The sequence below is a fragment of the Streptomyces sp. LHD-70 genome, assembly GCF_031157275.1.
GTDB lineage: Bacteria > Actinomycetota > Actinomycetes > Streptomycetales > Streptomycetaceae > Streptomyces.
On sequence record NZ_JAVIFW010000003.1, the window covers coordinates 456370 to 514040 of the forward strand.

At 72.1% G+C, this 57671-nt stretch carries 50 protein-coding genes (1 of these 50 running past the window's edge); 16 read left to right on the plus strand and 34 right to left on the minus strand.

Annotation, left to right across the window (positions count from 1 at the left end; genetic code table 11):
* Positions 1-48: 48 nt before the first annotated feature.
* On the minus strand, positions 49-1131 hold the full coding sequence (locus tag RCO28_RS10125; protein WP_308940669.1) for an NADH:flavin oxidoreductase/NADH oxidase: 1083 nt from the start codon (positions 1129-1131) through the stop codon (positions 49-51).
* Between the two features lie 161 nt (positions 1132-1292).
* On the opposite strand from RCO28_RS10125, the gene RCO28_RS10130 reads away from it, so the two are divergent.
* On the plus strand, positions 1293-1655 hold the full coding sequence (locus RCO28_RS10130) for a helix-turn-helix transcriptional regulator (protein ID WP_308940670.1): 363 nt from the start codon (positions 1293-1295) through the stop codon (positions 1653-1655).
* A 33-nt stretch (positions 1656-1688) separates the two neighbouring features.
* Here the strand turns inward: RCO28_RS10130 and RCO28_RS10135 are convergent, their stop codons facing one another.
* The 3 genes from RCO28_RS10135 to RCO28_RS10145 all read right to left on the minus strand — a co-directional run bounded on the left by RCO28_RS10135 (position 1689) and on the right by RCO28_RS10145 (position 5176).
* The gene (locus RCO28_RS10135) at positions 1689-2675 is read right to left on the minus strand and encodes an alpha/beta hydrolase (RefSeq protein ID WP_308940671.1); all 987 of its coding nucleotides are present in this window, start codon (positions 2673-2675) and stop codon (positions 1689-1691) included.
* A 161-nt stretch (positions 2676-2836) separates the two neighbouring features.
* On the minus strand, positions 2837-4315 hold the full coding sequence (locus RCO28_RS10140) for an FAD-dependent oxidoreductase (RefSeq protein ID WP_308940672.1): 1479 nt from the start codon (positions 4313-4315) through the stop codon (positions 2837-2839).
* A gap of 129 nt (positions 4316-4444) precedes the next feature.
* Positions 4445-5176, minus strand: a complete 732-nt coding sequence (locus RCO28_RS10145) for a DUF305 domain-containing protein (RefSeq protein WP_374991130.1) — start codon at positions 5174-5176, stop codon at positions 4445-4447.
* A gap of 196 nt (positions 5177-5372) precedes the next feature.
* Here RCO28_RS10145 and RCO28_RS10150 point away from each other — a divergent pair, with 196 nt between their 5' ends.
* The gene (locus RCO28_RS10150) at positions 5373-6899 is read left to right on the plus strand and encodes an LVIVD repeat-containing protein (RefSeq protein ID WP_374991139.1); all 1527 of its coding nucleotides are present in this window, start codon (positions 5373-5375) and stop codon (positions 6897-6899) included.
* Here the strand turns inward: RCO28_RS10150 and RCO28_RS10155 are convergent.
* The 7 genes from RCO28_RS10155 to RCO28_RS10185 form a co-directional block, all read right to left on the minus strand.
* Positions 6887-7675, minus strand: a complete 789-nt coding sequence (locus RCO28_RS10155) for a TetR family transcriptional regulator (RefSeq protein ID WP_308940674.1) — start codon at positions 7673-7675, stop codon at positions 6887-6889. The genes RCO28_RS10150 and RCO28_RS10155 overlap by 13 nt on opposite strands.
* 283 nt (positions 7676-7958) lie before the next feature.
* Entirely contained in the window at positions 7959-8408 is a 450-nt protein-coding gene (locus RCO28_RS10160; RefSeq protein ID WP_308940675.1) for a VOC family protein, read from the minus strand.
* A 38-nt stretch (positions 8409-8446) separates the two neighbouring features.
* Complete coding sequence (locus RCO28_RS10165) at positions 8447-9091, minus strand: Type-2Aa cytolytic delta-endotoxin (protein ID WP_308940676.1); 645 nt, start codon at positions 9089-9091, stop codon at positions 8447-8449.
* 111 nt (positions 9092-9202) lie between these two features.
* Positions 9203-10669: a sialate:H+ symport family MFS transporter gene (locus tag RCO28_RS10170; RefSeq protein ID WP_374991140.1), complete on the minus strand. Its 1467-nt coding sequence runs from the start codon at positions 10667-10669 to the stop codon at positions 9203-9205.
* A gap of 113 nt (positions 10670-10782) precedes the next feature.
* Entirely contained in the window at positions 10783-11511 is a 729-nt protein-coding gene (locus RCO28_RS10175; RefSeq protein WP_308940678.1) for an N-acetylmannosamine-6-phosphate 2-epimerase, read from the minus strand.
* Positions 11512-11616: 105 nt separating this feature from the next.
* Positions 11617-12555 carry an ROK family protein gene (locus tag RCO28_RS10180; protein WP_308940679.1) on the minus strand — a complete coding sequence of 313 codons (939 nt, stop codon included), beginning with the start codon at positions 12553-12555 and terminating at the stop codon, positions 11617-11619.
* Positions 12552-13511, minus strand: coding sequence for a dihydrodipicolinate synthase family protein (locus tag RCO28_RS10185; RefSeq protein WP_308940680.1), 960 nt, complete (start codon positions 13509-13511; stop codon positions 12552-12554). The genes RCO28_RS10180 and RCO28_RS10185 overlap by 4 nt, the downstream gene beginning before the upstream one ends.
* 110 nt (positions 13512-13621) lie before the next feature.
* Here RCO28_RS10185 and RCO28_RS10190 point away from each other — a divergent pair, with 110 nt between their 5' ends.
* Both RCO28_RS10190 and RCO28_RS10195 read left to right on the plus strand, forming a co-directional pair.
* Positions 13622-14308: a FadR/GntR family transcriptional regulator gene (locus tag RCO28_RS10190; protein ID WP_308940681.1), complete on the plus strand. Its 687-nt coding sequence runs from the start codon at positions 13622-13624 to the stop codon at positions 14306-14308.
* 204 nt (positions 14309-14512) lie between these two features.
* Complete coding sequence (locus RCO28_RS10195; protein WP_308940682.1) at positions 14513-16351, plus strand: alpha-L-fucosidase; 1839 nt, start codon at positions 14513-14515, stop codon at positions 16349-16351.
* Between the two features lie 60 nt (positions 16352-16411).
* Here the strand turns inward: RCO28_RS10195 and RCO28_RS10200 are convergent, their stop codons facing one another.
* The 6 genes from RCO28_RS10200 to RCO28_RS10225 all read right to left on the minus strand — a co-directional run bounded on the left by RCO28_RS10200 (position 16412) and on the right by RCO28_RS10225 (position 23316).
* A complete protein-coding gene (locus tag RCO28_RS10200) occupies positions 16412-17863 on the minus strand; it encodes an alpha-amylase family protein (protein WP_308940683.1) in 1452 nt (483 codons plus the stop codon).
* Positions 17864-18169: 306 nt separating this feature from the next.
* Positions 18170-19375: a DUF6545 domain-containing protein gene (locus tag RCO28_RS10205; protein ID WP_308940684.1), complete on the minus strand. Its 1206-nt coding sequence runs from the start codon at positions 19373-19375 to the stop codon at positions 18170-18172.
* The gene (locus RCO28_RS10210; RefSeq protein ID WP_308940685.1) at positions 19368-19889 is read right to left on the minus strand and encodes a hypothetical protein; all 522 of its coding nucleotides are present in this window, start codon (positions 19887-19889) and stop codon (positions 19368-19370) included. Before RCO28_RS10210 ends, RCO28_RS10205 begins: the two co-directional genes overlap by 8 nt.
* A 212-nt stretch (positions 19890-20101) precedes the next feature.
* Complete coding sequence (locus RCO28_RS10215) at positions 20102-21424, minus strand: acyl-CoA dehydrogenase family protein (protein ID WP_308940686.1); 1323 nt, start codon at positions 21422-21424, stop codon at positions 20102-20104.
* 242 nt (positions 21425-21666) lie between these two features.
* Positions 21667-22692: a sulfite exporter TauE/SafE family protein gene (locus RCO28_RS10220; RefSeq protein ID WP_308940687.1), complete on the minus strand. Its 1026-nt coding sequence runs from the start codon at positions 22690-22692 to the stop codon at positions 21667-21669.
* 165 nt (positions 22693-22857) lie between these two features.
* Positions 22858-23316: an Rrf2 family transcriptional regulator gene (locus tag RCO28_RS10225; RefSeq protein ID WP_308940688.1), complete on the minus strand. Its 459-nt coding sequence runs from the start codon at positions 23314-23316 to the stop codon at positions 22858-22860.
* Positions 23317-23595: 279 nt separating this feature from the next.
* Here RCO28_RS10225 and RCO28_RS10230 point away from each other — a divergent pair, with 279 nt between their 5' ends.
* Positions 23596-24177, plus strand: coding sequence for a winged helix-turn-helix domain-containing protein (locus tag RCO28_RS10230; protein WP_308940689.1), 582 nt, complete (start codon positions 23596-23598; stop codon positions 24175-24177).
* 43 nt (positions 24178-24220) lie between these two features.
* On the opposite strand, the gene RCO28_RS10235 is transcribed toward RCO28_RS10230, so the two are convergent.
* Together RCO28_RS10235 and RCO28_RS10240 are read right to left on the minus strand one after the other, a co-directional pair.
* Positions 24221-26965 carry a discoidin domain-containing protein gene (locus RCO28_RS10235; RefSeq protein WP_308940690.1) on the minus strand — a complete coding sequence of 915 codons (2745 nt, stop codon included), beginning with the start codon at positions 26963-26965 and terminating at the stop codon, positions 24221-24223.
* Positions 26966-27165: 200 nt separating this feature from the next.
* A complete protein-coding gene (locus RCO28_RS10240; protein ID WP_308940691.1) occupies positions 27166-27288 on the minus strand; it encodes a hypothetical protein in 123 nt (40 codons plus the stop codon).
* Positions 27289-27743: 455 nt separating this feature from the next.
* Between RCO28_RS10240 and RCO28_RS10245 the strand changes: the two genes are divergently transcribed.
* Positions 27744-28823: a DUF4436 family protein gene (locus RCO28_RS10245; protein ID WP_308940692.1), complete on the plus strand. Its 1080-nt coding sequence runs from the start codon at positions 27744-27746 to the stop codon at positions 28821-28823.
* 41 nt (positions 28824-28864) lie between these two features.
* Here RCO28_RS10245 and RCO28_RS10250 read toward each other — a convergent pair whose 3' ends face one another.
* Together RCO28_RS10250 and RCO28_RS10255 are read right to left on the minus strand one after the other, a co-directional pair.
* The gene (locus tag RCO28_RS10250) at positions 28865-29452 is read right to left on the minus strand and encodes a hypothetical protein (RefSeq protein WP_308940693.1); all 588 of its coding nucleotides are present in this window, start codon (positions 29450-29452) and stop codon (positions 28865-28867) included.
* 127 nt (positions 29453-29579) lie between these two features.
* Positions 29580-30230, minus strand: coding sequence for a hypothetical protein (locus tag RCO28_RS10255; protein WP_308940694.1), 651 nt, complete (start codon positions 30228-30230; stop codon positions 29580-29582).
* Between the two features lie 151 nt (positions 30231-30381).
* Here RCO28_RS10255 and RCO28_RS10260 point away from each other — a divergent pair, with 151 nt between their 5' ends.
* The 4 genes from RCO28_RS10260 (at position 30382) to RCO28_RS10275 (ending at position 33837) form a co-directional block, all read left to right on the plus strand.
* Positions 30382-31605 (plus strand): hypothetical protein, encoded by a 1224-nt coding sequence (locus RCO28_RS10260; RefSeq protein WP_374991131.1) that lies wholly within the window; start codon positions 30382-30384, stop codon positions 31603-31605.
* A 77-nt stretch (positions 31606-31682) separates the two neighbouring features.
* Positions 31683-31898: a hypothetical protein gene (locus tag RCO28_RS10265; protein WP_308940695.1), complete on the plus strand. Its 216-nt coding sequence runs from the start codon at positions 31683-31685 to the stop codon at positions 31896-31898.
* 65 nt (positions 31899-31963) lie between these two features.
* A complete protein-coding gene (locus RCO28_RS10270; RefSeq protein WP_308940696.1) occupies positions 31964-32656 on the plus strand; it encodes a ribonuclease H in 693 nt (230 codons plus the stop codon).
* Between the two features lie 128 nt (positions 32657-32784).
* Positions 32785-33837, plus strand: coding sequence for a chitinase (locus RCO28_RS10275; RefSeq protein ID WP_308940697.1), 1053 nt, complete (start codon positions 32785-32787; stop codon positions 33835-33837).
* A gap of 23 nt (positions 33838-33860) precedes the next feature.
* On the opposite strand, the gene RCO28_RS10280 is transcribed toward RCO28_RS10275, so the two are convergent.
* A complete protein-coding gene (locus RCO28_RS10280; RefSeq protein WP_308940698.1) occupies positions 33861-37613 on the minus strand; it encodes a hypothetical protein in 3753 nt (1250 codons plus the stop codon).
* 167 nt (positions 37614-37780) lie between these two features.
* Between RCO28_RS10280 and RCO28_RS10285 the strand changes: the two genes are divergently transcribed.
* Positions 37781-37990 (plus strand): hypothetical protein, encoded by a 210-nt coding sequence (locus RCO28_RS10285; protein WP_308940699.1) that lies wholly within the window; start codon positions 37781-37783, stop codon positions 37988-37990.
* A 32-nt stretch (positions 37991-38022) separates the two neighbouring features.
* Here the strand turns inward: RCO28_RS10285 and RCO28_RS10290 are convergent, their stop codons facing one another.
* Both RCO28_RS10290 and RCO28_RS10295 read right to left on the minus strand, forming a co-directional pair.
* Entirely contained in the window at positions 38023-41235 is a 3213-nt protein-coding gene (locus RCO28_RS10290; protein WP_308940700.1) for an amidohydrolase family protein, read from the minus strand.
* 153 nt (positions 41236-41388) lie between these two features.
* Positions 41389-41646 carry a hypothetical protein gene (locus RCO28_RS10295; RefSeq protein WP_308940701.1) on the minus strand — a complete coding sequence of 86 codons (258 nt, stop codon included), beginning with the start codon at positions 41644-41646 and terminating at the stop codon, positions 41389-41391.
* A 233-nt stretch (positions 41647-41879) separates the two neighbouring features.
* On the opposite strand from RCO28_RS10295, the gene RCO28_RS10300 reads away from it, so the two are divergent.
* Positions 41880-42509: a hypothetical protein gene (locus RCO28_RS10300; RefSeq protein WP_308940702.1), complete on the plus strand. Its 630-nt coding sequence runs from the start codon at positions 41880-41882 to the stop codon at positions 42507-42509.
* 62 nt (positions 42510-42571) lie between these two features.
* Here the strand turns inward: RCO28_RS10300 and mmsB are convergent, their stop codons facing one another.
* From mmsB to RCO28_RS10330, 6 genes are read right to left on the minus strand one after another with little or no spacing between them, the layout of a single operon-like run.
* Positions 42572-43870 carry a multiple monosaccharide ABC transporter permease gene (mmsB, locus tag RCO28_RS10305; RefSeq protein WP_308940703.1) on the minus strand — a complete coding sequence of 433 codons (1299 nt, stop codon included), beginning with the start codon at positions 43868-43870 and terminating at the stop codon, positions 42572-42574.
* Between the two features lie 8 nt (positions 43871-43878).
* Positions 43879-45414, minus strand: a complete 1536-nt coding sequence (gene mmsA, locus RCO28_RS10310) for a multiple monosaccharide ABC transporter ATP-binding protein (protein ID WP_308940752.1) — start codon at positions 45412-45414, stop codon at positions 43879-43881.
* A gap of 56 nt (positions 45415-45470) precedes the next feature.
* Positions 45471-46586 (minus strand): multiple monosaccharide ABC transporter substrate-binding protein, encoded by a 1116-nt coding sequence (gene chvE, locus RCO28_RS10315; RefSeq protein WP_308940704.1) that lies wholly within the window; start codon positions 46584-46586, stop codon positions 45471-45473.
* 1 nt (position 46587) lies between these two features.
* Entirely contained in the window at positions 46588-47562 is a 975-nt protein-coding gene (locus RCO28_RS10320; protein WP_308940705.1) for a hypothetical protein, read from the minus strand.
* A gap of 40 nt (positions 47563-47602) precedes the next feature.
* Positions 47603-48625: an alcohol dehydrogenase catalytic domain-containing protein gene (locus RCO28_RS10325; protein ID WP_308940706.1), complete on the minus strand. Its 1023-nt coding sequence runs from the start codon at positions 48623-48625 to the stop codon at positions 47603-47605.
* A complete protein-coding gene (locus RCO28_RS10330) occupies positions 48622-49776 on the minus strand; it encodes a mandelate racemase/muconate lactonizing enzyme family protein (protein WP_308940707.1) in 1155 nt (384 codons plus the stop codon). The genes RCO28_RS10325 and RCO28_RS10330 overlap by 4 nt, the downstream gene beginning before the upstream one ends.
* A 232-nt stretch (positions 49777-50008) precedes the next feature.
* On the opposite strand from RCO28_RS10330, the gene RCO28_RS10335 reads away from it, so the two are divergent.
* Positions 50009-50782, plus strand: a complete 774-nt coding sequence (locus RCO28_RS10335) for an IclR family transcriptional regulator (protein WP_308940708.1) — start codon at positions 50009-50011, stop codon at positions 50780-50782.
* Positions 50779-51621 (plus strand): SMP-30/gluconolactonase/LRE family protein, encoded by an 843-nt coding sequence (locus RCO28_RS10340; protein ID WP_308940709.1) that lies wholly within the window; start codon positions 50779-50781, stop codon positions 51619-51621. The genes RCO28_RS10335 and RCO28_RS10340 overlap by 4 nt, the downstream gene beginning before the upstream one ends.
* Positions 51622-51703: 82 nt before the next feature.
* On the opposite strand, the gene RCO28_RS10345 is transcribed toward RCO28_RS10340, so the two are convergent.
* The 3 genes from RCO28_RS10345 to RCO28_RS10355 all read right to left on the minus strand — a co-directional run bounded on the left by RCO28_RS10345 (position 51704) and on the right by RCO28_RS10355 (position 55540).
* Entirely contained in the window at positions 51704-53314 is a 1611-nt protein-coding gene (locus RCO28_RS10345; protein ID WP_308940710.1) for an aldehyde dehydrogenase (NADP(+)), read from the minus strand.
* A 41-nt stretch (positions 53315-53355) separates the two neighbouring features.
* Positions 53356-54291 (minus strand): 5-dehydro-4-deoxyglucarate dehydratase, encoded by a 936-nt coding sequence (kdgD, locus tag RCO28_RS10350; protein WP_308940711.1) that lies wholly within the window; start codon positions 54289-54291, stop codon positions 53356-53358.
* Positions 54292-54367: 76 nt separating this feature from the next.
* Positions 54368-55540 carry a mandelate racemase/muconate lactonizing enzyme family protein gene (locus RCO28_RS10355; RefSeq protein ID WP_308940712.1) on the minus strand — a complete coding sequence of 391 codons (1173 nt, stop codon included), beginning with the start codon at positions 55538-55540 and terminating at the stop codon, positions 54368-54370.
* Positions 55541-55675: 135 nt separating this feature from the next.
* Here RCO28_RS10355 and RCO28_RS10360 point away from each other — a divergent pair, with 135 nt between their 5' ends.
* Together RCO28_RS10360 and RCO28_RS10365 are read left to right on the plus strand one after the other, a co-directional pair.
* Complete coding sequence (locus tag RCO28_RS10360; RefSeq protein WP_308940713.1) at positions 55676-56551, plus strand: LysR substrate-binding domain-containing protein; 876 nt, start codon at positions 55676-55678, stop codon at positions 56549-56551.
* Positions 56552-56801: 250 nt separating this feature from the next.
* The gene (locus RCO28_RS10365) at positions 56802-57578 is read left to right on the plus strand and encodes an SDR family NAD(P)-dependent oxidoreductase (RefSeq protein ID WP_308940714.1); all 777 of its coding nucleotides are present in this window, start codon (positions 56802-56804) and stop codon (positions 57576-57578) included.
* A gap of 59 nt (positions 57579-57637) precedes the next feature.
* Here the strand turns inward: RCO28_RS10365 and RCO28_RS10370 are convergent, their stop codons facing one another.
* Positions 57638-57671: the 3' end of a DUF4287 domain-containing protein gene (locus RCO28_RS10370; protein ID WP_308940715.1), read on the minus strand. It continues 254 nt past the right edge of the window; the window shows 34 of its 288 coding nt (coding positions 255-288); its start codon lies off the right edge, out of view; its stop codon occupies positions 57638-57640.

Here is a 57671-nt window from a genome sequence, read left to right on the forward strand (position 1 = left end):
GTCGATCGCCTCACTGACGCGTCCGCGTACCGTCGACGGGTTCGCTGCTCAGATCGCCCACGCGTACTGGTTCGGAACGCGTATGTCCGCGTCCAGTTCACGGGCCGCGTGCAGCGCCCACGAGGGGTTGCGCAGCAGCTCGCGGCCGAGGAGGACGGCGTCCGCCTCGCCGTTGTCGAGGAGCTTCTCGGCCTGCTTGGCCTCGGTGATCAGGCCGACCGCGGCGACCGGCAGCCCGGCCTCCTGCTTGACGCGGGTGGCGAACGGCGCCTGGTAGCCGGGCCCGACGGGGATCGTGACGCCCGTGGCGTTGCCGCCGGAGGAGACGTCGAGCAGGTCGACGCCGTGCTCCTTCAGGTCCCGCGCGAACCGCACCGTGTCGTCGGCGGTCCAGCCGCCCTCGTCCAGCCAGTCGGTGGCCGAGACGCGGAAGAACAGCGGCTTGTCCTCGGGCCACACCGCCCGTACGGCGTCGACGACTTCGAGGGGGAAGCGGGTGCGGTTCTCGTACGAGCCGCCGTACGCGTCGGTGCGCTGGTTGGAGTGCGGGGAGAGGAACTCGTGGATGAGGTAGCCGTGTGCGCCGTGCACCTCGACGACCTCGAAGCCGGCGTCGAGTGCCCGCCGGGCCGCGTCGGCGAACTGCCCGACGATCGCGTGAATCTGGTCGACCGTCAGCTCGGTCGGTACGGGGTGGTCGTCCCGGAACGGCACCGGGCTCGGGCCGAGCGGCTGCCAGCCGTGCTCGTCGGCGCCGACCGGGGCGCCGCGGTTCACCCAGGGGCGCTCGGTGGAGGCCTTGCGCCCGGCGTGCGCGATCTGGATGCCGGGCACGGTGCCGTGCGCCTTGAGGAACTCGGTGATCCGGCGCAGGGCCGCGACCTGGGTGTCGTTCCAGATGCCGAGGTCGAAGGGGCTGATCCGGCCCTCCGGGCTGACGGCGGTGGCCTCGAGGAGGATCAGCCCGGTGCCGCCGGTGGCGCGGGCGCCGTAGTGCGCGAAGTGCCAGTCGAGGGCCACGCCGGCGTTCGGGCCGAAGACCTCCGCCGAGTACTGGCACATGGGCGCCATCCACACACGGTTGGGGATGGTCACCGAGCGGAGGGTGTACGGCTCGAACAGGGCACTCACGGCGGAACTCCATTCGTGGACGGTTTCCGGCGCCGCGGGGGCGGCGCCGGTTCGTTAGTACGATAGCCACCGTAGTACGAGAACTGTCAAACTACGAGAGTTCTCGTACAATGAGTTTCCGAGGGACTTACGGACGACCGGGACCATGGAGTGGAGCCGCAGTGACCCCCGCCACGAAGAGCGCGGCCGGCAGCCGCACGCTGGAACACCCCGCACTCGAAGAGATCCGGCTGGAAGGCGTGCTGCACGCGCTCTCCGACCCGATGAGGCTGCGTATCGTCACCGAACTGGCCTGCTGCGAGGAGGAGTTGGCCTGCTCGTACTTCGAGCTGCCGGTCACCAAGTCGACCACCACGCACCACTTCCGGGTGCTGCGCGAGAGCGGCGTGATCCGGCAGTGCTACCGGGGCACGGCCAAGATGAGCGGCCTGCGCCGCGACGACCTGGACGCGCTCTTCCCCGGACTCCTCGACAGCGTCCTCGACGCGGCCACGCGGCAGGCGGACCGGCTCGGCGGAGCCTGAACCCTCGGCCGCCGCGCTGGGGCGGTTGGCGCGTCAGCCCAAGTCCAGGGTGTCCAGCCAGTCGACGAGCAGGCGGTTCACATCGGCGGGCCGTTCCTGTTGCACCCAGTGTCCGCATCCGTCGAGCAGGTGGGCCGCGTGCAGGTTCGGCACGGTTTCCGGAAAGGCGGCGACGGCGTCGGCGAGCCAGCGCGTGGAGGCGTCGAGTGCACCGGCGACGTACAGCGCGGGCTGCGTGACCGGTGCTCCGTCCCAGGGCGCGAGCTCCTCCCAGTCGCGGTCGGCGTTGCGGTAGCGGTTGAGGGCACCCGTGAAGCCCGTAAGGCTGAACTCAGCGGTACGGGCGTCGAGTTCGGCCTCCGTCAGCCAGGCGGGCAGGACGGCTTCGGGGAAGCGCTCGGACATGCGGGCGCCGGGCGGGACGAAGAACGGCGAGGGGCCGTCGTGCGCCATGGTGTCCGCCGAGAGCGCCGCGTAGAAACCGGCGAGCCAGGACCGTACATCGGACTCGATCTCGGCCTCGGCCCTGCCCGGCTCCTGGAAGTACCGGACGTAGAACTCCTCGTCCCCGCCGATCCCGGCGAACGCCTCGCTGGGCCGCATGGGACCGCGCGGGCTGTACGGCACCCCCAGCATCCCGACTCCGGCGCACACGTCCGGCCGGGCGAGCGCGGTATTGGCCGCGATCGGCGACCCCCAGTCGTGGCCCACGAGCACCGCGCGCTGCGCGCCGAGCGCCCGTACGACCGCCGCGTTGTCCTCGACTAGTTCGAGCATCCGGTACGCGGCGGGGTCGGCGGGAACGGTGGATCGTCCGTAGCCGCGCACGTCCAGCGCGACCGCGCGGTACCCGGCGGCGGCGAGCGCGGGCAACTGGTGGCGCCAGGACGACCAGCTCTCCGGAAACCCGTGCAGGAGCAGCACCAGCGGTCCGGTGCCCTGTTCGACGAGGTGGAGGGGGCCTGCGGGGCCGTCGACGTGGCGGTGCCTCGGCTCAGGGTGAGGCGTGGGTGCTGGCATGGGCTCTCCGTAAGTTGTTAGGCGGCCCGGGAGGGCTGGCACGGCACCTCGCCGCACGCCCGAATCACCCAAGTACATCCAGTACGAGGGAGATCCGGGCGCACGCCGATGCACCGCACCAGACGCCGCGGCCTGATCCGCGAAGATCCGCCGGACAGGCCCTAGTCGCTGTTCCGCGCGCCCTCGCGTGCTGCCGCGAACAGCCCTTCCCAGTCCGGGATCTTCACCGGGCCGCGGCCGAGGGAGGTGCCGAGGGCTGCTTCCGCGCGTTCGATGGACTCCCAGCCGGACCATTCGACGGGGCGGAGGCCGAGGGCGCGCAGGGCGGTGAGGGGGTCGTCCGCGCGGTCACGGACCGCGCGGGGGCGCGCGGCGGCGTCCTCCAGAAGGGAGTTGACGGTCTCCTTCGCGCAGGGCCGGTTGGTGCCGATCACTCCGGTGGGGCCGCGCTTGATCCAGCCCGCCACGTACTCACCGGGGGAGACATGCCCCGCGCGCAGCACGCGGCCCGCCTCGTGCGGCACCGTGCCCGACGCGGGGTCGAACGGCATCCCTTCCAGGGGAACGCCCCGATAGCCGACCGAGCGCAGCACCAACTCCGCCTGGACGTCCTCGAATTGGCCTGTGCCCCGGACGCCGCCCGCCCCGTCCGGCACGGTCCGCTCGAACCGCACCGCACCCACCCGGCCCCCAACTTCGAGGAGTTCGACGGGCCGCAGAAAGAAGCGCAGATGGATCCTGCGGGTGGCCTCGGACCCGGACCCGGACCCGGACCCGGAACCGCTCCCCGCCCCGCCGTGCGGCGGTTGCTCGGACCAGCCCTTGAGCACATCTACGTTGCGACGGTTCGCGGCAGGCAGGGAGGAGGGGTCGGCGCAGGCGGGGTCAAGCGCCAACTCGGCCGGATCGACCAGGACTTCGGCGTCCGCGAGGGTGCCGAGCTCCCGCAGCTCCTTGGTCGTGAACTTGGCCTGCGAGGGGCCGCGCCTGCCCACCATGTGCACGTCCCGCACCGCGCTCCCGGCCAGCGCGTCGAGGGCGGCCTGGGGCATGTCGGTGGGCCGGAGCTCGTCGGCACCGCGGGCGAGGATGCGGGTCACGTCCACGGCGACGTTCCCCACACCGATCACGACGGCCGAGCGCACATCCCGTACGAAGGAACGACCGCGGTGAGGGGAGCCATGCGGGGAGCCGTTCGCGGTGGCGTCCGGGTGGGCGCTGTACCAGGACACGAACTCGGTGGCCGACCAGCTGCCCGGCAGGTCCTCGCCGGGAATGCCCAGCTGCCGGTCGGTGGCGGCGCCCACGCAGTACACCACCGCGTCGTACAGCTCCAGGAGCTGTGCGGGGGAGAGGCGGCCGGGGCCGACCTCGACGCCGCCGAGGAAGCGTACGTGCGGGTCGTCGAGGACCGTGCGCAGATTGTTCTGCAGCGATTTGATCTTCTCGTGGTCCGGCGCGACACCGTATCTGACCAGGCCGTACGGGCATGGAAGCCGGTCCAGGACGTCGACGCGGACGTCCTCGCCGGCCCGCGCGGCGCCCGGCTCGCCGGGGTCCGCGGACCGTGCGTGCGCCACCAGGGTCTGGGCGGTGTAGACCCCGCTCGGCCCCGATCCGACGACGGCGACATGCAGCACGGCGGCTCCTTCCGAGAGGTGGTGCCCCGGGTGCTTCCAGCATCCCACCGCCGCCTCCGCAGGGGGAGGTGCACGCGCGGCCCGCCTCAGGAACCCTCGAAAGGCCCTGAGTCACCGCTCGCGGGCGGCTCAGGACATGCCGCGCATCCGGTTGATCTCGGCGGTCTGCTGGGCCACCGTGTCGTTGGCCATCTCCTCGATCTGGATGTTGTTGCCCTCGGCCAGTAGATCGGTGGCCATCGTCACGGCGCCGCCGTGGTGCGTGATCATCAGCTTCAGGAACAGTTCGTCGAACGCCGCGCCCTCGGCCGCGCGCAAGGTCTTGAGCTGCGCCTCGCTCGCCATGCCGGGCATCGGGGCGTCACCGTGGCCGTCTCCGTGGCTGTGGGAGCCGCCGTCCTCGCCCTCGCCCTTCCCTTCGTCCTGCCCCTGGTCCTCGCGCTGGTGGGCGTCGTGCTTCTTCAGCCAGCCCTTCATCGCGTCGATCTCGGGCCCCTGGGCGGCGCTGATGCGTTCGGCGAGGCCCTTCACCTTGGTGGACTTGGCGCGTTCCGGGGCGAGTTCGGTCATGACGAGGGCTTGCGCGTGGTGCTCGATCATCATCTCGGCGTAGGCGAAGTCAGCCGAATTGGGGGTGTCGTCGTCGCTCTTCGCGGCGGCTTCCTCGGGCGAGAGCCGCTCGTTGTCCTCGCCGGGCTTGCCCGGGGCGATCACGGACGGGCCGCCTTTCCCGGCACCCTCCGCGGACGCCTTGTCGCTCGCCGATGAGGCGTCACATCCGGTCAGGGCAAGGCTGATGAGGGCCACCGCTGCGGCTGCGGTGAGCACGTGGGAGCGCATCGGACTGCGGCGGTTCGGCACAACTGCCTCCAGTGGCACACGTGTTGTCGGACGAGACGAGAGGTGTGTGGGCCCTGTGGAGAAGGGCCGTCGATCGAGACCGTCCTAGCACGTTTCCGTAAGTGGATGATCAAAAACTTCCATTACAAGTACGTTGCCATCTGTTGATATGGGCATGGCGAGCACGATACTGCCGGTGTCCATGAACCGTTCAACCATGAACGGCGACAAGGGAGGGGACGCAGTGACCCTGTTGAACGAACCCCGAGCGAGACGCAGACGCCTGGGAGTCTTCGCCGCGGCCGCCGGGCTGGCCGCAGCGCTCCTGACGGCAGGACCTGCCGCGGCGACCCCCGATCCGGGCGATGCGCCCACCAAGCGCGAGGTCTCCAAGAGCGAGCAGGCCGAGGCCGAGAAGGCGATCAAGAGCGGCGAGATACCGGGGCAGGACGAGATCGTCCACTCCGACAACATCGAGCACCTCGGCAACACCCCCAAGGACGCGCTGAAGGGCACCAATTCGGACCTGGCGTTCCAGGGGCGGTACGCGTTCGCAGGCAACTACGACGGCTTCCGCGTCTTCGACATCAGCAACCCGAAGAAGCCGAAGACCGTCGCCCAAGTGCTCTGCCCCGGCTCGCAGAACGACGTGTCGGTCTCCGGGAACCTGCTGTTCCTGTCCACCGACTCCTCGCGCAGCGACAGCAGTTGCAACAGCACCACCCAGCCGGCGACCGAGAAGTCCTCGTGGGAGGGCATGAAGGTCTTCGACATCAGCGACAAGCGCAACCCGAAGTACGTCTCCGCCGTCGAGACCGCCTGCGGCTCGCACACCCACACCCTGGTGCCCGAGCGCAAGAACGTCTACGTGTACGTCTCCTCGTACTCGCCGAGCGCCACGTTCCCCGACTGTCAGCCGCCGCACGACGGCATCTCCGTCATCAAGGTGCCGCGCAACGCGCCCGAGAAGGCGAAGGTCGTCGGCTTCCCGGTGCTCTTCCCGGGTGACGGCCAGGACGGCGGCGGCAACCCGGGCGGGCCCACCAACCCGGGCGTCTCGAAGACCACCGGCTGCCACGACATCACCGTGCTGCCCTCCAAGGACCTCGCGGCGGGCGCGTGCATGGGTGACGGCATCCTCTTCGACATCGAGGATCCGGAGGAACCGAAGGTCATCGACCAGGTGCAGGACAACGTGAACTTCGCGTTCTGGCACTCGGCGACCTTCAACCAGAAGGCGAACAAGGTCGTCTTCACCGACGAGCTCGGCGGCGGCGGCGCGGCCACCTGCAACGCGGAGATCGGACCGGACCGCGGCGCCGACGGCATCTACGAGATCAAGGGCAGCGGCGACGACCGCAAGCTGGTCTTCAAGAGCTACTTCAAGATCCCGCGCCACCAGGCGGACACCGAGAACTGTGTCGCCCACAACGGCTCGATCATCCCGGTCAAGGGCAAGGACCTGATGGTTCAGGCCTGGTACCAGGGCGGCGTCTCCGTCTGGGACTTCACCGACTCGGCCAAGCCGAAGGAGATCGCGTACTTCGAGCGCGGCCCGCTCTCCACGGACGCCATGCAGTCGGGCGGCTCGTGGTCGGCGTACTACTACAACGGCCACATCTACTCCAACGACATGGCCAAGGGCTTCGACGTACTGAAGATCAACGACAGGCGTACGGACCCGGCCGAGCGCGTCCGGATGCACGAGCTCAACGTGCAGACGCAGCCCGACTACTTCGACTGATCCGACTGCACCATCTGATCCGTCGGATCGGTCTGATTCGTTCGATGCGCCTGATCCATCCGATCGGTCTGACGGGCATCGGTGGGCCGCGGGACGATCGTCGGCTCGCTCGTCGCCCCGGTGTGCGGCCTCGCGCCGCCCACCGGGGCCTGCGTCGTCGAACGGTGACCGCCGGGCGGCTTCTCGCCCGGCGGGAACCCGGACTTCCAGTCGAGCCCGTACCGCTGGAACAGCTCGGCGCGCAGCGTGCCCGCGGGCATCGGCGCACCCGGCAGCAGCACCGCGACCACGGCGCCCATCAACAGGGCGCGCAGCAACGGGTATTCGACGTCCACGTCCTCGGCGCCGTATCGCTGCACCGTGTCCCTCAGGAGCTCCGCGAGCCGCTGCTGCTCGGGGCACTGCACGAATCCCTCGGCTTGCAGGATGCCCGCCATGTGCGTGCGCATCAGGAGCGGCCGGTCCTGCGCGAGGCCCAGGATCGCGTCGATGGCGCGGGCGAGCCGCTCGCGTCCGTCGTCGGTACGGGGCTCGCGCTCCAGGGCGGCTTCGAGGGTGAGGTGCATCAGGCGGTGCACGGCGGACTGCAGGAGCTGTCGCTTGCCGGGGAAGTAGTACGAGACCAGGCCGCGGGCCGAACCGGCGAGATCCGCGATGTCACCGAGTGTCGTCGCCTCGTAACCACGCTCGTCCACGAGGGTCACCGTCGCGTCGAGGAGCCGCTCGCGGGACCGGCGCCGCAATTCCTCGTTGACCGCTGCGCTTCGCGGAGACATCCTGTAACTCCTGCGTTGACTGGCTCACAGCCAACTATACTCAGCGCGTGCCGGTCGGATCCCTTCGGGACCCGGTCCGGCCAGGCCGTTCGCATTTCGGGCGACGCGGGGGATCGCCCGAAATGCGGCGGCGTTTTGCTGTGCGGGGGAACTCACCCCGATCGCGCCGTCTCACGTGCCCCGACAGGGGCGCGGGGAACTGCGCGATCAGCCACGACGGCGCGGCACCCGATCGACGGCCTCGTGGCCGGGTCCAGGGGCGGGCGGGGGAGAAGCCGTGCCGTCAGCCTTCGTCCGGCGTCAGGTCCGGAATCGTGAGAGCACCGTCGGCGGACAGGGGGAAGCCCGGGTTGTGGGCGACCTCCCAGGCGTGGCCGTCCGGGTCGAGGAAGACGCCCGTGTAGAAGCCGAGTTCGGAGAGCGTGCCCGGCTTCGTGATGCGCGCCCCGGCCCGCCGCGCCGTGTCGAGCAGGTCGTCCACCTCCGCCGCCGAGCGGACGTTGTGCGCGAGGGCGATGCCGCCGAAGCCCGGGCCGCCCGGAGCCTCGGCGGGCTCGACCCCGCAGTCCGCGGCCAGCTTCTCGCGGCCCCAGAGGACCAGGCCCTGCCCGCCGGCCTGGAAGAAGACGGTCTCCTGGACCTCCTGGCCGCGCCACCCGAGGGCTTCGTAGAAGGCACGGGAGCGGGCCAGGTCGCGGACACCGAGCGTGATCAGACTGATGCGCTGTTCCATCCGGTCACCGTAGTACCGGAGTTGGGGCCGACCGCGGCTCAGGCCACCGGTCGGCGTACGCACAGCGCGTCGAGGCCAAGCGTGAACGACGCCGGATCCGTCACCGACAGGCCGAACACCTGCTCCCGGTCGAGGCCCACCGTCACGTGCACGCAGAACGCGACCACGTACATGAACCCCTCGGTCTCCTCGTCCTCAAGCACGAACAGCAGGTGGTAGTCGTACCGCGTGCCCTCGTCCGTCTCGTGCAGGACCAGGTGCGGGGCGTCGAGCTGGTCGCCGAGGCCGATGAACGCGCCCGTGAGGGTCTCCTCGACGTCCTCCCAGAACGCCTCGTCGCCGAGCGGCAGGGACAGCGCCTGGCGCACCGCCTGCTTGAGGGTGAGCACCATGACGTGCGTGGGGGCCTGCTCCTGCAGCGCGAAGCCGGGGATGATCCGGACGATCGACGCCCCCGGCAGCTCCTTCGCCGCCGCCTGCACCGGACCGAAACGGAACGCCCCGGACGTACCGGAGGACTCGGTGGCCTCCGCGAGCGCCGCCTGGAGCCGGGCCTCGGCAGCCCCCGCCTGCTCGGCGCAGGCGGGGGTCACCGCGATCAGGGGCTTGAAGGCGACAGCGGCGAGCCGGTCGGTGGACTGCCCGGCCTGTGCGCTGCCGTGGTCCGTCGTCGTGTCCGTCATCGGCTTCTCCCCTGTGTCCGGCCTGGCTCTGTGCCTCGCGTGATCAACTGGCGGGCGACAGTATGCCTTTGGCGGTGTGGTGTGGCACACACCGTCTCGCGGGGCGGACGGTCAGCCTGCCTGCGGCTGCCGCTCCGGTACGCCCGCCGGCGCCTGAGCGGCCGACTCGGCCAGGTGGTCCGACACCCTGTCCGGGTCGGTCAGCCGGCCGAGTCGCCCCGGTACGTCGAAGCCGACCAGGACGACGACCAGGACCGTTCCCGCGAACGTCAGCACCGCGAGCGCCTGCCCCAGATCCATGCCGGACGCCAACTGCGCGCCGAGCACCGGCGCGACGGCACCGCCGAGGGCGCCCACGTTGTACGTGAAGCCGAGCGCCGCACCCCGTACCTCGGTGGGGAAGTGCCCGCCGATGTAGCGGGGCAGCAGGCCCGAGATGCCGAAGCTGAACGCCTGCAGTACGAAGAGGAGCCCGCCGAGGAGCAGCAGGTCGTCCTGGACCGCGAACACCGGGAACACGAAGGCCAACGACGCGAGCAGCGTGAACGCGTACGCCTTCTTCGTACCGATCCAGTCGCCGACGAACCCGGCGAGCCAGCAGCCGGCCATCGTGCCGAAGCCCGCGAAGTAGAGGACGTCCGTGACCTGGTCCGGGCTGTAGCCGAGGTCGGTCTTCAGGTAGGTGGGCAGCAGGGCCTGGATCGGCCAGGTGTAGAGGAACGCGAAGAACACCGTGACGATCATCGCCAGATACAGCGGCCAGCCGCGCCGACCGCCCAACTGCACGGCGAACGCGGCCAACGAGAGCCCGGCGAGTACCGACAGGACCGGCACCAGACCCGCGCCGAGCGGGGTGAACACCGCGAACAGGGAGACGGTGGCGACGACCGCGAGCACCGTGTTCACGCTCGCCCGCGTCCGGTCGGCGAACAGCGGCCGGAACGGGTTCGGCTTCGCCTCCCGCTCCCCGACGGCCTCGGTCCACTCGGCGGCCTCGGGCAGGGCGCGGCGCATCCAGAGGGCCATGACGATCGGGATGAGGCCGATGTAGAACATCCAGCGCCAGCCGAGCGTGGGCACGACCCAGTTGTAGACCTGCGCGGCGAGCACCGAGCCGACCGAGAAGCCGGAGATCAGGAAGCCGCTGGCCCGGTTGCGGACGCGGGCGGGCCAGCTCTCCATGACGTACGTCGCGCTCGCGCTGTACTCACCGGCCATGCCCATGCCGATGGCGAGCCGGGCCACGAACAGGCTGGTGTAGTCCCAGGCGAAGCCGCAGGCGAACGTGCCGACGGAGAACAGCACGATGCTCAGGACCATGGACAGCTTGCGGCCGTAGCGGTCGCCGAGCGCGCCGAGCACCGCACCGCCGAGCCAGCGCGTGATGAACGCGCCGGACACGAGGCTGGCGGCCTGGACGGTGCTGAGGCCGAACTCGTCGCTGATCTCGGTGAGGACGAGGGAGATCAGGACGAAGTCGAAGCCGTCGAGGACATAGCCGATCCAGGCGGCGGAGAAGGACTTCCACTGCGTACGGCTGACTTCGCGGTACCAGGGGAGCGGGCGGGGTGGGGCGATGTGGGACACGGTTACTCCAGAGTGCCGGATCGTCTCGCCGATGAGACGACCGGGTCGGCCGGGACAGGGGCAGGCAGAACTCGGGACGTGCGGGACTTAAAGGGATACGGAGGTCAGGGGCGGCGGGGCGTCCGGCCCTCGACGGCTTCGGCGAAGCGGCGCGTGAGGGCCGTCGGCGCGGTGATCGCGGTGCCGACGACGACGCTGTGCGCCCCGCGCGCGAGGGCCTCGGTGGCCTGCTCGGGGGTGTGCAGGCGGCCTTCGGCGACCACCGGTACGGACACGGCCGCCGCGAGCGAGGCCACCAGGCCGAGGTCGGGACCGGCCTCGCGCGGGGAGCCGGGCGCGTACCCGGACAGGGTGGTGGAGATCAGGTCGGCGCCCTGCGCGGCGGCGGCGAGACCCTCGGCGTGGGTGGCCACGTCGGCCATCACCAGGGCACCGGCCGCGTGGACGGCGGCGACGAGCTCGGCGAACGTCGAGCCGTCGGGGCGCGGTCGGTCCGTCGCGTCGGCGGCCACCACGTCGGCGCCCGCCTCGGCGACGGCCAGGGCGTGCCGGACGGTCGGCGTGATGTAGACGCCGGTGTCGACGCCCGTGTCGCCGTCCTTCCAGAGGCCGACGACCGGCAGGTCGACCTCGGACCGGATCGCGGCGACGGCCTCCGGTTCATTGGCCCGGATCGCGGCGGCGCCGCCCGCGTGCGCGCAGCGGGCGAGCAGGACGAGGGCGGCGGTGTCCCGCATCGGGTCACCGGGTGGCGCCTGACAGGAGACGATCAGCCGTCCGGCGAGGGCGTCGAGCAGGGTCTTCGGATCTCGTGGGTACGGCGATGCCGTCATGGTCACTCCGGACAGAGAGGGGACAGAGAGGGGACAGAGAGGGGACAGAGGAGGGGCAGAGGAGGGGCAGAGGGGTGGGACAGCGGTGTTCGTGGCGGCCGGTCGTCAGGCCGGGTGGTGCAGCGGCGCCGTGGAGGTGAGCAGAGCCGCACCTCGTACGGCCGCATCCGCGCCGAAGCGAGGCGGCTCGGGGAGCAACTGCCTTAGTGCGGGGAGGAGTTCGGCCGCGAACGACGCGGCGAGCGGGTCGAGGTAGCGCGGGCCGAGGCCGGTCACGCCGCCGCCGACCACGACCCGGTCGGGTCCGAGCGCGTTGGCCAGACCGCCGAGTGCGCGGCCCGCGGCTCGCGCCCCGACCGCGATGGCCTCCGCGGCGGCGGCGTCCCCTCGGTCGGCCCGTGCCGCGACCGTCTGCAGTCGCTCGGCGCGCCGCCCGGAGAGCCGCTCGTACAGGGCCGTGATGCCGGGCCCCGCCGCCACCCCCTCGAGGTGACCGACGGCGCCGCAACTGCACGGCACGCCGTCCGCCTCCGGGCTCGGCAGATGCCCGAGGTGCCCGGCGACGCCCAGACGTCCGTGCGCCATCCGGCCGTCGACGGCGACCGCACCACCGATTCCGGTTCCGACCGCCAGGTACAGCAGCGAGGAGCCTTCGGGCAGCGCGGCGAGTTCCGGTCCGGCCGTGGCGCGTACGTCGTTGTCACAGGCCACAGGCGTGCCTAGGCGTGCGGCGAGGGCCGGGGCTAGCGGGGTGCCGCGCCAGCCGCTGATGGTGTCCGTGGCCCCGGTGACCGTTCCGCTCAGCGGGTCGATCACCCCGGCGGCGGCGACGCCCACGGCAGTGGCCTCGGCGCCGGACGCCACCTCGGTCGCGGCAGCGGCGAGCGCGTCCAGGACCGCGGTCGCGCCCTCGGTGGCCGGGGTCGGCCGGGTGTGGCGGGCCAGGACCGTGCCGTCGGCGGCGACGAGCGCGGCGGCGATCTTCGTACCGCCGAGGTCGAGGCCGACGACGGGGCCCGGAGTGCGCCCGCGGGAGGGGCTCATCGCACCGGCACGAGAGCGGCGCCGCGCAGCCGCGCCGCCACCTCGGCCACCGAGTCGTCGTCCAGCGGGATCTGCGGGCGCGCGGTCGCACGGCAGTCGACGATGCCGAGCAGCCACAGCGCGGCCTTGAAGGAGCCGAGCGCGGACGAGCTGCGCCCCATGTCCGCCTCGGGACCGCAGTCCACCATCCCGAACAGCTCGACCAGGCGCTCCTGCTCCTTGGCGGCGAGCTCCAGGTCGCCCGCGCGGACGGCGTCGTAGAGGCGCACGTACCCGGCCGGGTCCACGTTGCCGATGCCCGGGACCACACCGTCGCAGCCCGCCAACAGCGCTGCGTCGACGGTCAGTTCGGAACCGGTGAGCACGGCGAAGCCGGGCGCGGGACCGGTGGCGCGGCCCTCGCGGCCGCCGAGCCCGACGAGCAGCCGGCGCAGCCCACCCTCGTCGCCGCTGCTGTCCTTGAGCCCGGCGAGCGTGCCGTCCTCGGCGAGCTCACGGACGAGGCCGGGGCTCAGCTTGCTGTGCACGGCGACCGGGATGTCGTACGCGAACAACGGCAGGTCCACGGCGGCCCGCAGCGTGCGGAAGTGGTCGGCGATCTCCTTGGCGTGCGTGCGGGTGTAGAACGGCGCGGTCGCGACCAGCGCGTCGGCGCCGAGCCGGGCGGCGGTGCGGGCGTGCTCGATGACGCGGGCGGTGGTGGTGTCGATGACGCCCGCGAGGACGGGGACGCGTCCGGCCGCGGTGGCGACCACGGTCTCCAGGGCGGTGGCCCGCTGCGCGTCCGTGAGGTAGGCGACCTCGCTGGTCGAGCCGAGCGCGAACAGCCCGTGCACCCCGCCCGCGATCAGATGCTCGACGAGCCGCGCCAGGGACGCGGTGTCGACCTCGCCTTCCGGCGTGAGCGGGGTGCAGACGGGCGGGACGACGCCCGTGAGGGGCGAGGCGAGGGGCATGGCGGTGGCTCCCGTACGACTAGAGGTAGGACGTAGGATGTCCCATGTCGGGTCACCATAGACCGGCGTGCACGTGGCAGGTCAAGAGGTGAAGACAGGGGAAACGGAAGATGGCGCGCGAGAATCTCAGCGAGACGGCACAGGCACGGATCAGGCAGCTGATCCTCGACCGGAAGCTCGGCCCCGGCGATCCGCTGCCCACCGAGTCCGAGCTGTCCGCGCTGCTCGACATGAGCCGCAACTCCGTACGCGAGGCGCTCAAGGCGCTGCAGGCCGTGCGCGTCATCGAGATCCGGCACGGCTTCGGCACGTACGTGGGCTCGCTCTCGCTCGACCCGCTGGTGGACGGGATCGCCTTCCGCGCCGCGGTCCGGCACCGGCGCGGCGAGCCGAGCCTGTACGAACTCATGGAGCTGCGCGAGGCGTTGGAGTCCGGCGTGATCGCCACGGTCGCCGCGACCGTGCCCGCCGACGACCTCGGCATACTGGACGATCTCGTACGGCGGATGGAGGCCGAGGCTTCGCGCGGTGCCGTCGACGCCGCGACCGACCGGGCCTTCCACCTGGCCCTCTACCGCTCGCTCGGCAACCACCTCCTGAGCGAGGTGCTCGACGCGTTCTGGGCCGCGATGCGGCAGGTCCGCGACGATCTCGCCGACGACCACCAGGACCCGCACCGCACCTGCGCCCAGCACGCCGAGATCGTCGCGGCGCTGCGGGCCGGGGACGGGACGTGGGCGGCGGAGGCGATGCGGCGCCACTTCGACGGAATCAGGAAGCGGCTGCCGACGGTGTGAGGGGCCTGGGCTGAGGGCCTGGGCTGGGGGCCTTGGCTGACGGTGCGGCAGACATCGGAGCGATGACTCGGTCGTCGGGCAACTCCTCGGAAGCGATGGCCGGTTGACCCCGTTGACATCCGATGTATTCGTCCCTACGTTCCCCAGCGATCCGCCGCACACGGAAGCGTTCCGCCGCCCGCAGACGCATACAGGAGCCGCCCCATGCGCACACCCCGCAGCCGCACCAGGCGAAGAGTCATCGCACTGACCCTGCTCCTCACCGCCGCGCTCGCCGCCTCGGCACTGCCCGCCGCCGGCGCGGCACCGGCTCCGAGCCGGTCGGCGCCGGGGCCCGGCACGGACCACGCCACCGACGACCCGTTCACCGCCGACCGCACCAGCTGGTTCCGGCAGGACCGCTTCGGCATGTTCATCCACTTCGGCGCCTACTCCAACCTGGAGGGCGAGTACACCCGGCCCGACGGCACGGTCTGCCGCAACGCCGAGTGGATCCAGCGGGAGTGCGGGATCCCGAAGGACGCGTACGAGAAGCAGGCCGCGGCATTCGACCCGGCGGACTTCGACGCGCGGGCCGTGGTGGCCGCGGCCAAGGACGCGGGGATGAAGTACATCGTCATCACGTCCAAGCACCACGACGGCTACGCGATGTGGCCGACGCGGGTCAACTCCTGGAATCTGCGCGACCATTCGGCCTTCGACCAGCGCCGCGACATCCTCGCCGAGCTGAAGGAGGCAGCCGACGACGCGGGCATCAAGCTCGGCTTCTACTACTCGATCTGGGACTGGCACGACCCGGACTTCCCCGACCCGGCGACCTTCCCGAAGTACGAGAAACGCATGTACGCCCAACTGAAGGAGCTGGTCGACCGGTACGACCCGGCGCTGCTCTGGTTCGACGGCGAGTGGGACACCGACCGGCCGCACAACCCGTGGACCGCGAAGGACGGCGAGCGCCTGGAGTCGTATCTGCGTGATCTCGACCCGGAGTTGATCATCAACAACCGGGTCGGCAAACGGCGTGTCGTGGACGGTGACTACGGCACGCCCGAGCAGGAGATCCCCGACGGGCCGGTCGACGGCCAGCTCTGGGAGTCCTGCATGACGCTCAACGACCACTGGGGCTACGCCCGTTACGACGAGAACTGGAAGTCCTCCACCACGCTCGTCCGCAACCTCCTGGCCACCACATCGCGCAGCGGCAACTACCTCCTGAACGTCGGCCCCGACGCCCGCGGCCGCATCCCGGAGCCGTCCCTGAACCGCCTTGCGGAGATGGGGAGTTGGCTGCGTACGGACGGGCAGGGCGAGGCCGTGTACGGGGCGCGGTACGCGGGGCTCGTCGAGGAACCCGCGTGGGGAGCGGTGAGCCGCAAGGGCGACAAGTTGTACGCGGCGGTCACCCAGTGGCCCGAGCCGGGCGGCGCGCTGCAGCTCACGGCGCGTACGCCGTTCGAGGTGGAGTCGGCGCGCGTGCTCGGCTCCGACCAGAAGGTCGCGGTCGGGAAGACCGCCGACGGATACGCGCTCACGCCGTCCGGCGCGGCCACCAACCCCACCGCCACCGTGGTGGAACTGGCCGTCGACCCGGGCCCCACCGCCCCCGAGGGCCGCGGCAAGGGCCTCAGGCAGGAGGTCTTCGACAACCCGGAGCTCACCGGGAAGCCGAAGGTCACGCGCGTGGACGCGGACGTCAACCACGCCTGGAAGTACGCCGGTTCACCCCACCCGGGCATCCCGTCGGACGGCTTCGGCATCCGCTGGACCGGCACGCTCGAACCGCGCCGCACCGAGACGTACACCCTCACCACCGTCTCCGACGACCGGGCCCGCGTGTGGATCGACGGGGAACTGGTCATCGACGCCTGGGACCCGCACGGCCCCCGCGTCGACAAGGCCCAGGTCGCCCTGGAGGCCGGCACCCGGCACTCGGTCAGGATCGACTACGCGGAGCAGAGCGGCGAGGCCCACATGAAGCTGCTCTCGTCCAGCCCGGGGCAGGAGCAACAGGTCGTGCCGCAGGCGCAGTTGTACGCGAAGTGACACCTGTGGCCGCCGCACCGGTGCGGGTGCGGCGGCCACAGGTCGCGGGCGTCGGGCCGGTCAGCCGGTGGCGGGGTGGAACGCCACCGCCGACTTCGCGGGCAGCTCGACCTTCGCCTTGCCACCGGAGACGGTCACCTCGCGGGCGGTGTCCCCGCTCAGCACGTCGCGGTAGGTGCCGTCGGGCACCTGCGTGCTGAACTCGGCGGTCACCGCGCCGCCGGTGTTGTTCACGGCGACGAAGCCCTTGTCGCCGCGGCCGAAGCCGATGACGTTGCCCTGCGGCGACTGGAAGTCGGTGACATCGGCGTCGCCGACGGCCGCGCGCCAGCCCACCATGCCGGTGATCCGCGGGTCGCGGTCCAGGCAGTACCAGGCGCCGTTGCCGCAGTCCGTGTCCGTGACGAAACCGTCGCCGTTCGCGGGCGGCGAGGCGTCCTTGTTCTCGTACGTGAAGCCCGCGTAGACCGCCGGGTCGGCGTGCTTCCAGCCCAGCTGGAAGACATTGGCGAGCACCGCCGTGTCACCGTCCTTGTAGGACAGATGGCGGCCCTCGCGCTCGGTGTCGTGGTTGGTCACGAACGACACCGACTTGTCGGCGGGCAGCTGCCCGTTCCCGAAGTCCCTCAGGGAGGCGATGTCGCCCTGGAACGCGGACTTGAGCCGGTCGGCGGCGGAGAAGTCGAGTACCTTGCCGCTGCCGTAGTACTCGTCGGGCGGGGGCGTCGGCCCGGGGAACACCTCGTGGAAGACATACGGGCGCGAGCCGTCCGAGGTCTTGTCCAGCTTGCCGACGATCGCCTCCAGGTCGGCCGCCGGCATGTGCTTCGACGCGTCGATGCGGAAGCCCGAAACGCCCAGCGCTATCTGCGAGTTGAGATATCCGGCGATCTTCGAGCGGACCGCCTCACTGCCCGTCTTCAGGTCGGGCAGGCCGAGCAGCTCGCAGTTCTGCACCTCCCACTTGTCGCTCCAGTTGCTGATGGTGCGGTTGCAGACATCGACGTTGTAGTCGCCGCGCTGGTACATCGCGGGCTGGTACTTGTCGTTGACCTGGGTGCCGCCGTAGCCGGTGCCGGTCAGGGCCGCGGTGTGGTTGACGACGGCGTCCGTGTAGACCTTCACCCCGGCGTCGTTGCACGCCTTCGTCATCGCGGCGAAGGCTTCCTTGTCGCCGAAGCGGCTGTTCAGCTCGTAGTTGACCGGCTGGTACACGTCCCACCAGTTGCCGTCCGGCTGGGCGATCGACTCGGCGGGCGGCGCCACCCACACGGCGGCGTAGCCGGAGGGGCCGAGGACGTCGGTGCACTCGGCGCCCACCGACTTCCAGTTCCACGACCACAGGTTGGCGATCACGTCCTTGCCCGCTGCGGCCTTGGGTGCCTTCGGCTTGGCCTTCGACTCGGCGGCGGGGGCGGGGCTCGCGTTCGCGGGCTGCAGTACGGCGGCGCCCAGGAGGGCGGCCGAGCCCGCCGCGGCGGCGGCGACCAGGGACCTGCTGAGCTTGCTCATGGGGATCCTTCTCTGTGGGGGCGAAGGGAGGCAGGCCTGCGGAACATCGATCGTGCGGGATGAGCCATGCAACCCTCCTCGGCGGGAGAGCCGACGCGCCACGGCCCCATCGGTGTCTGGCGAATCCTTCTGCAAGATCTTGCAAAAGGATTCATCGTGCGGCGCTGAAGTTAGTCCCGGCTTGAAGGAGAGGTCAACCCTTCGCGCAGGATGGGGCGGTGGAGTGGCGAGGCGGTAGCGGGCATTCAGGGCGAACGGTGCGTCACGACCCTGTGCAAGCTTGCGTAAGGGATTGCAGTGCTCTGGTCAGCCCGACGCCGCGTCCTGGGGCTGCTGTCGAATCCGGGCGGCGAATTCCGAAACGTGACGGGAGCTCAGGAATCGGTAGAGGCGTACGAGATAGGTGATTTCGCGCGGCATGGTGGACTCCGAGCCATGCACTTCCGGAAGCAGCCCGGAATGCACCTCCTCGTGGCGGCGCGGCTCACCGGCCAAGGCGTCTCGCCGGGCCGCCTCGATCCAGCAGGCCGTGGCCAACAGCCTTTCGCGTTCCCTGAGTTCGCTCTCCTGGATATGCCGCGCGGCCTCCCGCAGCAGTTCCTCGGAGGCCCAGCCGTCGCGCAGGAAAATGATGCTGTCGCGAATGTCGATGACCCGCTGGTGCAGCAACTCCCAGGAATTGCGGAACGTCAGCAGATCGGAGAGCCGTGACTGCGGAGTGACGACGAGGAGTTCCGGAGTGGCCTGCCGCAGGAGTCGCCACAGCCGGAAGAGCCGCTGCCGACGGTAATAGAACAGCGACGCCTTCCGCAGTGGGTCGATCGCCGCCAGCGAGCAGCCGAGCGCGACCAGGACGAACCGCGCGAACGAGCACCAGAACCCGGCGAGCGCGAGCGCGGGCGAGGCGTCCGGATCGAACCAGCGCAGGCCGCGGATCACCAGGTACGGAACCTCGGCGCTGGTGCCGAGCGCGAGCAGCAGCATGCTGGCGCGCAGCGTCGGGCTCAGCATGCGCAGCCCGTACCGCCAGAAAACGGCCGCCGCCCCGACCGCGGTGACCAGGCCGTATCCGACCCAGACGAGCGCGTACGCCACCCACCAGCCGTGCGCCTGCTCGCCGTACCGGTCCTGTTCGTCGGCCAGGACGAAGAACGCGAAGGCGGCGCCCGCCGTGACGAGGGCGCAGCCGAGGGGGGCGCGGCGCAGCCAGGCCGGTGTGGGCCGGTCCACGGCGCGCAGGGTGAGGGCGAACCACCACACCACCGCGAAGTCGGTGAGCGCGATCAGCGTGACGGCCAGCTCACCGGCCTTCGGCACGCCCGTGACCTCGTCGACCCAGGCGCCCATCTGGGCCTGGATCAGGAGGGAACCGGCGGCGAGCACCAGAAGCACCGCCCAGACCGGCCGTTGACCGGAGCGGCGCAGTGCGGGAATGCGCAGCACGAGGACGGTCCACACGACGGCGAGGACCACCCCGCGCATCGTCTCGACCCATGCGGGCACGTCATGCACGGGTGGCTCCCAGGAGTTCGGCCGCGCGCTGCTCGACCGCGCTCACGTCACGGGGACGCAGCCGGCCGGCCCGCTTCAGGGCGAGCGAGGCGAAGGTCTCGGCGAGCTCCTCCTCGGGGGGGCTGTGGGCGAGCAGCGGCGCGGGCGCGGCGGGCCGGTCGGCGGCGCGCAGGGCGATGGCCGGGCGGTCGCCGTCGGCCGGCGGCACGACCCGCCGTACCGCAGGGTGCCGTTCGCGGGCGACGAGGAGATGGCAGATCTCATGGAGCACGATGTGGTCCCGGTGATATCCGGTGGCGGACGAGCGATACAGGATGCGGTCGCCGCGCCCGTCGTCGATCCACATGCCGAAAGGAAATTCCGGAAGGTCGACGGAATGCAGGGTCAGCGGTCGGCCGCCGATGCGTGCCAGTTCCTGGCAGAGCACATCGACATTCCATGGCCGTGGAAACTCGGGCAGGCACGCGAGAAGGCCCTTCGCGGCGAGCCGCATATGCCGGTGAGTTATGGCCAAGGACCCTTCCCTGCGTGTCCGCAGGAGCCTTTGCCTGCGTGTACGGACGCCGGCGGCTCGTCGCTCTGACGATTCGCGTGCATGGCGAGCGAAAACGCACCCGGCGGGCCCCATGTAACCGGTTCGGCGAAGTGCGAACCAGCAGAAATCAAGACAGGTACTGCGCGGGATGTGGCAGAAGAACGCCGACCGGGCGGCTGGTACGCCGGTGATCAGGCGCGCAGGGTGAGGGGCGGCGGGGTGCCGTTGAGGTAGTGGTCGCCGATGGCGCGCAGCCGGTGGCCGGGGGAGTCGAGCGCGGTCAGCATCCGCGCGTTGCGCCAGAACCGGTCGAGTCCGGTGGCCCGCCCGGTCGAGTCGGCGGCGGCGGTGAGTTCGAGGATGCGGGCGGTGATGCGGAGCGTCGACTGCGCGGTGACGGCTTCGGCGGCCGCGACCAGGACCGCGATCTCGGCGCGCTCGTCGATGCCGAGCGCGGGCCCGGCGAGCAACCCGCGCGCGAGCGCCTCCGAGGCCCGCTCCACCACGGCGGCGGCGGTGTGCGCGGAGGTCGCCAACTCCCCGTAGGAGAGCAGCAGATACGGGTCCTCGGGCAGCGGGTCCGGGTACGCCGCGGGTTCCGTGGGCTCCGATGTCCCGCCCCAGCCCGGCGCGCCCAGGCCGGAGAAGCGGGCCGTGACCGGTGAACTCCCCTGCGGGTGAGCCCGGTTGACGTCACGCGCCTCGGCGAGGGCGCCCTCGGCGTTGCCCAGGCCGACCTGCGCGAGCATCAGCCGCAGCGCGAGCGGGGCCAGCGTGGTGAACGGCGAGATGGCGTGCTCGTCACGCGGCACGGACCCGAGTACCTGCGCCGCCGTCACCGGTACGTGCGCGAAGGTCACCGTTCCCGCGCCGGTGAGCCGCTGGCCGAGCCGGTCGTCCCGGGGGAGCGGGGTGACGCCCGGGTGCGCGGGGTCGACCAGGGCGACGAGGGTCCCGCCCGAGTCCGCGTGCGGGGCCGCGAGCACATACCGGTCGGCCACTACGCTCGCGGCCGCCAACTCCCGCCGTCCGTCCAGGAGATGGCCTGCGGGGGTGGGCGTCAGCGTGAGGCGCTCGGCCGACGACCGGGACGCGGCGGCCTCCGTGGCGCCGCCCCACAGCCACTGCTCCGCCACGGCACGCTCCTCGATCCGGGCCGCGCTGCGGGCCCCCGCGAACAAGCGGGGCGACCAGGCCAGGACGTAGTGCCTGCCGAGGAGTTCGCCGATTGAGCTGTCGGCGGCGGCGATCTGCCGTACGACGGTACACGCGGTCAGCCAGTCGCAGCCCCGGCCGTCCGGGCCCGGCGGTGCGAGGAAGGCGAGCAGCCCGCTCTCGCGCAGCCGGGCCACCTCGTCGAACGGCGGCTTCCCGGCCCGGTCCCGTACGGCTGCGTCCACCGCGAGGTCGTCGGCCACTTCGGCGGCGACCCGTAGCCAGGTGCTCCGGTCCGTGGGGGAGTCCACGCCGGCGGAGCCCAGGTACGGAGAGGAGCCGCTGGACGCATCGGACACGGTGGACCTCCGTGGTGCGGGGTGTGGGGGGTTCGCGGGGTGGTGCGGGCGGGGAGACGGCCCTAGGTCCTGTCTTCAATCTCCCGTCGTCGCCCGAAGGGCGGCCCCGCGGCGTCAGGTGCGTGCTCTCGGCGCGCCGGGCAGGCGCCCTCGTACTGGACGTACTTGGGTGCTTGCCCGGTGCGGCGAGAGTGCGTGCATGGCGTCGCGGGGCAGACGGGAGATTGAAGACAGGGCCTAGGTCAGGCGGAGCTGCTGCCGCCGCCCGTCCTTGCGGCCACCTCGGTCTGTGCCGATGCGCCCTCGGCGCGGGCGGCCTCGGTCTCCGGCGCCGTCTCCGCATCCGTCCCCGTATCTGTCCCCGCGTCCGCCTTCGCAGCCGTCTTCGCCTCGGGAGCGATCCGGGTCTGCTTGCGGTGCTCGCGGAAGGAGTGGGCGACTGCCGCGGCCCACAGCACGTAGATGAGCGCGTACACCACCCACTGCGTGGAGTCCGAGGCGTTCAGCCAGTCGCTCTTGAGGAGCGTACGGATGTTGGTGAGGACGATGACGCCGCCGACCGCGGAGCCGAGAAGGCGCGGCGGTACGTGCCGGACGAGCCACGCGGCGATCGGCGCGGCGATCAGGCCGCCGACGAGGAGGGCACCCGCCCACGCCAGGTCGACGCCCTCGGAGCCGAGGCCGAAGAGGAAGCCGAGGCTGGCGGCGACGGCGACGAGGAACTCGCTGGTGTCGACCGAACCGATCACCTTGCGCGGCTCCAGGCGCCCGCTGGCCAGGATCGCCGGGGTGCCCACGGGGCCCCAGCCGCCGCCTCCGGTGGCGTCGAGGAAGCCCGCCACCACGCCGAGCGGTGACAGGAACCGTTTGCGCAGCGGCTTGTTGAGGTTGCCGGTCGGCAGGCCGAGGAACGTGAACCGGGTCAGGACGTACGCGCCGAGGCCGAGCAGGATCAGCGCCATCACGGGCTCGGCGAGCTCCGTCGACAGGTTCGACAGGACGGTGGCACCGGCGAACGCGCCGACCGCGCCGGGCAGTCCGATCTTCGCGACGACACGCCAGTCGACATTGCCGAAGCGCCAGTGCGCCACGCCGGAGGCCAGCGTGGTGCCGATCTCCGCGAGGTGCACGGTCGCCGACGCGGCCGCCGGGTTTGTGCCGAAGGCGAGGAGCAGGGTGGTGGACGTGACGCCATAGGCCATGCCGAGGCTGCCGTCCACGAGTTGGGCGCCGAGCCCGGCGAGGGCCAAGAGGATGAGCGTTCTCACGACGGCACGTACCTTCCCTAGTTTTCCCACTGAATTAGTAGGGATAGTGTCCGTGAACTGCCGTACGAGCAAGCGGGTGTTCAGCAAATGGACAAAATCGTCTTGCTATTCGGGAAGCGGCAGGTCAGAAGTGTGCCGCTGGAGAGTGCCGCACGCGGGAGTTGCTCAGGGATTCGTCCACGCCGACGGATTGTCCGCCAACTCCGCGACCTCGGCGGGCAGTCCGGTGCACGCCACGTCCTCCAGGGAGACGCCGTCAAGGATCTGCCGGACGTTGGCGCGCAGCGCGATCCACAGCGGCAGCAGCGACTCGGCCGGTCCGGAGTACGACAATTCGGGCGGGCGCACTCCGCGTACCGATACCAACGGGCCGTCGACCGTGCGGATCACGTCCGCGATGCTGATCTCCGCGGCGGGACGTGCGAGACGGTAGCCGCCGTTGCCGCCGCGCTGACTGGTGACGAGGCCGCCGCGGCGCATGTCGTTGAGGATGCCCTCGAGGAATTTGTGCGGAATCTCCTGGGCCGCGGAGATCGTCTCGGCCTTCACGGGGTCGGTGTCCGTGCAGGCCGCGAGCTGCAGGGCCGCCCGTACCGCGTAGTCCGCTCTGGCTGAGATGCGCATGCCCGCATTATCGCCCACTGGCGGCGCCGGGCCATTTCCTACTACTCTGATAGGAAAGTGTGGCCGTCCGTCGGCCACTGGCACTTCGACGCGGGTCCGCGAGGACGCGCAGTAGGGACGCCATGTCACGCAACCAGCAGCCGCTCGTACGCCGTCGGCACGTCGACTTCCGTCGCGTCGCCAGCGCCGTCTGCGTCGTCTGCTGCGCGTGCTGTCGCGACTGACGCACCCCTGCTCCGCACCTCCGCCCTCCCTCCGGACCCAGCGAATCGAGAAGCCATGACCACGGCCACACCCAGCCGCACCACCACCCCCGCCGCCCCGCGTGTCCCGCAGGCGACCCGCCACCTCCGGCTCGTACGTGAGGACGCCCGCGAGTTCGTCGGATATCTGGTCCTGCTCCCGGCGGGCGCCGATCCGACCGAGCTGTTCGCACGCAGCGGCATCCGCCCGGAGGTGCACGCCCTCGCCCCCACCGGCACCCCCCGCACCGGCCCGCCGCCCGCACCCGAATCCCGCGCGGACGCCCCGCACGGCAACGCTCCGGTCGACGCCCCGCACGACACCCCGCCCGACGCCCTGCGCCTCGACGCCGAACGGCGCGTCGCCGTGCTCGACGGGCGTGAACTCGACCTGACCTACCTGGAGTTCGAGCTCCTCGCCCAGCTCACCGGGCATCCGCACCGGGTGTACTCCAGGGAGTACCTCGTCGGCCACGTATGGGGTTACGGACACGTCGGCGACGGCCGCACCGTGGACGTCCACATCGCCCGCCTGCGCCGCAAGTTCGGCCCGACGCACCGCGGCCGGATCGTGACGGTGCGCCGCGTCGGATACAAGTACGTGCCGGACGCCTCCTGAGACGCCCGGCACGCACTCAGCCCTGCCATCGAACGAACCGGTGTCACTCCACCCGCAACTCGCCGATGCCGGGCCTGTCCTCGGATCCCGCGCCTTCCGACGTGCCCCGGACGCTCACGCGGACATGGCGTGCCACCACGCTCTGCGCCAGCTCACCCGAGTCCGGGTCGACGGTGACACGCTGCCAGTGCCGTCCGTCGAGGGAGGTCTCCACGCGGTGCGACGCGGGGCGCGGCTCGGTCCACGTGATGTCGACACGCCGGAGTGTGGCGGGGCGGGCCAGGCCGACACGCAGGCTGTCCTCGCGCGCCTCGGGCACCCACGCCGTGGCCGTGCTGCCGTCGACGGCGGCCTCCGCGTACCGGCCGGGCTCGGGCGTGTTGCCGCTCACCGGGCGGCAACGGGCCAGGTTCGCCGTCGGTTCGAGGTCGGGGCGGCGGGTCTTGAGGATCGCGGGCGCCCCCTGGCTCACCGTCACGCGGCCCTGCGGCCCCGTCACGTCGAACGGCTTCCCCTCGACCAGGCGCACGGCACTGGTCCGCGGTCCGAGCTCGATGTCGAAGGTCCGGCCCTGCCAGCGCACGCCACGCAGGTTGACGCCACTCTTCAACTGCGGCGGCAGCATGGGGTCGACGCGTACGTGGTCCTCGCGCCAGCGCAGTCCCGTCAGACCGTGTGTGAACACTTGGAGGAAGCCGCCCTTGCCGGTGAGGAAGTCCTGCGCGGGCGAGCCCGCGAGCGGGTCCTCCGCGCCGGCCTTGTCGCCGCGCGCCTCGGAGAACTGCGCGAACGGGCCGCGGACGAACGGCTTGATGGACCGCAGCAGATACGTGTACGCCGAACAGCCCGGCTCGCCGTTCGTGGCGGCGCCGATCGCGTGCACCGAGTCCGTCATCGCGGGCCCGTCGGGGTCGGTGCGCGCCGCGTAGTAGTCGAGCGTGTTCCTCGCCGTCTCCGCGGACATGGGACACTCCAGCGGGTACTGAAGGAGCACGGTGTCGGCCTGCTTGATCGTCGAGCCCTTGTACCCGTCGTACTGCAGGAAGACCTTCTTGTCCTTGTCGTACGGGACACGGAGCTTGTCGGCGATCAACTCCCAGCGGGCGGGCGCCTGTTCGCCGACGAGGGCGGCCGCGCGGGTCGCGTTGCGCAGGGCCGTCGCGGCACCGGCGTTGGTGAACGCGCCGTCGTTCACGCCGTTGCTGTACTCGTCGGGACCGGCCACGTCGTGGACGGAGTAGCTGCCGTCGCCGTTGCGCTCCGCGCGGTCGGCCCAGAACTCGGCGATGCCCTTCAGGACCGGCCAGCCGCGCTCGCGCAGCCAGGTGCGGTCGCCGGTGCCCTGGTAGTACTGCCACACGGCGAGCGCGATGTCGCCCTGGAGGTGGTTCTGGGTGCGGCAGTGCGGCGGGTCCCAGCTGTGGCACTCCTTCCACAGATCGCCCTTCGCCCCGCTGGTCCAGGCGTAGAACAGGCCGGAGTGGCCGAGTTTGCGGGCGTTGGCGCGCGCTGCCGTGCGGGTGCGGTAGCGGTAGTCGACGACGGAGCGGGCGAGTTCGGGGTCGAAGGCGAGCAGGCTCGGGAACATCCACGTCTCGGCGTCCCAGAACACCAGACCCGCGTAGTTGTCGCTGGTGAGGCCGGTGGGCGCGATGCTGTCGGACGCGCCCGCGCGCAGGTTGGAGAGCAGGCCGTAGCGGGCGGAGCGGGCCCAGGCCTGGAGGTCGGGGCGGCCCGGGATCTCGACGTCGCCGCTCCACAGCCTCCGCCAGGTGTCGCGGTGCGCGGCGAAGGCGGAGTCCCAGCCGCGCTCGGCGGCGCGCCGCGAGGCCCGCACCGCCGACACGCCGGGGCGCGGGGAGGTCAACTCCGTGTCCACACCTACGTACTTGGTCAGGTCGTAGCTGCGTCCCGCCCGGACCGGGAAGTCGACGGACTGACGTGCGGTCAGGTCGGCGGCGGCCCGCGGAGCCGACGCGGGTCGGGCCTCCACTCCCCGGCCGGGGCGCAGCGTGGAGGCCACGGTCCCGTCGACCTTCGTGCCGTCCGTGCGGAACGACACGCCTACCGTGCCGTTCTCCGTCCGGGGGCCGCCGGTCTGGCTCATCCGCCGGGCGCCACGGCCGTCCAGTACGTCGGTGACGGTCGCGTCGCCGTTCCAGTGCGGTGTCATGCGCAGCCGTACGGCGCCCACGTGCGGGTTGTTGCGGTCGGCGAGGACGTCGTACACCAGGTCGGTGCTGCGGCCGTCGGCGGAGGTCCAGGTGAACGAGGTGCGGACCAGGCCGCAGGCGAGGAACTGGGTCTGCCGGTAGCGGCTGATGCGCGAGGCGGGTGTGCCGGGGCCGAAGGTGTCCTTTCCGGTGTTGACCGTCAGGCCCGACCAGTTGGGCAGCGCCGCCACGGCCTGGAGGTTCTTGGCGGTCTCCGGGTTGTTCGCGTACAGGCCGGAGACGAAGGATCCGTCGTAGCGCGGGGTGAACAGCGGCCAGCCCGTCTTGGCGTCGGAGTCGGCGTAGCCACTGCCGCGCGGCGGCACGCGCTGTCCGAGGTAGCCGTTGCCGACGTAGGCGTGGTGCAGCTCCTTCGGGTCGATGCGGGAGGACGAAAGCGCCCAGTCGTCCGAGGAGCGGGGGTGGCCTTCGGCCGGGCAGCTACCGGCCGACGGGCCATGGGAGGGGAGCGCCTGGGGCGCCGGCGCGTCGGGCTTTGCCGACGCCACCGGTGGGACGGCCCCGGCGAGCAGCGCGGTGAGCGTGCAGGCCAGCAGGCGCGAGGAGTACTTCATCGCTACTCCGTGCTCTGTGCGGTGAGGGTGGAGGGTGGTGCGAGCGGTGGTGCGGGGGAATGCAGGTGAGCCGACCGTAGAGAGGTGAACGGAACACGTCAACCATCCCGTCACATCGTTCAACTATTGAAGAGTTGAGTCGCGATTCCCGCTCCGCCCGCACCGCGCGGCGAACCCAGCCCTCACTTTGTGAAGCGGGCCTACGCCAGCCCTTCCGGGTTGAGTTCGGAGCGGCGCACCGCCTCGGCGGGCAGGCCCCAGCGCTTGAGGGCCGCGCGGTACTCGCCGATCACGGTCCTGTCGTCGGTCGCGTAGAACGTCAACGGCGGCGTGGAACCTGCCGAGTTGACGACTTCGAGGGTGCCGCAGCCGGTCCCGGCCGAGTGGCTCGACCTGGCGCAGAAGCACCGGGTGCACCGCACCACCTGGTGCCCAGCACCCGGTCGCCGGGCGCGACGCCGAGGCCGGTCAGGCCCGTACCGACCCGGGTGGCCCGCTCGAACAGCGGGCCCGAGCGATGGACACGGCCGTCATACACCAGCGCCTCGTGATCACCGAGGCGTTCCCGTGCGTTCTCGGCGAGGAGGGCGAGACTCGGAGAGCGATCGAGCATCGGGGCACCTGCCTTCCGGGGCGGAGCGGCTCGGACTCCGCGCCATGCTGCCGGAACTCGCGGGGCCGGTAAGAGACCGGGAGCGGCACCTCCTGCCGGAACCGGCCAGGCCCACCTGGGTGCCCCCACGCGGCGTGCGCCCGCCGGACCGCCGAGGATCGTGCCATGTCACCGCCCGCCCGACGGAGCCCCGAGCGCGGTGCGCGCGCCCTGCTGCCCGCCGCGGCACGGGCCGGCCGCCGCACGGCCGAGCTGCCCTGGCGCGGTGCCCTCATCGGCCTCGTCGTGCTGCTCGCCCTGTTCGGCACCGGTGTCGGCCTCTACCTCGACGAACGCTCCGTACGCCAGCGGCCCGTGCACGTCGGCGCCCACCGCGAGGACGACCGCCTCGACGTCGAGGTCACCGTGCAGCGCACCAGCCCCGGCGACCGGCGCATGACCCTGCAGCTGTACGCGCAGGCGCGCGGCAAGTACGCGGATCCGGTCGGGAACCCCGACACGGACATGACGATCCTCACCAACGACCCGGACCACGACGAGCTGAAGTTCGACAAGGAGAGCCCGGTCTGGCGCAGGGAGTTCCAGCTCACCCTCTCCGCGGGCACCCCGTCCGACTACCCCTTCGACCGGTACGAGACCCACCTGGCGCTGACCGCGACCACCACCGGATCGGACGCCGTGCCGATCGCCCTCACCTACCGCGACGAGGACCCGAACTTCGCGATCGACCCGGGCGGCACGTCGTACGACGACGCGGTGGCGGGCATCGAAGGCACCGTCAAACGCTCCCGGTCCACGTTCATCATGGCCTGGTTCATGATCGCCGCGATGTGGGCGATCGCCCTCGCGGTGGCCGTCGCCTGCTGGCTGGTCGTGGGCCAGCGCCGCGGCCTCGTCTGGCCCGCGCTCGGCTGGATGGCGGCGAGCCTGTTCGCCCTGGTCGGCCTCCGCAACGCGGCCCCCGGCTCACCGCCCAACGGCTGCCTGCTCGACTACGCCGCGTTCTACTGGGCCGAGGCGCTCATCGCGCTCAGCCTGACGCGGCTCGTCTTCCACGGCATCCACCTCGAACACCACACGGGCGGGCCCATCGACCCACTGCTGTCCGGCAACGGCAACGGCAACGGCAACCGCAACCGCAACGGCTCGGGCTCCCGTGGGCCGACACGACTGCGCCGCCGCGGAACACCGGCAGGAAGCCGGGTCCGCGGCGGCGGACGTCGTACGGGCGAGGACGCGGCGTAGGGCCCTGGGGACTCTGCGGAGACCCGGCGCGTCCGGAGGGCTCAGCGCGCGCGGTGCAGTGTCAGCGGATCGAAGCCGCCGGGCCGGGCGAGGACGGACGGCAGCCGGGGGTCCTCGCTCGTCACGACCCAGCACTTCTGGCTCGCCTCGTCCGGCCACGGCACCCGGCGCCGCCAGGTCCGCGCGGCCACGACCCGCGACTCCTTGCCGACCGGCCCGTCCGCGGCGTCCTCGGCGTCTTCGCCATCTCCGTCTCCGTCACCGTCGCCGAACAGCAGCTCGACGGCCACACCGGACGGCAGCTTCACATCCGCCCGGCGGACCGCCGTGACGCCGCGCCACGGACCGGACTTGAGGACACGGGCGACGAGCAGCGTCCACTGGAGCTTGCGCGCCGGGCGGATCAGCAGGAACGCGGTGATCATCGACAGGAAGGCCGCGAGACCGGTGACGGTCTGGCTGCCGTCCCGGTCGGGCCCGACCATCGCCGTCACCAGGAGAGCGACCCATATGACGGACCTGACCAGGAAGTTGACGAGCGTCAGGCGGAACGACTTCGACCACAGCTCACGGGTCGCGGCGTCGTCGAACGCGTACTTGGCCAACGGCAGGGGGACCTGCGTCTTCACGCACTGCTCCTTCAGATGAGGTGTACCGGCTCGGTGCCGGGTGGGGGAACTCGGGGGACAAGGGGACAGGGGACAGAGAACAGGGGGACACGGAGCGGGAGGAAGGCGTGCCGAGGAAGGGGCGGGGTCAGCGGCGCAGTCCCGCGCCCAGCGAGGCGAGGCCCGCCCGCTTGGCGCGTGCCATCCGCTCCTTGTCGCGGGCGATCGCCCGGTACTCCTCCAGGGGCGTACGGCTGCCGCGTTCGAGCGTCATCAGCTCCCGGCCGCCCGGCTCGGCGATGACCCCGCCGAACTCCGGGTCGCCCGCGAACCACGCGCCCTGCTCCATCACGCCCGTCCAGCGCTTGCGCTGCAGCGGGTTGATCGCCCGCATCGCCTTCGACCACTCCGCGTCGGGCTCCGCCCGCAGCTGCACCGGCAGCGCCATCACGTCCTTGACGCCGGGACAGGGGCGTACGGCGGCGCGGTACTCCCACGGGTACGCGCGAAGCACCCGGCGGATCCGGCGCAGCCGCAGCACGGGGCCGAGCGAGTACAGGGCGGCCGCGAACACGAACGGCGCCGCCACGAGACAGACGAACCCGGCGATCCGCATCCACATCGGAGGTGAGCCGTGCCGGTCGCCGAGCAGCCCCATCACGGTCAGGGTCGCGAGCAGCAGCAGGACGACCAGGGGCAGCGCCGCCCCGGCCCGCAGCCGCGCCCGCTGCCAGTTGCGTCGCGTCGCGGCGTGATCGAAGGCGCACTCGTCCGGCGGGACCTGCACGGCGGATGGCATCTGTTGGGCTCGCTCCTGCTTCGGGTGCTGCGAGTCTAGGACACGTGTCCGGCGCCACTTCGACGGCCGTACGCAGGTCCGCGTCAACCCGGTGCGCATAGGATGCGTGCTTTGTTCGTTGTTCGTCGGAATACCGCCAGGAGCGTTCCCTGTGACCGTAGCGACCGTCCCCGCCACGCCGGATTCGGCACCCGTCGACCCGCAGCAGAGCCAGGCCGACCTGCCCCGGCAGGCCGCGGCCGAGCCCGCGGAGCAGCCGGTCGCCGCGACGGACGCCGAGCTGATCGCGGGCGCGGAGTGGGCCCCGGGGACGGACGAGGACAACGCCCCCGACGCCCCCGACGCCCCCCACGCCCGCGACGGCTCCGACCCCTCCGACGTGGACGAGCGCATCGCCCGCGACGCCCAAGAGTTCGGCGTGTACGCCCGTACCGGAGGCTGGACCTTCGCCCTCAAGGTGGCCCGGAGCGTGCGGCCCGGCGGGCAGGCGGCGGGGGAGACCCCGAAGGTGTCCGCGAAGCGGTTCGGCGAGCTGGCCGGCTGCTCGGCGGAGCGCGTCATGCGCTTCTACAAGGCCTGGGACGCGGCGGCCGACGACGGTCTCGTCCCGCAGTTCGAGGCCCTCGAACCGGGCGCCGAGGTCGAGCTCCCGGACGCGGACGTCTGGCTCTCCTACTACGTCTCCCGCAACAGCGCCACGTCCGTGCGCGGCACCGCCATCACCGCCGCAGCCGAGGCCGAGGGCATCCGCCCCACCAAGGCCCTGGAGGTCGCCGAGAACCCGACCGCGCTGCGCGCCGCGATCCTCGCCGACCCCTCCACCGCCCAGGCCGCGCGCGCCGCACTGCTCGACCGGATCAAGGAGGATCCGGCGCTGCAGACCGAGCTGGCCCGCGACGTCGCGCGTACCGACGTCCTCAAGAAGGCCGTCGCGCAGGAGGCGAAGGCGGCCGACCGGATCGGGTTCGTGCGGCAGATCGCCGAGCAGGGCGAGCTGAAGACCCCGGCGGGCCAGAAGCTTCAGGCACCCGCCGAGCTGCGCCAGGAGGCCGAGCGCCACCTGTCCCTGCTCGACGAGCTCGACGACGGCGAAGAGGCCGGAGCGTGGACGACGGAGGCGTACGACACCGTCAAGGACCTCGCCGCTCAGGCCGTGGAGCAGGCCGTCGAGCGCGACCCGGAACTGCGCGTCCAGGAACGGCGGTCGAAGTTCTACAGCAGCCTGGAGAAGGCGACGAAGGTGTTCGAGGAGCTGACCCTCGACGACGCCGACGACATCTACGAGGACGACATGGTGCAGCGCCTCGAAGAGCTGCAGCGCTCCATCGGCGCCTGCATCACGGCCCTGCGGAAGGCGAGCGACGAGCAGCAGTGACCGCGGCCCGCGCGGGGACGGCCGGTCGTACGGCTGTCAGTGGTACGGCTGTCAGTGGTGCGGGGCACACTGGTCGCATGTCGTCGTCTCCGCGCCGGGCCTGTCCGGAGTGTGCCCGTGAAATCGCCGTCGTGGCGGGCCGGTTGTCCCGCCACGACCCGCCCGCGGGTGTGGGCGCCGCGTCCCTGGTGTCCTGCCCCGGCTCGAAGCGGCGCATCGCCCTCGACTCGGGCCGGCGCACGCTCGACGGGTACGTGGTGCCGGACTTCCCGGGGCAGCTGCCGCTGTTCTGAGCGGGCGATCCCCGGCCCGGTCCGTGGCGTTCCGGCGCACTCCGCGAGCCTGGCATGATCGAGGGATGTCTGAACGCATGATCGCGGCCTGTGACGGCGCCGCGAAGAAGAATCCCGGCCCGGCCGCCTGGGCGTGGGTGCTCGCCGACCCCGCGGGCGCCCCGCAGCGCTGGGAGGCGGGCCCGCTCGGCGTCGCCACGAACAACGTCGCCGAACTGACCGCGCTCGCCGAGCTGTTGGAATCCACCGACCCGGCGGCGCCGCTGGAGATCCGGATGGACTCCCAGTACGCGATGAACGCGGTCACCAAGTGGATCGCCGGCTGGAAGCGCAACGGCTGGCAGACCGCGTCGAAGAAGCCCGTCGCCAACAAGGACCTGGTGGTCCGCATCGACGCGCTGCTCGACGGGCGCGACGTGACGTTCGTGCACGTCCTCGCCCACCAGGTCGACGGCGACCCGCTGAACGCCCTCGCCGACGCCGCCGCCAGCACCGCGGCCACCGACCAGCAGGCCGCGGGCACCGCGCACGGCTCGGACGGCTTCCCCGAGCCCGGCCCGCAGACCGAGGACAAGCCGCGCACGGCCCGCCCCCGCAAGAAGGCGGCGCCGCGCGCCGGCGGTGGCGCGGTGATCAAGGCGAAGTTCCCGGGCCGCTGCAGCCACTGCCAGTCGCGCTACGACATCGGCGAGAAGATCACCAAGATCGCCCGCGGCTGGGGCCACGAGGGCTGCCGCGAGACGGCTCCGGCGACCTGAACAAAGCCCTCCCCCGCCCCATTGACGAAAGGTCTGGACCAACTTACCTTTTCCGTGCCCACCGAAGCGCGATTCCCCAACTCGCCTGCGCCGTACGTCCGTTGACGTCGGCCGGAACGGAGCACGGCATGCTCGCTCGACCGGTGCGTCTCCTGGGGGCGGCGCTCGCCCTCGTCGCCGCCGCCCAACTCCCCGCCGCCGCGGCGCCGCCCGCGCCGCAGGACGAGGTGTGCGCGGTCAAGCCGAAACCCACGGGAAAGGTGCTGCAGGGCTACTGGGAGAACTGGGACGGCGCCGCCAACGGCGTCCATCCGCCCTTCGGCTGGACGCCCATCGACGACCCGCGGATCGGACAGCACGGCTACAACGTCATCAACGCCGCCTTCCCCGTGATCCGCTCGGACGGCACCGTGCTGTGGGAGGACGGCATGGACTCCACGGTGAAGGTCGCCACCCCCGCCGAGATGTGCGCGGCGAAGGCCTCCGGCGCCACCATCCTGATGTCCATCGGCGGTGCCGCCGCGGGCATCGACCTGGGGTCGAGCAGCGTCGCCGACCGGTTCGTCGAGACCATCGTGCCGATCCTGAAGAAGTACAACTTCGACGGCATCGACATCGACATCGAAACCGGCCTCACCGGCAGCGGCGACATCAACCGGCTCTCCGCCTCCCAGGCCAACCTGATCCGCATCATCGACGGCGTCCTCGACCGGATGCCCCCCGACTTCGGCCTCACCATGGCCCCCGAGACCGCGTACGTCACCGGCGGCAGCGTCACGTACGGCTCGATCTGGGGCGCCTACCTGCCGATCGTCAAGAAGTACGCGGACAACGGCCGGCTGTGGTGGCTCAACATGCAGTACTACAACGGCAGCATGTACGGCTGCTCCGGCGACTCCTACTCCGCGGGCACCGTCGAAGGCTTCGTCGCCCAGACCGACTGCCTCGACAAGGGCCTGGTCGTCCAGGGCACCACCATCCGCGTCCCGTACGACAAGCAGGTCCCCGGACTCCCCGCCCAACCCGGCGCGGGCGGCGGCCATATGACGCCCGATCAGGTCGCCCAGGCCTGGCGCCACTACAACGGCTCCCTCAAGGGCCTGATGACCTGGTCCCTCAACTGGGACGGCTCGAAGAACTGGACCTTCGGCGACAACGTCAAGGCCCTGCAAGGACGTTGACACGTCGACCGGAGAGACGCCCGCTACGGAACGCCGGGCGGCACCGCCTCCCACGGCTCCGCGATCGTGCCGCCCGGCTCCCAGCCGTACCGTTCGAGCCGGTCCGCCGCGTCCGCGCGGCCCGCGCCCCGCAGCAGGGCCACAGCTTGGGTGAGGGCGAACACATGGCCCGCCTCGGCCGCGCGGTAGTACCAGGTCAGCGCCTCGTCCGTGCGCCCCGCGCGCTGCAGCAGCTCGCTGCCCTGGCGCAGCGCGCTGGCATCGCCGGCCTCGACGGCCCGCTCGTACCACTGCAGCGCCTCCTCGGTGCGGCCCGCGTCCTGGGAGAGCTCCGCCGCCCAGCGCAGCGCGAACGTGTCACCCGTCTCCGCCACCCGGCGATACGCGGCGAGCGCCTCGCGCGGGCGGCCGCTCTCCTTGAGCAGGTCACCCACCAGGGACAGCACGAACCCGGCCCCGTCGTCCGCCCGTCGCTCCAGCCAGGCCACCGCCTCGTCGACCCGCCCGGCCTCCCGCATCAGATGCGCCGCCTGCCACAGGGCATCCACGTCACCGGCCTCCGCCGCCCGCCGGTACCAGTCGACGGCGCGCTCCCGGTCGCCCGCCGTGTGCAGCGTGTACGCGGCCTGCCACAGGGCCTCCGTGTCCCCGGCCGCCGCCGCCCGCTCGTACCAGCGCAGCGCCTCGTCGAGCCGGTCCACCTCGCACAGCAGCGTCGCCCCCTGGCCGAGCGCGCTGATCTCCCCGGCCTCCGCGGCGCGCTCGTACCACCGCAGCGCCTCCTCCGTACGGGACTCGCCCTGCAGCAGGAACGCGCCCTGCCACAGCGCGTCCACATCGCCTGCCGCGGCCGCCCGCTCGTACCACTCCAGGGCCTGCGCGGTGCGGCCCTCCTCGTGCAGCAGCTCGGCCGCGCGCGACCGCGCGTCCGCGTCGCCCGCCTCCGCCCAGGCCCCCAGCCGGTCCACGGCTTCCTCGAACCGGCCCGTGTGGCGCAGGAGTTCGATGATCTGGTCCGAGGCGTCCTGCTGCCCCGCCGCGACGGCCTTCTCGTACCAGTGCAGGGCCTCCTCGTCACGGCCTGCGCGCCGCAGCAGGTCCCCGGCCTGCAGCAGGGCCGAACCGCGGCCCGCCTCGGCCGCCCGCCGGTAGCAGTCCAGGGCCTCGGCCGTGCGGCCCACCGCCTCCAGGAGCGCCGCCGCCTGCCACAGGGAGGCCACGTCGCCCGCCTCCGCCCAGCCGTGCAGCCGCTCGATCGCCGCGTCCGCGCGGCCCGCCTCCAGGAGCAGATCGGCACTGCGCCGCCGGGCGCTCGGGTCGCCCGCCTCGGCCCACACGTGCAGGACCGCCACAGCCTCGTCCGTACGGCCCCGCTCCACCAGGAGGTCCACCAGCGGCCGCCGGGCGGCGGTGTTGCCCTCCTCGCACCACTGCCGCAGCCGCTCGACCGCCTCGTCCTCGCGGCCCGCGTCCCGCAGCAGATCCACCGCGTCAAGGAGCGCCGACTCGTGCCCCGCCTCGGCCCGCTCCCGCAAGGTCTCCAGGGCCTCCTCGACGAGCCCCGCCTCCCACAGCAGCCGGATCCGCTGCTCGAACGCCCGCGTGTCCCCGGCGCCGGCGCGGCCCTGCAGCCAGTCGAGCGCCTCGTCCGTACGGCCCGTCCGGCGCAGCAACCCCACGGTCCTGTCGACCGCTTCGGTGTCTCCCGTGCCCGCGGCGCGCCGGAACCACACCAGCGCCTCGCCGTCCGCGCCCGCCTGTTCCAGCAGGGCCGCGGCCCGCCGCATGGCATCGATGTCCCCGGCCTCGGCTGCCCTCCGGTACCAGGTGAGCGAGTCCCGCGGCTCGCCCGCCGTCTGCAGCTCGTACGCGAGCCGCCGCATCGCGTCGATGTCGCCCGCCTCCGCGCGGCGCCCCAGCCAGGCCTCCGCCTCGGCGTCCCGGCCCGCCGCGCGCAGCAGGCCGAGGACCTCGTCGAGCGCATCCGCGTCGCCCGTCTCGGCCGCCTGCTGGTACCAGCCGATCGCCTCCTCGGTGCGGCCCGCCTCCCGCAGCAGCGCCGTCGTCTGCCGCAGCGCGAACGCGTCCCCGGCCTCCGCCGCCCGCTGGTACCAGCCGATCGCCTCCCGCGAACGGCCGGACTCCCGCAGCACCTTGGCCGCCTGCAGCAGCGCGAACGTGTCCCCGTGCGCCGCCGCCACCGCGTACGCCTGAACCGCGAGCCGCTTGAAGCCGCGCAGCTGGGCCGATCGCGCGATGTCGACATGGCCGCTGCTGGCGTGCTTCACCAGCGCGTGCCACAGCTGCGCGGGCGGCCCGACGGTACGGCGGCTGGCGCGGCCCTCCTGCTCCAGGAAGTCGGCGAGTACGTAGTGGGGTTGCGCCGGGTACGGGTCGCCGGGGCGCGGCCGGATCCGGGTGAGGGGACCGCGCGCGCCGTGGCAGGGCGAGGCCGTGAACGCGAGGGCCTGCTCCAGCCAGTCCTCGCCGAGGGTGTCCCACTGGCCGTCGGTGAGATAGCCGGGCGCGGCCGTCTCGAGGAGCGCGTGCGGCAGCGCCCGGTCGTGCCCGAGCCGCCGCGCGTCCATCGCCGTGTCGATCAGCGCACGCGCGGGCGGCGGCGCCACCCGGTACCGGTCCCTCAACGACGGTGCTCCGGCCAGGTATTGAGTGATCTGCCCCTGCTCGGCCTCCGCCGCGGCCCGCGCGAGCCGCGGGTCGCCGTCGGCCAGGTCCCGCAGCGCCCGCAGCGTCGGCCCCGAGAACGTGTCCGGCACCGGCACGACCGTGCCGCTCAGCAGGGCACGCGCCTGCGGATGGACGTCCGGCACACCCGAGGTGGGCGTGTCCGTGAGGTTGGCCCAGTACTCCGACCACATCGTGCCGAGGACCAGCACCGGGGCGCGGTCCGGGTCCGCGAGCAGCCCGCGCAGTCCGGCCGCGGCGCGCTCCCCGAGGGCGTCGGTGGGGGAGAGGAGGTAGTGCTGCGTCTCGTTCAGCCACACCACGGTCCGCGGTGTCACCGAACTCAGCCCGCGCAGCAGTGCCTCGGCCCGTTCCGGTACGAGGGGATGCCACAGCCGCCAGCCGGACGGCAGCCCCTGGACCGCCTCCCAGCAGGCCCGCGTCTTCCCCGACGAGGACGCGCCGACCAGGACCAGGAACGTGCTGATGCCCTCCGTCGCCCGCCGCACCGCCTCGCGCAGCCGGTCGTCGTGCTCGCGCTCGACGTACGCGGGCAGCACCGGCAGCGGATCCGACCCGGCCGTCGGCGGCACGTCGATCGCCCGGTGCACTTCGAGCGCGTACGGGTCGAGGAGATCCGCGAGCGGGCGCCCGGCGGCGTGCGGTGCGCCGTCCGAGGGCGCGCCCGGCCCGCCCGGCGGGTATCGCGCTGGCACGAGGGCCGTACGGGATGCTCCCGCCGTCACCTCGTCCTTCGCTGTCCCCTCGTCCTCCGGTGCGGCCTCGGCGGGCGTGCTGGGCTCCGCGGCCATCAGCGCCGCCCACCGCCGGGGCACGGGTGCGGGCAGGTCCGCCCAGCGGGCCAGGACCCGGGCGACCATCAGCAGACCGTCGAGGTTGCGCGGGGCGTGCTTGCGGTTGAACCAGTCACTGATCGTCTTGACCGAGACACCCGACTCCTCGGCCAAACGGCTGCGCACGAGCCGGAGTTCACGCTCCGCGAGGCGGGCCTCGGCGGCTCCGCGCAGCCGGTCCAGCTCGTCGAACACCGGGGCGCCGCGGCCCTCCTGGCGTTCCGCCCCCGCTGTCATGCCCCTCCTCGCCCGCTCCGCTTCCGACTCGGAATTCCGAAGGAACCCCTGACATGCAGGTTACGCAGTCGGAATCCGAACTGTTCCGAGTTGCCTGGGAGTTGAGCCAGTGCGCCCGTTCACTGATCCGTACCCGCAGCAAGGATCAGAGGAAGAAAGGCGGCACCATGCACACCCCCGACGGCCACAGCAGCCCCCGTACGACGGGAGACAAGGCCCGTACCACCGAGCCCGAGGCGCGTACCACCGGAGCGAGGTTCCGCCGCACCGGCCGGCGCCTCACCCGCGCCGCCCTCTTCAGCGCCGTGCGCGGCGCCGCCATGACAGCCGGGTCGACCGCCATGGCGGCGCTGGTGTGGTGGGTGCAGTCCAGGTGAGGGGGGCGGTGCGGTCCGCGCGGTCAGTGCGGTCAGTGCGAGAGGTCGCAGCAGCTCCCGCGCCGCATCCGCTCGCCCACCTCGTGCCAGTGCTCGTCCGCCGCGCGGCGTGCCGTGGCGTGAGGTGCGGGAAACGCGGCGACCAACTCCCGTTGCGTGTACGGGACTCCGCCCCGCAGCACCGACTCCGTCCGGACGAGTGAGTCGAAGTCGGTGAACGGGTCGCCGTCGACCACCACCAGGTCGGCGCACCGCCCCACCTCCAGGGTGCCCAGGTCCCGCTCGGCGCCGAAGGCGCGGGCGGGGAGGACGGTCGCCGTGCGCAGGGCCTCGGCGGGGGAGAGGCCGTAGCGGTGCAGGGCGCGGAGGGCCAGATGGAGGTGAAGGCCGACCGCGACCAGGGGCTGGTCCGTGCCGAGGGCGACCAGACCGCCGTGCGACAGGATGCGGTGGTAGATCCGCACCTCGGAGCGGATCGTCGCCAACTGGGCCTCCGTGGGCGGCTTCGCGGCCCCCTCCTCGACCGTGGCGACGTCCCAGGGAGGCATCAACCGCGTCACCCGCTCGTCGCGCGCCAGGGACGGGTCGGCGCCGATCAGCGGGGCGGCCGTGAACGGCGTGGCCACCAGGTGGAAGTCGCCGTGCGTGTAGATCTCCGTGACGTCCTGCGCGGAGCGCCCGCCCGCCGTGAGGGAGCGTCCGAACTCCTGCCGCTGCGTCGCCTGCAGATGGGTCGTCAGATCCTGGCCGAGCTGCATGCCGGGCGAGAGCAGGTGGCTGCCCGCGCGCACACCCAGCTCCTCGTGCGCGAACCGCGCGGCCTGAGCCATCACCCAACCCGGCGCCCGTACATACGTCTTGACGAAGTCCCACTCCAGGGCCGCACCCCGCCGCAGCGAACGGCGAAGGCCCGCCTTGGTGGTGTGCGCCCTGCTCATCCCGTACGAGGGACGCGGGCCGTCCAGGAGTTCGCCGGTCGTCAGGAGCCGGGGTCCGGCCAGTTCACCGGCGGCGACGGCCTCGCGCAGCCGGGCCTGCTCGTAGGCGAAGCCGCCGAAGGAGACCGCGGTCGTGATGCCGTACGCGAGCTGCAGCGCGGTCTGCCGGCCGCCGTACGTGGCCTGCCAGGGGTGCGTGTGCGCGTCCCAGAGGCCGGGGAGCACGGTGTGCGCGGACGCGTCGACGCGGTGCCGGGCCGAACGGCCCGCCCGGTGCGGCTCGACGGCGGCGACGCGCCCGTCGCGCACCACGAGGTCGACGTCCTCGCGCACGGACGCGTCGCCGCCCGTGCCGTCCCAGAGGCGGCCCGCGTGCACGACCGTGTCGGCGGGCGTGGGGCGCCGGTGATCGAGGGGCACGCGGACCGTGCGCGTACGGCCGTTCCCGAGGTCCGCGAGGCGGAGGCGGCCGGCCGACTGGTACAGGACGCGGCGGCCGTCCGCCGACCACGACGGGTGGTCGGCCGGCTCGTCGCCCAGGAGCTTCGGCGTCCCGTCGGGCGTGCCGTCCGCGCGGATCGGGAGCAGCCACAGCGCGGACTCGGCGACGAGCGCGAAGTGCCGCCCGTCCGGCGACCACACCGGGCCGCTGCCGTAGCGGTCCGAGAGCGACTGGTGCGGGGCGAGCGCGTGCAGCCGCGAGGAGCCGTCGTCGACGCCGACGATCCGGATGACGTTGTAGCCCTCGCGGAAGCGCTGGTTGAGCCGTGCCAGATCGCACAGCGCGATGTGCCGCCCGTCCGGAGACCAGCTGGGCCGCCCGGGTGCGCCGCCCGCCCCGAGCGGCTCGGCCACCTTCCGCTCCTCGCCGGAGTCGAGGTCGAGGACCATCAGGTTGTACGCCATGTCGAACGTCGCGAGCCGCCGCCCGTCCGGCGAGAGGGCGGGGTGCACACGCCCGCCGCGTACGAGGACCTCCTCGCGGCCCGAGTCGAGCTCGCGTCGGACGACCGCGTGCAGCCCGTCCCGGTCGTCCGTGTAGAGCAGCGAGCGGCCGTCGGGGGACCAGCTCGGCGCGAGCGGGTAGCGCGTCGGTGCGGAACGGACCAGTCGACGCGGCGCCCGGCCGCCCGAAGTGTCCGCCAGCCAGAGGGAGTTGAGCGCCGCGAACGCCACCTGGCGGCCGTCCGGGGACAGCGCGGGCAGATGCAGCCCCCGCACCGGACGCCCGGCGCCCGGGTCGAGGTCGTACCGCTTGGCGCGGTAGCGCGGCCGGTCCACGGAGAGCTCGCCGCGGAACGGGATCGCCTCGTACGTGTCCGGCCGTTCGGGGCGGACGAGCCGGAACGCGCCGTCGACGGTGAGCAGCAGCTCGTCGCGGCCGGTCCAGCGCGGCGGCACCGGATGCACATCACCGTCCACCGCGACCGCCGCGCCCGCCACGAGGAGCGTGCACGAGGCGCTCGGCGAGGGCGTGGTGCGCAGCACCGCGAGCGTCCCGGCCGGGGAGACGGCGGGGGCGACCAGCTGGGTGCCGGTGCGCTCCTCCGCGTACACGGCGGTCACGGGGCCCGTGCCGTCGGCCCGCACGGACGCGACCGTACGGGAGTCGAGCCCCCGGCCTTCCGGCAGCACCCGGCCCCGCACGAACAGCACGCGTGTCCCGTCCGGGGACCAGGTCGGGTCGAAGTCCTCCCAACGGCCGTCCTGGTGCGGCCCTTCCTGCCCCGGCACTCCCGTCAGGCGGGTCAGCGCGCCGGAGTCCAGGTCGAGCACCCAGATCCGGTACGGGCTGCCCGCCACCGGGTCGCCGCCGCGCTCGGAGGCGAACGCGATCCGGCGGCCGTCCGGGGACCAGGCAGGCCCCCGGTCGTCCCAAGGCCCGTCGGTGCGCCGGGTGAGGTCCGAGCCGTCGGGCCTCAGCGTCCAGATGTGGAACGTGCCGCCCCGGAACGCGCAGACCGCGAGCAGGCTCCCGTCGGGCGAGAACACCGGCCGCGTGGGCTCCAGTTCGACCGGCGTGAGCGGCGCCGCGGCGCCGCCCGAGCGCGGCACCGACCAGAGCACGCCCTGCACTTCGGCGACCACGGCACCGGACGGCGCGAGCGTCGCGGCGCCGTTGGTCGCGGCCGTGAACGTGTAGCCGACCTCCCGGCCCGAGGCCGCGGCCGCGGGCCGGGGGACGGCGACCGTCGAGGCCAGGGCGGCCGTGGCGGCGGCACCTTGCAGGAAGCGGCGTCTGCTGACCTCGCCCGGATCCGCGTCGGCCGGGGACTCGGGGTGGCGGGGTACGTCCGAGAAGTCCAACGGGTCCTCCTGTGGCCGTGATCACGTGTGCGGGCGAGTCTGCCCATGCGTGCGGGCCGCGCGGAACACCACGTTGAGCCGTTGGAGGAGTGCGGACCGGTCGATTCCGGCCAGTTTGGGAGGCCAGTTCGGGAGGCCGGGCCGCGGGCCGGACTACGCGGCGGCGGAACCGGACTCTGCTCCGGAGGCTCCGGGAGCCCTGGAACCTCCGGCCTCCGCACCGTCGCCGCGCCGCGCGCCGGGGTTGCGGCCCTCCGCGTACCACTCGCGCACCAGCGCGTCGTAGATCGGGGTGCTGGTCGCCGGAACGGCGGAAGGGGAGGAGGCGGGCGAGGCGGTCGGGGCGGTCGGGTGCGGGGTCTTCGTCATGTTCATGGGTGCGTTGGGGAGAGGGCTCATTGCTTGTGTCACCGCGGCACCGTACGGCACCGGGCCTGCCCGAAGCTGTGACCGATCTCTCCCGCTGTGGTCACCCCGCCGGACCCCTCAACTGGGTTTGCCCGCATGCGTCAACGTCTCCCACACGTGGCTTGCAACGGTGCGGCCGTCTGCTGCCGCCCAGGTCAGGGGCAGCACGCTCCCGTACGGGTGACGGCGGGGCGTGCCGAGTGGGCGTCGGGGTGCGGCCGGACCATGATCACCGCATGTCACTCCTCCCCACCACGGCGCCGCTGCGCCGCCGCCTCCTGCTGCCCGCACTCGCCGCCGTCTCCCTGTTCACCGCAGTCGTCCCGGCCGCGGGCACCGCTCAGGCACACCAGGCGGGCCTGCGCTGCCCGCACTCCGCCTGCGGGTCGACGAGCGTCGGGCAGCCCTCGCTCGCGCCGCCGTCGCAGGAAACGTGCACCAGCAAGGAGCAAGTCGTCTGCCGCATCCGGGAGATGACGCCCACCGAGCGGTACGAGGCCCGGGACGTACGCGTCCGCTACCACCAGCTCCTCACCGACATGGGCCGCAGGCGCTGCGAGTTGGAGAAGGCCGGGGCGAGTCCCGAGACCGTCGCCCGCGAGCTCGTCCGGATGCGCAACGAGGCCAAGGACATCGCCCGCGCCGGCATGACCCCCGCCCAGGTCGCCGCCCTGGAGGAGCGCAACCGCAAGAAGTACGGCAACCCGCTCGGCCCGACCGCCGACCAGCTCCACGCCAAGTACGGCTCCTGGGAGCAGGTCGTCGAGTCGGCGGGCCGCACCAGCGCGGCCGTCGACGGCGAGCTGGGCCTCGCGTACAAGGCCTGCCCCTGTACGCACACGCACCAGCAGGCGCACGCGGCCTGAGCGCTCCACGGCGGCGGCCCGGCACCCACGCGGGTGCCGGGCCGCCGTGTGTCGAGAGGTTCTTACGAACTGCCCCGGCGCTTGTTCCACACGTCGATGCCGACCGCCGCGAGCAGCACGAGCCCCTTGATGACCTGCTGCCAGTCGGTGCCCACACCCACCAGGTTCATGCCGTTGTTCAGCACGCCCAGGACCAGGCCGCCGATGATGGCGCCGAGCACCGTGCCGACGCCGCCGCTCATCGACGCGCCGCCGATGAACGCGGCGGCGATCGCCTCCAGCTCGAAGTTCAGACCCGCCTGCGGCGTACCGGAGTTGAGCCGCGCCGCGAACACACAGCCCGCGAGCGCCGCGAGCACACCCATGTTCACGAACACCAGGAACGTGACGCGTTTGTCCTTCACGCCGGACAGCTTGGCCGCGGCCTTGTTGCCGCCGAGCGCGTACACATGCCGGCCCACCACCGCGTTGCGCATCACATAGCCGAGACCGAGCAGCAGGCCGCAGACGATCAGCATGATGACCGGCAGGCCGTGCCAGCTCGCCAGGGTCAGCGTGAACGCGAGGACCGCGGCGACGATCGCCACGCACTTCATGATCCAGATGTTGCGCGGCAGCACGTCGAGCTCGTACGCGCGCTGCCGCCGACGGTCCCGCACCTCGCGGATCAGCAGGAACGCCACCACGGCCAGACCGATCAGGAGGGTCGGGTTGTGGTACGGGCCGATGGCCTCCGTACGCAACTCGATGAAGCCCAGGTTCAGATGGAACTCGAAGGGCAGCGGGATGCTCCACGCCGGTCCCGCCTCCGGGACGACGCCCTTGGCGAGGTTCTGGAAGCCCTCCGGGAACGGCGAGAGCGACTGTCCTGCCAGGGTGATCTGCGTGAGCCCGCGGAAGAGCAGCATCCCGGCGAGCGTCACGATGAACGACGGGATGCCCAAGTACGCGATGAAGAAGCCCTGCCAGGCGCCCGCCAGAGCGCCGATGAGCAGCGAGAGGACCAGGGCGACGCCCCACGGCAGATCGTGTTTGATCATCATGACGGCCGATATCGCGCCGACGAACGCGGCGACCGAACCGACCGACAGATCGATGTGCCCGGCGATGATGACGATCATCATGCCCATGGCCAGGATCAGGATGTAGCCGTTCTGCTGCAGCAGGTTGGAGATGTTGCCGGGGCGCAGGAGCGCGCCGTCCGTCCAGAACCCGAAGAGCAGCACGATCAGGGCGAGCGCGGAGAGCATGCCGTACTGGCGGATGTTGGTGCGCAGGCCGTGCAGGAGCAGAGCGCCGGTCGACGGTGCGGCCGTCCCGGCGGTGGCCGCCCCCTCGGGCGGTGTGGTCGTGGTGGTCATGGCTGGCCTCAGCTTCTGTTCAGGGTCATGTGGCGCATCAGGACTTCCTGGGTGGCGTCGGCGCGCGCGACCTCACCGGTGAGGCGGCCCTCGGCCATCGTGTAGATCCGGTCGCACATCCCGAGCAGCTCGGGCAGCTCCGAGGAGATGATCAGCACCGCCTTGCCCTGCGCGGCGAGCCGGTCGATCACGGTGTAGATCTCGTACTTGGCGCCGACGTCGATGCCGCGCGTCGGCTCGTCCAGGATCAGCACCTGCGGATCGGCGTGAATCCACTTGCTCAGGACGACCTTCTGCTGGTTGCCGCCGGAGAGCCGGCCCACCTGCTCGTGCACCGTGGGCGCCTTGATGTTCATCGACCTGCGGTAGCGCTCGGCGACGGACCGCTCGTGGTGCTCGTCGACGGCGCCCCGGCGCACCATGCCCGGCAGCGAGGCCAGGGAGATGTTCCGGTTGATGTCGTCGATCAGATTCAGGCCGTACTGCTTGCGGTCCTCCGTGACATACGCGAGGCCCGCCTCGATCGCCGCAGGAACGGTCCTCGTCTGTACGGGCCTGCCGCCCACCTCGACCGACCCCGCCACGTAACTGCCGTAGCTGCGGCCGAAGACGGACATGGCGAGCTCCGTGCGGCCCGCGCCCATCAGGCCCGCGACGCCGACGATCTCGCCGCGCCGCACGGTGAGCGACACGTCGTCCACGACCAGGCGCTCCCGGTCGACGGGGTGGCGCACCGTCCAGCCGTCGATGTGCAGGGCGGTCTCGCCCGCGTCGTCCCCGGCGTACGCGGTGCGCTCCGGGAAACGGTGGTCGAGGTCCCGGCCGACCATTCCCCGGATGATCCGGTCCTCGCTCAACTCCGGTTCCGTGCCCGGGTGTTCACGTACGGTAAGGGTCTCGATGGTGCGGCCGTCGCGCAGGATCGTCACCGAGTCGGCGACGGCCCGGATCTCGCCCAGCTTGTGCGAGATGACGATGCAGGCGATCCCCTGCGCGCGCAGCTCCAGGATCAGATCGAGCAGCTTCGCGCTGTCCTCGTCGTTCAGGGCGGCCGTCGGCTCGTCCAGGATGAGCAGCTTCACCTCTTTCGCGAGTGCCTTCGCGATCTCCACCAACTGCTGCTTGCCGACGCCGAGTTCACTGATCGGCGTCTGCGGCTTCTCCCGCAGCCCGACCCGTGCGAGCAGCTTCGCGGCCCGGCGCAGGGTGCCGTTCCAGTCGATGAAGCCGCGTGAGGACTGCTCGTTGCCGAGGAAGATGTTCTCCGCGATCGACAAGTGCGGTACGAGCGCCAGCTCCTGATGGATAATCACGATTCCGCGCCGCTCGCTGGCCCGGATGTCGCGGAACGCGACCGGCTCGCCCTCGAAGGAGATCTCGCCCTCGTAGCTCCCGTGCGGATGCACCCCGCTGAGGACCTTCATCAGGGTCGACTTGCCCGCGCCGTTCTCGCCGCAGATCGCGTGGATCTCCCCGGCCCGCACGGTCAGGTTGACGTCGCTGAGCGCCTTGACGCCCGGGAACGTCTTGGAGATGCCCGCCATCCGGAGGACCGGCTCGGCCTCCCGCGGCGCGCTCGCTCGATCCGGGACGGCCGCCGTCACTTGAGCTGTCCTGCCGTGAAGTACCCCTCGTCGACAAGGAGTTGGGTGTTCTTCCTGTCGATGCTCACCGGGTCGAGGAGGTACGACGGCACGGTCTTGACACCGTTGTCGTAGTCCGTGGTGTTGTTGACCTCGACCTTCTTGCCGGTCAGTGCCGCATCGCCCATCTGCACCGCCTGCCGGGCCAGCTTCCGGGTGTCCTTGAACACCGTCTGCGTCTGCTCGCCCCGGTTGATCGACTTCACCGACGCCAGCTCCGCGTCCTGCCCGGTCACCACGGGCAGCGGCTGGTTCTTCGTGCCGTAACCCGCGCTCTGCAGCGCCGAGATGATGCCGATGGAGATCCCGTCGTACGGGGAGAGCACGGCGTCGAGCCGCTCCTGGCCGTAGCTCTTGGTGATGATGTCGTCCATGCGCTTCTGCGCGGTCTCCCCGCTCCAGCGCAGCGTCGCCGCCTTCGCCATGGTGGTCTGCTTCGAGCGCACGACCAGCTGACCGGACTCCAGGTACGGGCGCAGCACGTTCTGCGCGCCGTTCCAGAAGTACTTGGTGTTGTTGTCGTCGGGCGACCCGGCGAACAGCTCGATGCTGTGGCTCCTGCCGCCCTGGTCCGGCTTCCCCAACTCCAGCGTGTCGACGATGTACTGCGCCTGCAGCCGGCCGACCCGCTCGTTGTCGAACGACGCGTAGTAGTCGACGCTGTCGGTGCCCATGATGAGCCGGTCGTACGAGATCACGGGGATCCCGGCCTTCTCCGCCTGCTCCAGGACGTCGGAGAGCGCGGAGCCGTCGATGGCGGCGACGACGAGCAGCCCGACCCCCTTGGTGATCATGCTCTCGATCTGCGCGACCTGGTTCTCCACCTTGTCGTCGCCGTACTGCAGATCCGTCTTGTACCCGGCCTTCTGGAACTGCTTCGCCATGTTCCGGCCGTCGGCGATCCACCGCTCCGAGGACTTCGTGGGCATCGCCAGGCCGACCGTGACGCCCTCACCGCCCTCCGGCTGGTAGCGGCTGCCGCCGAGTGCCTCCTGGCCGCAGCCGGCCAGCGACAGGGCGAGCAGTGCGGCCACGGTCGCCGCGAGCGGGGCGCGGCGCGTGCGGGTGCGCATGTCAGTCTCCTTCGGGTACGGGGAAGCGCCGCAGCACACCCGGGTCGCGGGAGCCGAGCGGCGACATCCCGCCGTCGGCGCCGTGCCGGGCGAGCAGATCGAGGGCGAGGCGGCCGCGCCGCACCCGCTCCCGTGCCGTGGCGAGTGCGGTCTCGCGCAACTGGGCGCCGTAGGGGTAGATACCGGGCGACCTGCTCAGCCCGAACTTCAGATACAGCGGGGCCCCGCGCCGGATCAGCTCGGCGGCCTCGTACATCCGGACATAGCCGCCGAGGTCGTCGGGCGCCTCCACGTACAGGTCGAGCGGGGCGCGGCTGACCCGGCGGATCTCGGTGAAGTGGTCGAGCGACAGGTCCGACGGGACGTTCAGGGAGTCGGCGCCGAGCTGCTCGAAGACGCCGTACGAGGCCGGGTTGACCGGCCCGATCAGGGCGGACACCTTGAACGTGGTCGTGGCCGGGAGCGCCCCGGCGGTACGCATCCGGTGCAGGGTCCACAGCACGCCCTCGTCGGCGACGAGCAGGCACGTCACGCCCAACTCCGTTGCCCGCAGGGCGTCTTCGACACAGCCCGCGAGCGCGTCGTGCCCGCGTGCGCGCAGCCCGGCGCCGCCGGAGTCGGTCCGGGTCGCGGCGCCGGTGTCCCAGGTGCCGCGCGGCCCGGTGAACAGGCAGAGCTCGATGCCGCGCTCCGCGCACGACTCCACCATCTCGGTGATCTCGGCGTCCGTGAGCATCCAGACGCCGCTGCCCTGGCTGATCCGGTGGACCGGCACGTCGAGCCGCGCGCTCTCCTTGAGCACGGTGGCCAGCGCTTCGGGCCCTTCGACGGAAGGGATCTCGGTACGCCAGGTCCCGCCGTCGGGGAACGTGTGCGGGGAGGCGTCGTCCGGGTCAAGGACGGGGGAGGGGTGCCCGATGCGGTCGAGCGCGGTGAGGCCGGGGCGGCGCGGGAGGGTGAGGGAGGGCTCGGTCATGGGGCTCCTTGTTCTGCTGTTCCGATACGGGGTTCCACGCTCAGGGGGTGAGCAACACCTTCCCGACCTCCGAACTCCCGCTCCCCACCAGGGAAATGGCCTCCTCGAACGCTTCCAGCGGAAACTCATGCGTGACCAGCGCCGCGGGCGCGAGAAGACCGAGCGAGAACGCCCGCACCGCGTCCGACCACGCCGCCGACGGCGCACCGAAGACGCTCCGCACCTCCAGCTGGCTGAGCGACAGATGGACGGGGTCGATGCCCTCCGCGCCCGGCGTGAACATCCCCGTGAGGGCGACGCGCCCGCCGCGCCGCGCGAGCCGGCAGGAGGAAGCGGCGGTCGACGGCGCGCCCGCCGTCTCCACCACCAGGTCGAACCGGCCCTCCAGGGCGGCCGCCTGCCCGGGTGTGTGCGCCTCGGTCGCGCCGAAGTCGAGGGCCTGCTTGCCGCGCGCCGCCCGCGGGTCGACCACGGCCAGCTCGCCCGGGGACGAGGCGGCGAGCAGCTGTACGGCGAGCAGTCCGAGCGTCCCCGCCCCGACGACGGCGACGCGTTCGCCGGGGGCGGGCCGGCCTGCCCGTACCGCCGCCGCGACCACCGCCGCGGGTTCGAGGAGTGCGGCGGCCCGCAGGTCCGCGTCGTCCGGCAGGAGGTGCAACAGCCGGGCGGGGACGAGGAGTTGGTCGGCGAACGCGCCGGGCTCGGTGAACCCGGTCTCCGCGTACCCGCCCTCGCACAGGCTCGTCTCACCGCACCGGCAGCGGGCGCACACCCCGCAGGCGCGGAAGCCCTCGGCGACGGTGCGGCGCCCGACGAGCCCGGGGTCCACGCCCGCGCCGACCGCCTCGACCGTGCCGGACCACTCGTGGCCCGGCACCACCGGGTAGCGGACGTACGCGGCGTCGCGGTGCCCGTCGTACACCTCGCGGTCGCTCATGCAGATCCCGGCGGCGGCGACCCGCACGCGCACCTCGCCCGGCCCCGGTTCGGGTACCGCGGCGGTGACGAGGCGGTGGCTGCCGGGGCGTTCGACGACCACGGAGCGGCCCGTACGAGAGGTCATGCGGGCTTCCTCTGCTCCCAGCCGTCCGCCCACAGGTCGAAACGCGCCTGCTGCTGCGGGAACTCGGCCGCCGCGTCGACGTCGAACTCCACGCCCAGACCCGGCGCGTGCGAGACCTCGAAGCAGCCCGTCTCCGGGTCGACCGCGGGAGCCCCGCGCACCACCTTCTTGATCTCCGCGTCCGCGAAGTCGTTGAAGTGCTCCAGGATCTTGAAGTTCGGCGTGCAGGCGGCGAGTTGGAGCGAGGCCGCGGTGAGCACCGAGCCGCCCACGTTGTGCGGGGCCACCAGCACGTAGTGCGTCTCGGCGGTCGCGGCGAGCTTGCGGGTCTCCAGAATGCCGCCGATGTGCCCGAGGTCCGGCTGGATGACGTCCGCCGACTGGTCCTCGAACAGCTCGCGGAACTCGATCCGGTCGTGGATGCGCTCACCCGTCGCCACCGGCAGGTCGACCCGCTCGGCGACCTTCTTCAGCGCCTTGAGGTTCTCCGGCGGCACCGGCTCCTCCAGCCACGCCGGGTCGAAGGGCGCGAGCTCGCGGGCGAGGCGGATCGCCGTGGCGGGGGAGAACCGGCCGTGCATCTCCAGCATCAGCTCGGTGTCGGGGCCGATCGCGTCCCGTACGGCCTCGATCAGCGAGACCGCGTACCGGGACCGCTCGGCGTCCAGCTCGAAGTGGCCGGTCCCGAACGGGTCGATCTTCAGGGCCCGGTAGCCGCGCGCGACGACCTCCTGCGCGGCCTTGTGGTACGCCTCCGGCGTGCGCTCCGTCGTGTACCAGCCGTTGGCGTACGCCTTGACGCGGTCGGTGACCTTGCCGCCGAGGAGCTGCCAGACCGGTACGCCCAGGGCCTTTCCCTTGATGTCCCAGCAGGCCATTTCGATCACCGCGATGCCGGACATCACGATCTCGCCGGCCCGCCCGTAGTCGCCGTACTTCATGCGGCGGACCAGGTCCTCGACCGCGAACGGGTCGGAGCCCGCGACGTGGTTGGCCTCGGCCTCCCGGAGGTAGCCGATCAGGGCGTCGGTGTGGCCGAGCATGCGGGCCTCGCCGACGCCCGTCAGACCCTCGTCGGTGTGCACGAGCACATACGTCAGATTGCGCCAGGGGGTTCCCACGACATGAGTGCTGATTCCGGTGATGCGCAAGGCAAATGACCTCTCGCGTGTTCGGTATATCGTCAGTCGTTCGAGATGGTGGCGTGAACGTAAACAGCCCCTCCAAGAGGTGTCAATGGGTCGTGCGGCGGGGAATCGGCTTGCGGGTGCGGGGATCGGCTGCGGGCCCATTGCCCGCCGAACTCGCCTGTGCATAGCCTGTGTTCGTGATACCGGCAGCCTGCCGGGGTTTCGAACAGAACAGAGGGGTGGGTGAGCGGACATGGGCCGACTCGTTCCGGCGGTGACCCGGGCGCTGGACATCATGGAACTCTTCCTGGAGGGAGACGGCACCCTCTCGGCACCCGACATCGTGCGAAAACTGGGCCTGCCCCGTACGACGGTGCACGAACTCGTCACCACGCTCGCGGCCCGCTCGTATCTCGTCCCCGTGCCCGAGCAGCCCGGCCGCTACCGCCTCGGCGTGCGCAACCACCAGCTCGGCAGCCGGTACGCGGAGAAGCTCGACCTCGCCGCGGAGGGCCGCCGGGTCGCGCGCGAGGTCGCCGAGACCTGCGACGAGACCGTGCACATCGCGATCCTCGAGGACGTCGACGTCATCTACATCGCCAAGGTCGACTCCACCCACGCCGTCCGCATGGTCTCCGCCAACGGCCGCCGCCTGCCCGCCCATTGCACCTCCGTCGGCAAGATGCTGCTCGCCTCGCTGCCCGAGGAGGAGCTCGAGGCCCGCCTGGAGGAGTGCGAGGAACTCGTCGCCCTCACCCCGAACAGCATCACCGGCTTCGCCGCGCTGCGCGAGGAGCTCGCCACCGCCAGGTCCCTGGGCATAGCCGTCGAGCACCGCGAGGCCAACCCCGACGTCTCCTGCGTGGCCGCGCCCGTACGCGACAGCACCGGCGCCGTCGTCGCCGCCCTGTCGATCTCCGTGCCGATGGTGCGCTGGAGCGAGGACCGCGAACGGGAGCTGACCGAACTGGCCGCCAAGGGCGCGGGCGACCTCTCCGTCAGCCTCGGCCACCGGGGCGCCTGGTGAGGCCCGAACTCGCGGTCCGTGCCGAGGCCGAGCTCGGCGAGGGCCCCACCTGGGACCCGGCCGCACAGCGACTGATCTGGGTCGACATCCTCGGCTCCCGCGTCCACACGTACGACCCGGCCACCGGCCGCCGCACCGTCCTCGCCACGGAACAGCACGTCGGCGCCGCCAAACCCCGCAGGGGCGGCGGCCTGGTGCTCAACCTCCGCGACGGCATCGGCGCCTACGACCCCGACGGCACCTTCTCCTGGCTGCACCGCGACCCCGTCCCCGGCCGCCGCGGCAACGACGCCGCCGTCGCCCCCGACGGCGCCCTCTGGGCGGGCACCATGCGGTACGACGAGACCCCCGGCGGCGGCAGCCTCACCCGCATCGCGCCCGACGGCACCGCGACCGTCCTCCTCGACGACGTGACGGTCAGCAACGGCACCGGCTGGTCCCCCGACGGCACGCTCACCTACTACGTCGACAGCCCCACCCGCCGTATCGACGTGCTCCGCGCCGACGGCCAACACGTCCTGGAACGCAGGGAGTTGACGACCGTCGAGCCCGGCGCGGGCTTCCCCGACGGGCTCACCGTCGACGCCGAGGGCTGCGTCTGGGTGGCCCTCTGGGACGGCGCCCAGATCCGCCGCTACACCCCGGACGGCCGCCTCGACCGCACCGTCCCGCTCCCCGTCGCCCGCCCCACCGCCTGCGCCTTCGGCGGCTCCGGCCTGCGCGACCTGTACGTCACGACCGCCCGCGTCGGCCTCGACCGCCCGCACCCGCTCGCCGGATCGGTACTCGTCCTGCCGGACGCGGGCCAGGGCATGGAGAGCCCGGCCTTCGCGGGCTGACCTCCCGTTCCCCGACGCACGTACGCGGCCCGTCCCCGGTGAACCGCACCGGGAACGGGCCGTACGCACCAGGCAGTTGACGCTACTCGAGGGTGCCGTCCACCCGACGCGGCACCCCGTACGGGTTCGCGTCGAGCAGCGGGGCGGGCAGCAGCGCCTCCGGCACGTCCTGATAGGCGACCGGCCGCAGGAACCGGTCGACGGCCAGCGAGCCGACCGACGTGGTCCGGCTGTCCGAAGTCGCCGGGAAGGGACCGCCGTGCACCATCGCGTGCCCGACCTCGACGCCCGTCGGCCAGCCGTTGAACAGCACACGGCCCGCCCGGCGTTCGAGCAGCGGAAGGAGCGCACGCGCGTCGCCCAGATCGGCCCCGGCAGTGTGCACGGTCGCCGTCAACTGCCCGTCGAGGGACCGCAGCACCTCGGCCACATGCTCCAGATCGCGGCAACGCACCACGAGACCGGCCGAGCCGAACATCTCCCGCCGCAGCTCGGGGTCGGCCCGGAACGTGTCGCCGTCCACCGACATCAGCACCGCCTGGCCGGGGCTCGCCGACTCGGCGGCGGCGGCGCCGCGCGCGAGGACCCGTACGCCCGGACGCGCCGCGACCGCCTCGACCTCGCGGTGGTACGCCTGGGCGATGCCCGGCGTCAGCATCGTCGCGCCGACATGCTCGCCGACCGCCGCCGCTGCCGCCTCCTCGAACGCGTCGAGGTCGTCGCCCGCCACACCGACGAGAAGGCCCGGGTTGGTGCAGAACTGGCCCGCACCCAGGGTCAGCGACCCCACGAACGCGCCCGCAAGGTCCTTCGCCCGCTCGGCGAGGGCGCCCGGCATCAGCACCACCGGGTTGATGCTGCTCATCTCCGCGTACACCGGAATCGGCTGCGGCCGCTCCGTCGCCGCGCGCAGCACCGCGAGTCCCGCCGCCCGCGACCCGGTGAAGCCGACGGCCTGGATGTGCGGATCGGTCACCAACCTCGTGCCCACGACCGGCCCTTCACCGACCAGCAGCGAGAACACCCCGTCCGGCATCCCCGTCTCCACGACGGCCGCCCGCACCGCGCGCGCGGCCAGCTCCGACGTGCCGAGATGCGCGTCGTGCGCCTTCACCACCACCGGGCAGCCCGCGGCGAGCGCGGCGGCCGTGTCACCGCCGAGCACGGAGAACGCCAGCGGGAAGTTGCTCGCCCCGAAGACCGCCACCGGACCCAGCGGCACCCGCCGCTGCCGCAGATCGGGACGCGGCAGCGGAGCACGATCGGGCAGCGCCCGATCGATCCGTACGCCATGCAGCCCGCCGTCCCGCAGCACCTGCGCGAACAGCCTCAACTGGCCCGTCGTACGGCCCACTTCACCGGTCAGGCGGGCGGTCGGCAGCGCCGTCTCCAGGTGGGCGCGCGCCACCAGGGCCTCGGTCGCCTCGGTCAGGTGGTCCGCGATCCGCTCCAGGAACCGGGCACGCGCCTCGGGCTCGGTCGCGCGGTACGCGTCGAAGGCACCCTCGGCGAGCCGGCAGGCCCGCGCCACCTCCTCCTTCCCGGCGCTGCGGTAGGGCGGGTCGAGCTCGGCGCCGGTGCGCGGGTCACGGGAGCGCAGGACGGGGCCCTCGCCGACGACACGCTCGGCCCCGAGGAACAGGGCTCCTTCCAACTGCTCGGTGTTGTCCTGCACTTGCGGGGTGGACGTCACATCGGTCCTTCCGTACGGGGTGTGCTGTCTCGGTTCGGTTCTTACGCGGCGGCCGAACCGGGCAGCTTCGCGATCAGCGCGCGCAGCTCCTCCTGCTCGGCGGCGGTCAGGTCGGTCAGCGGGGCGCGCACCGGACCCGCGGGGTGCCCGACGGCAGTCATCCCGGCCTTGACGATGCTCACCGCGTACCCGGCCTGCCGGTTGCGGATCTCCGTGTACGGCAGCACGAACTCGTTCAGATACGTGCGGACCGCGGCGTGATCCCGGCCGCGCACCGCCGTATAGAAGTCCAGGGCGAACTCCGGCAGGAAGTTGAAGATCGCCGACGAGTAGGTGGTGACGCCGAGTTCGAGGTACGGCAGCGCGTACGTCTCCGCCGTGGGCAGGCCCCCGACGTAACCGAGGCGCTCGCCCAGGTGGGCGTGGATCCGCGTCATCGCGTCGATGTCGCCGATGCCGTCCTTGTAGCCGATCAGGTTCGGGCACGCCTCGGCGACCCGGGCGAGGGTCTCGGCGCTGTAGACGGCGTTGGCCCGGCCGTACACGATGACGCCGAGCGAGGTCGACCGGCACACCGCCTCCACGTGCCGGGCGAGCCCCTCCTGCCCGGCCTCCGTGAGATACGGCGGGAACAGCAGGATGCCGTCCGCCCCGGCCCGCTCGGCGGCCTGCGCGTACGCGATCGCGGTGCGGGTGCCGTACCCGGCGGGCGCGAGGATCGGCGTGCCCGCCGGGGCGGCGTCCACGGCCGTGGCGACGACGCGCTCGGTCTCCTCGGCGGTCAGCGAGAAGAACTCCCCGGTGCCGCCCGCGGCGAACAGCCCGCCCACCTCGTGGCCGGAGAGCCGCTCGATGTGCGCGCGGTACCCGGCCTCGTCGAACTCGGACGCGGCGTCGAAGTGCGTGACGGGGAACGACAGCAGACCGGAGCCGATGCGCCGGGCGAGCTCTGCCGGGGTGAGCGAGGACGAGGTCATGGTGCTGCTCCTGTGGCGAAAAAGGGTTGTCGTGAAGAGGGGCCCGGAGGGTTGTCGTAAAGAGGGGCCCCGGCGTTCAGGGGCGGGTGCCCGCCACGTGCGTGGCCTGCGTCCAGGCGCGGGCCTGCTCGCTGAGCGTGATGCCGAGACCGGGCCGCGCGGAGAGGTGCATCCGGCCGTCGCTGATCGCGAGCCGCTCGTTGAACAGCGGCTCCAGCCAGTCGAAGTGCTCCACCCACGGCTCGATCGGGTAGGCGGCGGCCAGGTGGAGGTGGATCTCCATCGCGAAGTGCGGGGCCAGCTGCAGCTGATGGTGCTCGGCCAGCGCGGCCAGCTTCAGGAACTGGGTGATGCCGCCGATGCGCGGCGCGTCCGGCTGGATCACATCGGCGGCGCCCTGCCGGATCAGCTCCCAGTGCTCGGCCACGCTCGCCAGCATCTCCCCGGTCGCCACCGGGGTGTCGAGCGAGGCGGCGAGCGCGGCGTGGCCCGGTGCGTCGTACGCGTCGAGGGGCTCCTCGATCCACACCAGGCCGAACTCCTCCAGAGCGCGGCCCATGCGCTGCGCCGTCGGCCGGTCCCACTGCTGGTTGGCGTCGACCATCAGCGGCACGTCCTCGCCGATGTGCTCGCGCACCGCGGTCAGGCGCCGCAGGTCCTGCTTGCCGTCCGGATGCCCGACCTTGATCTTGATCCCGCCGATACCGCTGGCCAGCGACGCCGAGGCGTTTTCAAGCACCTGCTCGGTCGGCGTGTGCAGAAAGCCGCCCGAGGTGTTGTAGCAGCGCACCGAATCGCGGTGCGCGCCCAGGAGTTTCGCCAGCGGCAGCCCCGCCCGCTTGGCCTTGAGGTCCCACAGCGCCACGTCGTACGCGGCGATCGCCTGCGTCGCCAGACCGCTGCGGCCCACCGAGGCGCCCGCCCAGACGAGCTTCGTCCAGATCCTGCCGATGTCGCTGGGGTCCTCGCCGATCAGGTTCCCGGCGATCTCCCTGGCGTGCGCGAACTGGCCGGGACCACCGGCCCGCTTCGCGTAGCTGAAGCCGATCCCCTGATGGCCCCCGGCCGTCTCCAGCTCCACGAACAGGAACGCGACCTCGGTCATCGGCTTCTGCCTGCCGGTGAGGACCTTCGCGTCGCTGACCGGGGTGGCGAGCGGCAGCGTGACCGAGGAGAGCCTGATCCACGCGATCGTGTCGAGGGTCGCCTCGCCCGTACGGTGCGCGGCCTTGGCAGTCGTCTGCGTCATCGTCACCACTTCGAGTCCCTGTGTGTGCCCGTTGCCTTCCCCCTGAAGCTAAGGTCGACGATTGATCCACGTCCAACATTGTTTTTGGATGGACCCATACCCGCAGGGTATGGAAACCGGAAGGGGGAGGCCCGCATGTTCACGCTCACGCAGCTGGTGAGCTTCGTGGCCGTGGCCGAGGAGCTGCACTTCACGCGGGCCGCGGAGCGACTGCGCATGACACAGCCGCCGCTGAGCCGCCAGATCCAGCTCCTGGAGCACGAGTTGGGCGTCTCCCTCCTCGACCGCACCAACCGCTCGGTCCGGCTGACGCCCGCCGGACGGGCCTTCCTCAACGAGGCCCGCCGCATCCTCCGCCAGGCCGACTCCGCCGCGCTCGCCGCCCGCCAGGTCTCCACCGGGGAGGCCGGGGCGATCGCCATCGGCTTCACCGCGGCCAGCGCGTACCGCACCCTCGGCACCCTCCTCGACGTGGCCCGCTCGGCCACGCCCGGAGCGGAGCTCGTGCTGCGCGAGATGGTCACCCGCGACCAGCTGGAGGCGATCACCGAGGGCTCCCTCGACCTCGGCATGATCCGCCCGTCCAGTACGGGACCCGACCTGGACACCCGGCCCGCGATGCGCGAGGGCCTGCTCGCCGCCGTGCCGCGCGAGCATCCGCTGGCCGGGGGGGAGGGGCCGCTGCGGGTCGGGGAGTTCGACGGGCAGCACGTGCTCATGTACTCGCCGGTCGAGGCCCGCTACTTCCACGAGCTTCTCGTCAGCATCTTCCGCGCGGCCCGCGTCACCCCGGTGTTCACGCAGTACCTCAGCCAGGTCCACAGCCTCCTCGCCATGGCCAACGCGGGCTGGGGCATCGCCCTCGTACCGGAGGCGGCGGCGCAGATGCGGTTCCCGGGCATCACGTTCCGCGAGCTGCAACTGATCGACCCGGAGCCGGTCGAGCTCCATCTCGTCTGGCGCCGGGCCAACGACAACCCGGCGATGCATGCGTTGCTGCGGCATCTGTAGGGGCTGTTGCTTCCCCTCCCCGCCCCTTCCCGAAAAAATCAGCCCCTCCGGCGTTTGAGATGGGGGTCCCCCCTGCTCGAGCGAAGCCGAGAGCTTGGGGGAGGGGGTCCGGGGGCGGAGCCCCCGCAGCCGACGGCAGTCTTTCGGGAAGGGGCGGGTAGGGGAGGAAAACCAGCCCGTCCGGCGCTTGAGGACGAGCCCGCAGGGCGACTGCGGTGCACCCGGCCGACGGTGCGGGTACGCCCCCGGAATGAACCGTTTCGAAGGACACGCAGCCCTGATCACCGGTGCAGCCCGCGGCATCGGCGCCGCCACCGCCGCCCGGCTCACCGAGGAAGGCGCCGGTGTGCTCGTCACCGACGTCGACGGCGACGCGGCCGACAAGACAGCGGCCGCACTGCGCGAACAGGGCGCCGACGCCCGGGCGTTCACCTGCGACGTGGCCTCGCGCAGCGACGTGGAGGCGGCCGTCGCCCAGGCCGTGCGACACTTCGGCCGACTCGACGTACTGGTCAACAACGCCGCCTCCTGCGCGCTCGACCAGGCCCGCTTCGAGGACGAGCAGGACGAGGTCTGGCAGCGCGACCTCGACATCACGCTCAACGGCGCCTACCGCTGCGCCCGCGCCGCACTGCCCCACCTGGAAGCCTCCGGCCGCGGCGCGATCGTCAGCGTCGGCTCGGTCAACGGCGAGGTCTCCTTCGGCAACCACGCCTACAGCGCGGCCAAGGCGGGCCTCGCCTCCCTGACCCGTACGCTCGCCGACCACGCGGGACCGCGCGGCGTACGCGTCAACCTCCTCGCCCCGGGCACCGTGCGCACCACGGCCTGGGAGGGCCGGGAGGACCGGCTCGACGAGGTGCGCCGCCTCTATCCGCTCGGCCGGATCGGCGAACCCGAGGACATCGCCGCGGCGGTCGCCTTCCTCGCCTCCCGCGACGCCTCCTGGATCACGGGCACGACGCTGCGCGTGGACGGCGGCCTGCTCGGCGTGAACACGGTGTTCCGCAGCCCACGGGAGGAGTGAGGCCACGGGAGGAGTGAGCCGACGGGAGGAGTGAGGCCGCCTCGGGGGAGCGCGCGGGTCTACGGTCTGGTGGCCTTCCCGTCCAGCCACAGC

Bases quoted from the DNA above. Each gene is read 5' to 3' on its own strand.
- RCO28_RS10135 (WP_308940671.1), bottom strand. From the start codon at position 2,675: ATGCCAGCACCCACGCCTCACCCTGAGCCGAGGCACCGCCACGTCGAC.
- RCO28_RS10150 (WP_374991139.1), top strand. From the start codon at position 5,373: ATGAACGGCGACAAGGGAGGGGACGCAGTGACCCTGTTGAACGAACCC.
- RCO28_RS10155 (WP_308940674.1), bottom strand. From the start codon at position 7,675: ATGTCTCCGCGAAGCGCAGCGGTCAACGAGGAATTGCGGCGCCGGTCC.
- RCO28_RS10160 (WP_308940675.1), bottom strand. From the start codon at position 8,408: ATGGAACAGCGCATCAGTCTGATCACGCTCGGTGTCCGCGACCTGGCC.
- RCO28_RS10165 (WP_308940676.1), bottom strand. From the start codon at position 9,091: ATGACGGACACGACGACGGACCACGGCAGCGCACAGGCCGGGCAGTCC.
- RCO28_RS10175 (WP_308940678.1), bottom strand. From the start codon at position 11,511: ATGACGGCATCGCCGTACCCACGAGATCCGAAGACCCTGCTCGACGCC.
- RCO28_RS10180 (WP_308940679.1), bottom strand. From the start codon at position 12,555: ATGAGCCCCTCCCGCGGGCGCACTCCGGGCCCCGTCGTCGGCCTCGAC.
- RCO28_RS10185 (WP_308940680.1), bottom strand. From the start codon at position 13,511: ATGCCCCTCGCCTCGCCCCTCACGGGCGTCGTCCCGCCCGTCTGCACC.
- RCO28_RS10190 (WP_308940681.1), top strand. From the start codon at position 13,622: ATGGCGCGCGAGAATCTCAGCGAGACGGCACAGGCACGGATCAGGCAG.
- RCO28_RS10195 (WP_308940682.1), top strand. From the start codon at position 14,513: ATGCGCACACCCCGCAGCCGCACCAGGCGAAGAGTCATCGCACTGACC.
- RCO28_RS10200 (WP_308940683.1), bottom strand. From the start codon at position 17,863: ATGAGCAAGCTCAGCAGGTCCCTGGTCGCCGCCGCCGCGGCGGGCTCG.
- RCO28_RS10225 (WP_308940688.1), bottom strand. From the start codon at position 23,316: ATGCGCATCTCAGCCAGAGCGGACTACGCGGTACGGGCGGCCCTGCAG.
- RCO28_RS10230 (WP_308940689.1), top strand. From the start codon at position 23,596: ATGACCACGGCCACACCCAGCCGCACCACCACCCCCGCCGCCCCGCGT.
- RCO28_RS10235 (WP_308940690.1), bottom strand. From the start codon at position 26,965: ATGAAGTACTCCTCGCGCCTGCTGGCCTGCACGCTCACCGCGCTGCTC.
- RCO28_RS10245 (WP_308940692.1), top strand. From the start codon at position 27,744: ATGTCACCGCCCGCCCGACGGAGCCCCGAGCGCGGTGCGCGCGCCCTG.
- RCO28_RS10255 (WP_308940694.1), bottom strand. From the start codon at position 30,230: ATGCCATCCGCCGTGCAGGTCCCGCCGGACGAGTGCGCCTTCGATCAC.
- RCO28_RS10265 (WP_308940695.1), top strand. From the start codon at position 31,683: ATGTCGTCGTCTCCGCGCCGGGCCTGTCCGGAGTGTGCCCGTGAAATC.
- RCO28_RS10270 (WP_308940696.1), top strand. From the start codon at position 31,964: ATGTCTGAACGCATGATCGCGGCCTGTGACGGCGCCGCGAAGAAGAAT.
- RCO28_RS10275 (WP_308940697.1), top strand. From the start codon at position 32,785: ATGCTCGCTCGACCGGTGCGTCTCCTGGGGGCGGCGCTCGCCCTCGTC.
- RCO28_RS10280 (WP_308940698.1), bottom strand. From the start codon at position 37,613: ATGACAGCGGGGGCGGAACGCCAGGAGGGCCGCGGCGCCCCGGTGTTC.
- RCO28_RS10285 (WP_308940699.1), top strand. From the start codon at position 37,781: ATGCACACCCCCGACGGCCACAGCAGCCCCCGTACGACGGGAGACAAG.
- RCO28_RS10300 (WP_308940702.1), top strand. From the start codon at position 41,880: ATGTCACTCCTCCCCACCACGGCGCCGCTGCGCCGCCGCCTCCTGCTG.
- mmsB (WP_308940703.1), bottom strand. From the start codon at position 43,870: ATGACCACCACGACCACACCGCCCGAGGGGGCGGCCACCGCCGGGACG.
- mmsA (WP_308940752.1), bottom strand. From the start codon at position 45,414: ATGGCGGGCATCTCCAAGACGTTCCCGGGCGTCAAGGCGCTCAGCGAC.
- chvE (WP_308940704.1), bottom strand. From the start codon at position 46,586: ATGCGCACCCGCACGCGCCGCGCCCCGCTCGCGGCGACCGTGGCCGCA.
- RCO28_RS10320 (WP_308940705.1), bottom strand. From the start codon at position 47,562: ATGACCGAGCCCTCCCTCACCCTCCCGCGCCGCCCCGGCCTCACCGCG.
- RCO28_RS10325 (WP_308940706.1), bottom strand. From the start codon at position 48,625: ATGACCTCTCGTACGGGCCGCTCCGTGGTCGTCGAACGCCCCGGCAGC.
- RCO28_RS10335 (WP_308940708.1), top strand. From the start codon at position 50,009: ATGGGCCGACTCGTTCCGGCGGTGACCCGGGCGCTGGACATCATGGAA.
- kdgD (WP_308940711.1), bottom strand. From the start codon at position 54,291: ATGACCTCGTCCTCGCTCACCCCGGCAGAGCTCGCCCGGCGCATCGGC.
- RCO28_RS10355 (WP_308940712.1), bottom strand. From the start codon at position 55,540: ATGACGCAGACGACTGCCAAGGCCGCGCACCGTACGGGCGAGGCGACC.
- RCO28_RS10360 (WP_308940713.1), top strand. From the start codon at position 55,676: ATGTTCACGCTCACGCAGCTGGTGAGCTTCGTGGCCGTGGCCGAGGAG.
- RCO28_RS10365 (WP_308940714.1), top strand. From the start codon at position 56,802: ATGAACCGTTTCGAAGGACACGCAGCCCTGATCACCGGTGCAGCCCGC.